The organism is Caloramator mitchellensis, assembly GCF_001440545.1.
GTDB classification, from domain to species: domain Bacteria; phylum Bacillota; class Clostridia; order Clostridiales; family Caloramatoraceae; genus Caloramator; species Caloramator mitchellensis.
On record NZ_LKHP01000004.1, the window covers coordinates 70,172 to 127,842 of the forward strand.

Consider the following 57,671-nt stretch of genomic DNA (forward strand, 5'->3'; position numbering starts at 1 on the left):
GAGTTTCTTATTTGTTCAAATGCTCTACCAGCTGCAAACATAGCAAATGTGCTTGCAAAAGGTATTTTACCACATGTAGCAAGACCGGCTGCAGTTCCCATAAGGTCAGCCTCTGCTATACCTATATTAAAAAACCTTTCAGGATAAACCTTTGCAAAGTCTGCAGTCTTTGTCGATTTTGAAAGGTCTGCATCCAACACAACAACATTGATATTTTCTTTTCCAAGCTCAACTAGTGCCTTGCCGTATGCTTCTCTTGTAGCTAAATTAGCCATTAATTTCACCCCCAATTTCAGCAATTGCCTTGTCGCATTGTTCTTTATTAGGAGCTGTTCCATGCCAGCCTACTTGATTTTCCATAAATGAAACGCCTTTACCTTTTACAGTGTTTGCTATTATTATAGTTGGTTTACCCTTAGTTGCTTTTGCTTCGTCGATAGCTTTAAATATTTCTTCAAAGCTGTGTCCATTTATTACTATTACATGCCATCCAAATGCCCTGAATTTTTCATCAACTGGTTCTACATTCATAACTTCAGTTACTCGTCCATCTATTTGTAATCCATTGTGGTCAAGGAATGCAGTGACATTATCTAATTTGTAATGTGCTGCTGTCATTGCAGCTTCCCAAACCTGGCCTTCTTCAAGTTCTCCATCACCTAAAAGTGCAAAAACCCTATAATCTTTATTGTCAAGCTTAGATGCTAACGCCATTCCATTTGCAACTGAAAGTCCTTGTCCTAATGAACCTGTAGACATGTCAACTCCTGGAGTATCATTCATATTCGGATGACCTTGAAGGATTGAATTTATTTTTCTTAAAGTCATCAAGTGTGACTTTTCGAAAAATCCTTTTTCTGCAAGAGTTGCGTATAAAACTGGAGCTGCATGACCTTTACATAATACAAATCTGTCTCTGTCTTCCCATCTTGGATTCTTAGGGTCAACCTTCATCTCGCTGAAATATAGTGCAGTTAATATTTCAACTGCGGATAATGAACCACCTGGATGCCCAGAAGCAGATTCAGTCAACATGTTAATAATGTCTTTTCTTATTGTAGTGGCAATACTCTTCAATTCTTGGAAATCTCTCATAACCTTACCTCCTTTTTACATAGTGCCAGGCACTTAAGTTTAAGTTACTTAAGTGCCTGGCACACCTTAATTATATTTCAATAAGTCCAAGGCTTATTTTTAACGCATAATCAACTTGTTTCATAAGTTCATCGTTGATGTGCCCTAGTTTGTCCCTTAATCTTCTTTTGTCTATTGTTCGTATTTGTTCCAGCAATATAACAGAATCTTTATTAAGTCCGTACTCCTCCGAGCTTATCTCTATATGAGTTGGAAGTTTTGCTTTGTTTATTTGAGAGGTTATTGCTGCGACAATTACGGTAGGGCTGTATTTATTACCAACATCGTTTTGTATAACAATAACAGGTCTAACCCCGCCTTGCTCTGAGCCGACAACAGGACTCAAATCAGCATAGAATATATCTCCTCTTTTCACCACTTGAGCCATTTGAATTATCACTCTCCGCCAAACTTGCTTCATATTCGGCAAATTCAGAACACTCCAAAGCAATTCCATATTCAGCAAGCTCTATATTTAAATTTCCCATTTCTTTATATCCATTTTTCATATATTCAATCATATCTATTTTCTTTCGCTCCTTTATAAATGAAATCACAGCTTCTCTAATAAGTTGACTTCTATTTTTAAAAGTCTTAATATCAACAAACTCGTCAAGTTCATCCAACAAATTTTCAGGGAGGCTAACAAGGATTTTTTTATTATTCGCCATTAGTGATACCTCCAATACAATTAACCTATGTAATCTTCTAAAATACTCAATTAATTATAACATTACTTCAATTTTGCCACAAGTAGCAATATATTCTCTTTTACATTGTTTCCAATTCAAATAAAAAATATGTCAAACGTAATTCTTAATTTTGACTATATTGCCATTCTCAAAATAAACCCTTGGAACTCTTTTTGAAACCATGCATAAAATTTCATAATTGATAGTTCCTAAATATTCTGCAAATACATCTGCATCATTTTTTATATTTTCTGTATTTCCCATTACAATTACTTCATCGCCAACCTTTATATCTTGGCAATCTGTTACATCAATCATACACTGGTCCATGCAAATTCTTCCGACGACCGGAACCAGTTTGTCATTCACAATAACATTTATTTTATTAAACAATAGCCTTGTGAATCCGTCAGCATATCCTAAAGGAAGTGTTGCAATTTTACTTTTTCTTGCCGTATAAAACTTTCTTCCGTAGCTTATTGGCGTCCCTGCATCGACCTCCTTCAAATGAACAATATTCGCCTTTAAAGTCATTACAGGTTTTAAATCAACTTTATCAATATTTACTTCCTTTGAAGGATAATAGCCATAGAGCATAATTCCAGGCCTTACAGCGTCAAAATATGAATCTTCAATATCAATTATAGCTGCACTATTAGCCATATGTTTTATATCGAAAGTCACACCTTTGGTTTTTAGTTCATCAAGAAACTGATTGAACTTATTTAACTGTTCAAACGAAAATTTTTTATCACTTTCATCTGCAGAGGAAAAATGCGAAAATATTCCTTCCAGCTTTATGTTTCTTAATTTTGAAATATTAATTATATCTTGTATTGAACTCTCACATGGCAAAAAACCTACCCTTCCCATACCAGTATCAACCTTGATGTGAATTTTTACTTCTTTGTTCAGCTTTACAGCTTCATCCGATAAAGCTTTAGCGCTTTCATAACTGAAAACTGCTTGAGTTATGTCATTTTCAACTATTTGTTTTGCAAATGTTGAAGGAGTATAACCCATTACTAAAATAGGTTCATTAAAACCGTATTTTCTCAACTCTAATGCCTCGGTAATTACGGCTACTGCAAAATAATCTACTCCTTCTTCTCTTAAAACTCTTGCCAATTCTGCTGCCCCATGACCATAACCATCTGCCTTGATAACCCCAAAAATATTTCTTCCCTTAACTAATCTTTTAACTTCCCTTACGTTGTGTCTGAAATTATCCAGATTAATTTCTGCATAGTAAGGTCTTATTTCTTTGAACATAGTTCTCCCCCCTGATTTTTGCTTTTGTATATTTTTCTCATTGTGAGAATTTAAATCCCCTTGAATAGCTTGTCATCAATTGCCTTGTTATATTTAAATTCTGTAAAATTAATATTTACGCGTAAATTTTCTTTATCATCATATAAAACTAAAATTTTTGGGAGCAACGTTTCCTTGTCAACATATATTTCTGCATATTTTCTATATGGTGAGGATTCTTCCAAATTCACCTTTATAGAAATATATTCCTTTTCATCTATTTTCTTATATGAATATTTAGCATCTTGGGTTAAGAAAATTCTTTTATCAATTATTCCCATAAAAATAAAGGCATCATCATCCTTAACCTTTTCTATCGAATATTTTTGATTTATTATTGGGTGAAATATATAATATTTATTCCCATCAAAAATTAATATTTTACCCTTTAAAAAAGAGGGTGAGATTGTCTCTATTCTAATCAGGTTGGGTTCCATAAAAAATTGCTGTGTTTTGTAGTGCGAAACTCCTTTATTCCCATAAATATCTACTTCAACTAAGGCTTCATAACTTTTTAACTTCTCAAGCTTTGCCTTGGCATTATCATATTCAGTTTTTTTTGAACATCCTAAAATCAAAACAAGCAATAGAACAATTAAAAGTCTATACTTCAACTCAATCACCCTCAAATAAATATAATCACTAAATATTTATTCGAGTGGTGAAATATATATTACTAGTTCAAAATTTTAAAAATTTTCCCACATTTTCGATTATATCAGTTGCTGTTAGCCCGTATCCATATTGCTTATATGCCTCATCTCCTGCTTTGCCATGCAGAAAACTTCCTAGAATACCAGACTCAAGTAGTCCATAACCTTGACCTAACAATGAAGTTATCATCCCCGTTAATACATCGCCAGAACCTGCTGTAGCCATGCCTGGATTACCTGAAGTATTAATATACGTCTCTTCACCATTAGAAACTACTGTGCTTGAACCTTTTAAAAGAACAACACATCCATATTTGTTAGCGAAATCTTTGGCTACCTCAACTCTATTGCTGTTAATATAATCAACAGTTAAACCTGTAAGTCTTGACATCTCACCTGGATGTGGTGTAATAATTACTTTGCTATTAGCTTCGTTCAATAAACTTATATCCTCACAAATATTGTTTAGTCCATCGGCATCTAGAACAACATATCCTTTAAACTTATATAAAATATATTTAATCATTTCCAACAAGCTATGACCCTTTCCCATCCCTATGCCTATTGAAATAACGTCTGCTTTGTTAATAATATCATTTAACATATCAACTCCAATTTCTAAAAAGCCATTTTTTTCTTCACAAGGAATATTTATTATCTCTGGTATTTGTGTTGCAACTCTATCAATAATACTTTCAGGGTAAACTCCACAAACAAGACCTGAACCAGTTTTAATTGCTGCCTTTAATGCCAATATAACAGCTCCAGACATATTATAACTTCCACCAATTATATATACCTTTCCAAAATCGCCTTTATTTGTATCAAAGTTCCTTCTTTTATATATACTTAATGGGAACTTATCGTCGCAGGAAAAAGTTTTAATGTTTTGTTCGTCCATACATTTCTTAGGAATTGAAATCTTTTTTACTATAACAGCGCCACTAGCTTCTCTACCCTCGCCCAATAAATGCCCATATTTCTTGCACTCAAATGTTATTGTAATATCTGCATAAACGCATTTCCCTATGGATTTTCCATTGTCACTGTTTATTCCTGAAGGTATATCAATTGACAAGATGAATCTTCCTTGATTTATCACATCAATTATCCTTTTACTTTCTTCACTTATTTCTCCTCTTAATCCTGTTCCGAACAACGCATCTACAACTAAGTCATAATTTATCATATTGTTTTGCAAATATTCTATATCTTTTATAATGCTAAAATCCATTGTTTTTAAAATTTCATAATTGACCTTTGCATCTCCTTTAAGCTTTTTTTCATCAAAACAAAAAAACACGTCAACATCATAAGAGTGCGTTTTTAAAAGCCTTGCAACTGCAAATCCATCTCCCCCATTATTTCCTGGACCGCACACTATAGCTACTTTTCTAGGATTAAGTTTTGCAATCTCCTCAAACACTGAATGAGCTGCATTTTCCATTAGCACTATTCCAGGTATTCTGTATATTTCTATTGCTCTTAAATCTATCTGCTTCATTTCACTAGAATTTACAACAAGCATAATCATCCCTCCGCAACTGCCATCGCAATAGCGTAGTCTTTTGAATGAGAAATTGAAATGTGAATAGTTTTTATCCCCTTTTGATTTGCTATTTGAAGTGCTGCATTATGTAGTCTAACATTTGGAACAGAATTAATTTTAAGTATTTCAATATCTTTCCACGAAAAGCCGCTTATGCCAGTTCCCAATGCTTTAGAAATTGCTTCCTTGGCACAAAAATATCCAGCATAACTTTCAACATTTTTATTTTTCAAATAACTCAATTCGTTATCTGTAAATATTTTTTCCTTAAACCGCTCGCTTCTTTCTATAGCAATTTTAATTCGATCTATTTCAATAATATCAGTTCCTATTCCAATAATCATAATATCGTCCCCTTATTTAATTATATCTGAATTTGACTCAAAAAGCAAAAATATGGAGAAAAATCTCCATATTAAGCAATAGCAAATTCTTTAAATTTTTGTTTTAAAAGTTTATCAAAATCATCAACCCATTCATCTGCATAGCTTCCAAGTATATCTACAGCATGATAAGGTGAAACACTTTTATTTGCAATATAATCCAACAGGTCAACAACTTTTTCTTTATTGTTAGATAAACATTCTATGTATTCCTCATAAATGTCAACAAGTTTATCATCTTCTACTTTCTGAGACAATATTTTAATACCGTAAACTTTAACATTTACAAAAAAATCATTATAGTCGATTATCTTATCGCCTTCAGTTAAAAAGTATCTGTATAGAATTCTGTGGCAAGAATCTCCTTCAACCCAACATTGACGAATTTCATATTCATTATTCATACTCCCCACCCCGCAACAAATATTGATATGTTTACATTTTATCAGACGGGGTGTCAAAAAAATGTTGATTTATAGCATATTATTTTCTAAATATTTAGCTACTAATCGACATAATATAATTATATGATTCTATTTTTTATTTTAAATAGCTATTTTTGTTATCGATAGTTGTCAATTTATTTAGTCATGTGTCGCAAATTTATCTTATATTCAAATAAACTTCAAGATGACTTCTCATACCTTCTGAAAGCTCTCTATTAATTGTATTTATAAATATTTTGTTACCTTCCACTTGGAACTGAAAATCCTTATATCCTTCTTTAGTTAAATAAGCTGTTATATCTTCAGGTTTTTCATTTTGCGTAATCAAAACCTTTTCTCCTATAAATTCCCCATCAACATAAACCTCGTAGTTATCATGCTCTATTTTAGTATTAGAAAGCCCAATATCCCTAAATGGAAAAACTAACGGCTGAAATACATTGTTGTTAGTCATTCCTAATTTTGCATCCTTATCATTACTCTTACCCATACAAATACCCCCAGCTTCTTTTTATTTATTTTTCCCCCTTTAATTATTTATATTCATCCTTTCTCCTCTTACAAAACCTATTAAAACTATGTTTAATGTTTTTGCAATGTCAATTGCAATGTTTACGTATATATTAAGGGTTTTCCGACAACCACAGTATCTTCAAATTCGTTGAATTATCATTTAATAAACTTTTTTATTTTATAATTTTTTATTATCTCTATAATACTCAACCCTTCTAAATCTTTTAAATAATACTTCTAAATCTTTTTGATAATTCAAATTAAAAAACATATCTAAATCTGCTGAAAATTTTTTTGCTTCCTTCTCTTCTATAGCATAATAATTTGATTCTTTAATTACATCAAATAATTTGTAGTTTTCTCTTTCTATGTTTTTTTTAAAAATTTCAATCATATCTTTAGAATAAAAGGCAAATAAAGGCTCTATCCATTCACCTTTTTTAGTTATTAAACAATCACATTTTTTATTAATCAATATATTCTTCATATAATTAATATAATCGATATTAACAAATGGCATGTCACAAGCAGTTACAAACACATATTTTGAAGTTGACTTTAGTAATGCTGTATATATTGCTCCTGCAGGTCCACATCCTAAATACACATCCACAAAAATTTTTTCATAATCAAATCTTTTTAAATCATTAACTATATATATTACATCCGCAAATTCTTTTAACAATTCATCTTTAATCAAATCTATAATAAACTTTCCATCTATAATCAATCTGCTTTTATCATATCTCATCCTACTGCTCTTCCCCCCGCAAAGAATAGCAGCAGAGTTGAAAAGTTCCATAAAAAAATTCTCCTTTCAAAATAGGGATGTAGTAAATCTACATCCCTATAATTTCATGCTGACATTGATATCTTTTCTTTTTTGTATTGTGGAACTTTATATAGATAATAATATGCCAATCCTACAAATATTCCACCACCAATAATGTTTCCTAATGTAACAGGAATTAAATTTGAAATTATATGCGTAGCATTTATTTTATCCAACTTGTCTGCAGTAATATTTAGAGCTTCCGCATATGCTGGATTTAGTTTTGCTAAAATTCCTGCTGAGAAATAATACATATTCGCTACGCTGTGTTCGTAACCACTAATAACAAATGCCATTATAGGAAACCAAATTGCAAATATTTTTGATACTATATCCTTTGCAGCGTATGATGCCCAAACAGCAAGGCAAACAAGCACGTTACATAATATTCCACTAATCAAGGCCTTATAAAACGGCAGGCCCGCCTTATAAGCAGCAACTTTTAGTGCATATCCTCCTATTTTACCACCATTAGCATCAAATGTGCCGCTTGCAAATGCAAAATAAGCAACTAAAAATGCACCTATCATGTTCGTAAAATAAACTATACCCCAGTTCCTAAGAACCTGTGATAATGAAATCTTACCATCTTTGTTAGCAACGAGTAGTAGTGTGTTCCCTGTGAATAATTCTCCACCGCATATTATGACCATCATAAGTCCTACAGGGAAAACCGCCCCTGCAATAAATTTAGATAAACCATAGTTTTCAACACTATGTGAAGCTATAGCTGCAGCAACAGCCCCAACTGCAATATATGCACCAGCCAATATACCACCAATTACTGTTTGTATAGTTTCAGACTTTGCCTTTTTTATACCTATATTTATAGCGTCATCAACCATTTCTGGTGGCGTTATCATTCTTCTTTCCATATTTAATCCCCTTTCCTTTAATATATAGTGATTTTTGATAAATGCAGTACCTCCACAGTTATACTAACGTTATTTTTACTGCACACACCCTTAATTCTGGTTCCTTTCTTACCTCATTAACTGCTGTATTGGTAAGTATATTTGCACTTCCTTCAGCATAATGGAATGGCATAAAAAAACACCTTCATCTACTATATCGGTTACTCGAGCCTTGACTTTAATTTCTCCTCTTCTTGATTCTACCTTAACCATAGCCAAATCTTCAATACCAAATTTTTTAGCATCTAAAGTATTTATTTCCACATAGCTCTCTCCAGCAATTTTCATCAAGCCTTCATTTTTTCCCATCATAGTCGTTGTAGTCGTTTAGTATCTTGCCTTGTACTACATGCATTAAACAAGGCAAATCTTACTATACTTACAGTTTTCACTACACTTACCTTTTTGAAAGACTTCAAATTTCGAACTATTATCTATAAATTCAAATGTTTTAATTAATTCATCAGTAATCTTTTTTCTTTCATCGTTTGTTATTTTTATATCAATATACTCACCTATATCCAATAAATATAAATACATTCCTAATATTTCTATATCCTTATATATGTTATTAAAAATTTTATTGAAGCCAAACTCATAAGCTGCAAATTGCGGTTTATAATACTCAATAACTCTTTTTTTATCTTCTTCATTATTAATTTTATTTGTTTTATAATCAATTATTATAGCTTTATACTTATCCCCTACCTCCAGTATATCCACTCTATCCATTATTCCAAATAGAGACATGGTGCTGTTTGAAAGTGGCACTCTAAACTGTAATTCTGTTTCACTTTTTATTCTTTGACCTTGTATATTCTTATAAAGTTTATTTTCTATGATATAAAAATTATCTATATATCTTTTAATTTCAAAATCATAATCGTCTAGATTAATATCCCTATTTCTTACTATATTCTCAAGTATGCTATGAACAATATTCCCCCTTAAAGAAGCTTTGAGTTGTTTGGTCTTTATTCTTTCATCTTCTTCGTATTCAGTTTCATCGATTAAATAATCTTCATCTAATTTAGCAATATATTTAAAATAATACTTCCTTGGACATTCCATAAAACTCAGGTATCTTGAAACACTTGCTATAAACTTTGATTTGTAATCAAAGCTGTGGTCTATCCTAGTTTTAATTTCATTTAAATCTACATCTTCTAGGCTTTCAGTCTCACCTGCAATTTTCATTTTTAAATAGTTATCAAAGTCTAAAGTTTTATTTGATAATTCCTCTAAATTGTTTTTCATCAAAGAAGTTATTAAGCTTTCCTTTTTATCTTCGGAAGCTTTATAACCAGAAAAGCAAAGATATCTAATAGCACGAGTTGCTGCAACATAAAGAAGTCTTATTGCCTCTTCCTTTTCTTCTTCATATTTTTTATTTACGAGATAGTCAAAAAGACTAGTCGCAAGTCCATCAATTTTATGTTCAACAACTATTCCATACTTTTGTATATTCCCATTAGCATCTATAATACCTGTGGCATCGAAGATAATCCTTCTTTTGTTTTTCTTAAAAAGCTCCTTTTCAAGTGCTGGAACAAATACTACTTCAAATTCTAGTCCCTTTGATGCATGGACAGTCATTATTTTTACAGCATTGCTCTCCTCGGTATCTAAAAATGCCTCTCCCTCTTTTTTAGACACACTATTTAAATTTTCAATATAGTCAAGAAACTCTACAGGAGTAAATAACCCCTTTCTATCGAATTCTTTTGCTATTTCTAATAATTTTTCTATATTTCTGTATTTTTGAACTCCATTTTCGAATCCAAGCAATACCTCTTTAATGTTTAATTCTTCAATTAATATTTTCAAAAAACTATATGTGCTATAAAAATTAGCTGTATTTTTAAGAGATTCAACCTTCAAAATTGTGTTCTTTACTATCCCTTTTTCATCCGATAATATTTGAATAGCTTCTTTAAGCTTTAATCCTGATTTTATTCTCTTAAAAATATCTACTATATCATCATCTGAGACTCCGACAAATGGACTTCTTAGAATGCCTAATAGTGCAACTTCATCATTTTTTCTGTATATATATTTTAAAAAGTTAATTAAATCTATTACCTCCTGCTTTTCAAAGTAGCCAATTCCACCTAATATAGTATAGGGTATGTTACTTCTTTTCAGCTCTTCTTCATATTCTTTTAAATTGTTTCTATCCCTAAGAAGTATAGCAATATCCCTGTATTGGAACCCCTTTGAAATTAGATATGAAATTCTCTCTGCAATATATGCTGCTTCTTCGTGTATTTTAATTTCTAATTTTTCCTCTATCTTGTTTATAAAAATTCCTAATTCCTCTAAGCTAACTCTTCCTCCCTTTAACTTGTTTTTAATGTTTTTAATAGAATCATCTTGACTTTTTGATTTTTCCTTTATGTTGTCAATAAATTTATATTCAAATCGTGATAGCCCCTCTATTTTTCCTGATGTCTTTAATTCATCATAGTCAGGAATCATATTTTTAAACATCTGGTTGATTATCTCAACAAGGCTGTCATGGCTTCTGTAATTAACTGATAGAGTATGTTTTTTGCCTTTTTTTTCTATTAATTTTGTCGTTTCACTGAATACTTTATAATTAGTTCCTCTAAATGCGTAAATCGACTGTTTTATGTCTCCAACTATAAATAATTTACCATCATCTATGCTCTTATCTTCGTTTTCAACAAGATTAAGAAGTATTTTTAATTGAACATCGTTTGTGTCCTGAAATTCGTCTATCATAAAATATTTAAATCTTTGTTTAATGTTTTTCCTAACATCATCAAAATTTTCAAGCAGCTTTATCATATAAATTTCTAAATCATTAAAGTCTACTAGGTTTTCATTCTTTTTAAATTCAGAATATTTTTTATCAATAAGTTGTATCATTTTTAATATAAGTAATTGAATATTTTCATATTTTTCAATAATCTTTTCATCAATACTCTCATTATAATAACGTTTTAAACTTCCATAAGTATATGCTTCTACCTTTTCAATATCTTCTGCCTTTTCTCTTATCCTTTTGTATAATTCCTTTAAATCTGAATGTAAATCTTTTTTTATTACGTAATCAATTCCAAAAGTATCAAATAGTATTTCAAATGTTGTTTCATTATTGCTATCAGATAAAAATTCTTCAACAACCTCATCAGCAAATCGTGTTAATAATGTTTCTGCATCTACTTCTTCGATAATCTGATACATTGGTTCTAATCCCAGTTTGTAATAATATTCTCTTATAATGCTATCGCAAAAACTATGAAATGTTGATATATTAGAAAGATTTATGTCTTCCTTAATTCTTCTTAATTTGGTCCTGTCAATGTATTTATCTTCTATATTTAAAAAATGGTTTACAAGTTCTAAAACTCTACTTTTCATCTCAAGTGCAGCTTTTTTTGTAAATGTAATAGCAACAATGTCATCAACCTGGCAGTCGGTTTCAAGAAGTAATCTTAAGTATCTTCTTGTCAAAACCCTCGTTTTCCCCGAGCCTGCTCCAGCATGCAGTGCAATATTTTGGTTTATATCCAGAGCTGTAGCTTGTTCATCATTTACATCATATAAGGATTTTATTCTTTCGATATCCATAAATTCACCTTCTTACTAATCCTCTTTTTATCATAACGGCAAACACTTAAAAAGGGGCAAAAATAACTAGAAAAGGGTTTTAATGCAGGGCATTCAAATGGGAAAATAAATTCTCCCCTTTTTATTTGTTCTATTTTTTCTGCTATAAAGTTTAATCTTACATGTTCAATAGCAGTATCTAAATTAACTTCACTTAATGTGTCTGTATTCTTAGCAAAGCCCAGTGTTTCTCTTTTTTCTTCTATAATAATTCCGCTGAATTTAGGCCTTAAAAATTCTTTTTTCTTATCTTTTTTTGTATTTTCTTTCTCTATTTCCTTTAAAGTATCTTTAATTGAATAATATAATAGAGCCATGCATTTTGGTTCAAATCCATTCTTTTTAAGTTTTTCTATGGCAGCATAATAATATAAAGGGATTTGAATATCATCACCCTTTAAAATTCCTGAAAGGTTTTTGCTGCCTACTCCTCCCCTTTTATAATCATAAACAACAAAATACCCCGTAGGATTTCCATCAATAACCTCTAAGTCTATTCTATCTATTTTCCCTTTAATCCTAACTCCATCTATTAAATCATTTATTTCAAAAGGGGTTTCCAAATAATATGGTTTAAGATTACAGCTTTTTGAATACATAACATCGTTTTTAATGAACTCCTTCATATCCGTTAAAATTTCATTTATTCTTCTTCTGTTTAACATATCAGAATCAAAAATACCCTTTTTATCAACAACTTTTTTTACACAATCTTCCACCCAGGCTTCGTCATACTCTATTTCATTATTTAAAAAATAGTTATAGTATTCTTTTAATATTTCGTGATATATATTACCAATACTAACATTAGATAGTTCATCATCCTCTTCATCAAAATCAATTTCAAGTGCATTTTCAACATAAAATTTGAAAAGGCAGCTATTAAAATTATTAATTTTAGAAGCACTAAATGCATAATCTTTTCTAAACTTTTCTGCTTTTTCTTTTCCTATAAGTCCATCAAAATTTGTAAAATCCTCACTATTTCTTAAGTATTCAACATTCCTTCCTATATCATATAGCTTCAGAAAAATATTAAATTTTTCATTAAATTCATCTTTGTCTAATTCCATATATTCTGTTAAAGCATATTTTTTTGCAAATTCTTTAGAAGTAAAAATGTCCTTCATCTGCAATTCAAATCTATTTCTCATGCACCTTAGAGGAATTTTCTTGAATTCTTCCTCTAAATTCAAAGTATAAATTACCTCATCTAAAAATTGTGATTTAATAATATAAGAACCGTCCTCTTCTGATGTTCTATAACTCAAATATAGACCCTTTCTAGCGGCTGCAAAGGATAGTACAAATCTAATTTTTTCCTTGATCAGTTCAACAAAGCTGTTTCCTATGTTAATTCCATTTTTGTATAATATTTCTCTCTCCCTGGCAGTATAAATTCCGCCTATTTTAGGCACTTTGGGGAATACATCTTCATTCAATCCTAAAATAAAGACATAATCATAGGATGTACCCCTTAAAATATCTGGTGATAATATCTTTACACCATATGTTTTCTTATTCTTCAATGTAACTGTTCTTTGGAAAAGGTTATCCTTTAAAACATCAATCAATTCTTCAACCTGTAATTCTCTTTTTAAGAACTTATAAACATTCTCTAAATCTTTTAACATTTCATAGAATGCAAATAGAGCCTTAAAATCTCTTATCATTATTTCTGAAGAAATTATACCTTCCTTATAAAGATTTATTATTTTATCTTTTATTTTAAAATCATCAATAATATCCTCTATTTCCTTTTTATATTCAGAAAAATTTGCTGTAGATTTTATTTTTGATAGTTTATTTTTTATTTCTTCAATATTTCTTTCTATTTGAGAATGGAATAAATATGGGCTTGATAAAACATATTCTTCTCTTTTTATGTCATGAGAATTTAGCCTTAAACTCAAAATGCTGAAAATTGATTTTATCAATGGGATATTGGATAGCCTTTCATAATCGCCTAAAATAACGGGTAAGTCAAATTCATTAAAAACATCTAAAATATAATCCTCATATTCTTCTAAATTACTAACTACTATTGCTATTTTGTCTAAATCTATCTTCTCGTTTAAAGATATCCTCTTAATATTTTTAGCTGCTTGTCTAACTTCATCCTCTATGCAGGGTGCATTGAATATATTTATTCCATTAACTTTGCTATTCAGTCTATCAAAAGAAAAAAGTTGCTGAGCAAGCCTTTTAAATTGGGTATCTTCAAAATAGTCAACATCAACTATTTTAAATTCAAGTTCTGATTCCAGTTTTAATATTTCATCTTTAATAAAATCATTAATTATTTTTGTCCTTAATGGAACATGAAGTAAAAATTCTATAAAAGGATTAGACTCTTTTATAGCCCTTAATAGTGCCTTTTCGTTTTCAAATATATCAACATAACCGTCTAAAACGAATAATTCTACATCCCTGAAATAGTCGCTCCTGCCCGTATTAGTTTCAGCAACTTTTATCAAGTCCTCCATATCAAGTATATCTAGTTCTTTAAGCTGCTCCTGGTATTTACTGTAAATTCTATAAACATCCTCTGTTTTGGCTTTTATATCATCATCATTTAAATTATTAATTTTATTCCTGAATTCATCAGGGCTAAGATTTTCTTTTTTTATTCTTCTAATAGTATTTAATATGCTAGTTATGAAGCCCTTTTTCAGACCCACTTTTTCGAAATATTTAATTTGCTTATTCTTTATTAATTCGCTTATTATATTTTCAAAGATTATCTCAGATGCATCGACTGAAATTAATTCTTTGTTCTCAACAAATGGTTCAGCAATGCCTCTTGCAAGATCGTCAAATGTAATTACTTCTATATATATAAGTCCGCCTAATTTTTCAATTATTTTTTCCCTTACAAAATTAATTAGTTCTCTTGATGGTGCAACATATATAACTCTTTTTCCCCTCTTAATAACTTCAATACATTTTTCAAACATAAAACCACCCTCCAATCTTTATTTTAATACAACTGGAAGGTGGTTTCAAAAATTATTTCTTACTTAATGCTATCTATTACAATTTGTCTAAATTTATCAGCATCATTAGTTATCTTATCATTATTATTTTGCAAAATATCAATGTAATCCTTTATTATTTCGGTTACGCCACTAACCTTATATGACTTTATAACTTGTATATATGTGTTTTTAACATCCTTCAGTATCAAACCATCTTCATTGAATATAGGAGTATTGTCTACTCCATACAATATAAACCCTAAATATTTTTTATATAATTGCTTTATTTCATTGATTTTAGCTGAATTAGGGTAATTTTTGATAAATCTTTCTTGGTTTATTGCTCTTTCGATTACTTCGTTCCATCCAATTATCAGTGCTGCATCTTTAGCTGGGACTTTAGTGGATTCAAGTGACATTATGTTTATATATTCCTTTATATCATCAGTCACATAAGAACTATATTTTTTATATGACTCATAATCAATTATTGGGAAAAAATAGCCTTCTGCTGTTTCAATCCTATATCCCTCAGTTGTCGTCTCTAATATTAGTTTTTTTAATTCCTCATCTTGTAAATCTTTAATATTATTAATGTCGAAGCCCGAACCATAAAGTTTAATAAATCTTTCTTGAAAATCTTTAGAATAAAATTTTTCTTCTAATAATGCCAATTTCTTTTCTTGTTCTTTTTCTAGCATGTTAATCATTTTAGATGCATTTTCCCTTGACACAAGAGATATATTACTATTGATAAAATCAATAACTTTATCCATTTTATTTCCATTTTGAATAATTTTATCTAGTTGTTCCATAATTTCTGTTTCTTGTTTAATTTCTTCTTTATCACTTACACCATTAGCGCATCCTACTTGTAATACTATAAAAAAAATCAACATTAAATTAATAATTCTTTTTTTATTTATCATTTTTATATCCCCATCCCTATAATTTAAAATAGCATCTTTCTTTAATTTATTTAATTATTGCATATTCACCTAAAACAACATCATCAATTAGCCAGCAATTATTTATTTTTTTGACCTTTAGAGTTATTGCCCTTTTTGCTGCTATTTCGCCAGTTTCTTTTTCTACACTTGTAATTTCAATAATTTCCCCATTTACTTCATACGTGCATTCATCTATTTTATTAATGCTTCTTATTTCAATCCTGTCAGGCCAGGGGCTTGAGGTTAATCTTCCTGGAGCATTTAAAGGATCATTAATCCATTTTTCTATAAGTGCTTCAGTGACGTAATTTCCGTAATTTTCCTTCATGCTCTTTATTAGTATATCCTTAGGGGCAAGAAGGGGAACATATTGCAGTTTTTTACCAAAGCTTTCAACTAAATCCTTAATAATTTTATTTTGTGACTGTTCATTTTTATTTATTTCTACTTTATATTTATCTATTCTATTACTCTTAGCCACATATATTCCATTTAATGAAACATATAAGCCAACAATTATTAACAAACTAATTATAAAAGTTAATATTTTTTTCACTATAACACCTCCATTAATTTATTCTAATGATTAGACGATATATTATTTACTTTTGTTGCTGATTCAATAAATTTTTTATATGTCATCTCTATTAGTTTTATCCTTGAAATCAAAATATATTCTTTGTGTAATTTTTATCCTTGACCTAAAATTTCTTTTAATTTACAATAAAATTGTTAATATTTGTAAAGTGAGGGGATAAACATGAGATGGTCACTTGATAGCCTTTACACGTCATTTGACAGCCATGAGTTTAAAAGGGATAATGATATGGTAGTTTCAATGATTTCAGATTTAAAAAGTTGGACAAAAGAGAATCTTGCTACACTAGAAAATGCTAGAGAAAAAATTGAATACTTTATAAAATTCCAAAATACACTAGGAGATATGGTTTATAAGATAATGGCTTATTCTGAACTTTCCCTTAGTGTAAATGCAAAGGATGAAAAAGCTCTTCAGGCTGTTGAGAAAATCGAAAATGTAGTAACAGAAATGACTGAACCAGAAGTAATATTTAAAAAATGGCTTACTAATATACAAAATATAGATGAAGTAATTAATTCATCTGAATATCTTAAGGAACATGAATTTCATATTAGAGAATCACTTCAACAGGCTAAACATATGCTATCGGATGAACAGGAAGTGATTATTTCCAAAATGAAGAATACCGGCTCAAATGCATGGTCAAAACTACAGGAGTTTTTAACATCTACACATCTTGTAGATATCAGCTTAAATGGTGAAGATAAAAAATTACCTTTACCAGTTGTAAGAAATATGGCCTTTAATGAAGATTCGTATATCAGAAAAACTGCATATTTCGCTGAATTAAAATCCTATAGAAAAATAGAAAATTCATCTGCAGCCGCCCTTAATGGAATTAAAGGTGAAGTTATCACCCTTGCAAAACTAAGAGGATTTTCATCTCCACTTGAAATGACTTTAGAACATAGCAGAATGGATAAAGAAACACTTGATGCTATGCTGGATGCCATAAAAGACAGCTTACCTGAATTCAGAAGATATCTTAAGAAAAAAGCTGAAGTTTTAGGCCATAAAAATGGTCTTCCATTCTACGATTTATTTGCTCCCATAGCAAAGGTTGAAATGAAATATTCATATGATGAGGCAAGAAAATTTATAGTTAAAAACTTTAAATCATTTAGTAATAAACTTTCAGACTTTGTAGACAATGCTTCCGAAAATAAATGGATTGATGCTGAACCAAGGGAAGGGAAAAGAGGTGGAGCCTTCTGCTATAATCTTCATCCAATAAAGGAGAGCAGGATTCTTGCTAATTTCGATGGAAGTTTCTCCAACGTTACAACACTTGCCCACGAACTTGGTCATGCTTATCACGGCAATTGCCTAATGAACGAAACGCTTGCTAATTCGCATTATCCAATGCCGATAGCAGAAACTGCATCTATTTTTAGTGAAAATTTAATTATAGAAGCAGCATTAAATATAGCAACCAAAGAAGAAAAAATAGCTATACTTGAAAATTCTCTGCAGAGCTCAACACAAACGATTGTTGATATTTATTCAAGATTCTTATTTGAAGATGAAGTGTTTAAAAGAAGAGCAGAACATTCTTTATCAGTTGATGAACTAAAAGAAATAATGTTAAATGCTCAAAAAGCTGCATATGGTGATGCACTTGATTCAAATTATATGCATCCATATATGTGGATTAATAAACCTCACTATTATTATGCAGATTCAAATTATTACAATTTCCCATATGCCTTTGGAGAATTATTTGTCAGGGGCTTACTATCAGAATACAGAAAACGTGGTGAAAGTTTTGTAGAAGATTATAATAAGCTGTTATCATTGACAGGTAAGAACAATCTTTATGAGTTAGGAAAGATAATGGGATTTGATTTGCATTCAGTTGATTTCTGGAAAACATCACTTAATATGATTAAAGAAGAAATTGATGAGTTAATCTCACTTCTGTAATCGCATTCAAAGGGGCTGATTTAAAGCAGCCCCTTTAAATTTATATAGGCTTAATAAACATTTGTGTCCAATAGCATCTACCAGCTTTGTCTTTTGCTAGTCCAACACCTATTTGAGTATAAGTTGGATTTAGAATATTGCTTCTATGGCCTGGTGAGTTCATCCATGCGTTCATTACCTCTTGGGGTGTTCTTTGTCCCATTGCAATATTCTCACCAGCAGCTGAAAACTTAATTCCAAAGGATTCAATCATCTGGAAAGGCGAACCATAGGTTGGTGAAATATGAGAAAAATAATTTTTATTTATCATATCTTGGGATTTATACCTCGCTATTCTTGAAAGCTGCCAGTTTTCTTTTAATGCCGGAAGTCCAACCTTAGCTCTTTCAATATTAACTAACCTAACAACTTCGCTTTCTATTGCCTTTGTTTCAATTACCGGTATTTTGATCTTTTGCCCCGGATAAATAAGGGCTGGATTTTTAATTTCTGGATTAGCAGAAATTATTTCCGAAATACCTACTTGGTATTTTTGAGCAATCTTCCACATGCTGTCTCCTGGTTGAACAGTATAATAGGTTTCCTGAGCAAAAACTGTAGAAGTAATTAGTAATAAACAAAAGATTATTAGTTTTATTTTTCTAGACATAAAAATCACCTCTACCATTTATTTTTAGTAGAGGCTTTATTTTTATTCCTAATATTTTTTACATTATTCAAATACCTTAACCAATTTATTAAATATATTTTCATTTTCCCTTATTTTATTTTCATTTCCAAGAACACAAATATATTCTTGTTTTAGCATTTCTGAGAGCATTTCCTTTGCTTCCTTAATTGTGTCTAGAGTCGAATCTAAAACTTCTTCTCTCTCCCTTTGAATATCATCATATGTTATGCCTCTCATATATTGCTCATCTGAAACTCTGCCCTTCATAAAAGGATTTAATGGATAATCATATTTGCTCATCGTTCCAATTATATATTTTGTCATTTCCCTTTCGTCTACTTCTATAGTTTCAATATATTTAGGAACATCATCATATGCTCTTAAAGTTTCTTTAATATTTGGGTCTCTGTAGGATGCAAAATTTATAGTTCCATTTCTCTCTATATTCATAAAACATCCATAAGCACCGCCCTGAACTCTAACTTTATTCCATAGATAATCAAGGCTTATTATAGTTCTTAAAACCTGCATTGCACCATTATAGTTATATCCTAATTTCCTATAGTTATACCCTTTCGCAACATATTGAACGTTTGCTTGAGTTAAAAGTCCTTCATTGTCTTTTGATACTGTCAAATCATAGTTTGCTTTGACCAAATTATCCTTTTTCAGGTCACTTAGGACAAAGTGAATATTTTCAGTATATAAATTCTCATCCTTTTCTTCACATGTTAAACTTAACAATAAGTTGTTTATATTAAATATAGCATCCTTTACCTTGTTTAAATTATGAATCAATTCATCCTGCATATTTTCATAATTTTTCTCAATATTTGCGATAACTTTATAGAATTCAATTCCTGTCATAATCTCATTTATTTTCCCTGCTTTTGATATATAAGATGATAATCTCTTTAATGCAACTGTATGTCCCTTCTCAATTATTGCCATTTCAAGTCTTGACTTCGTCTGCTGAATTATCTCCCTTATCTTTTTACTGTTGTCAAACTTTGATTTATTAATAATCTCTCCAACAAGTTCAAGCATCTTAGGCAACTTATCCATCAGTGACTTTGATTCTACAACAAGGATAGGCTTGAATTCATCAATATTATCTATCCTTTCAACCATTTGTGGATATATTTTTATGCCACCTATATTTATATCTATCTCTTTTGCTAGTTCTTCATAGGTATAGTTTTCGGTATCTACCTTTCCAAGTAAATTAGCAAGCAGTGAGACATATGGCAGCAGATTAACATCTATTTTATCAAGGTCGAAATAAAAATTAGTATAAGCAATCTTATTAGTAAATACAGGGTGATACAAATATTTAACTCCATCAACGTTCTTTTCAGACATAGGCAATTTTTCAGCTTTTCTATCAATATCCTTTATTGACAGTAGCGGAATAGTTTCAAGGGCTTCCTTTGAATCAGGAGTCTCTTGCCTTTTTAATAAGTTTTTAGTATTGTCAATTATTTTTTGTATTTCTTCATCAGTCATTGATTTTTTTATCTCTTGCAATTTTTCCTTTAATGTTCTTTCCTTTTCGTCTAACAATCCCTTTTTGGGCTTTAAAATAAGGACAGACGCATGTTTATTGTTTAGTAAATACTTTTCTATTAAATCTTCAAAATATCTTTCTGTAAGTGCTTTTTTAATGTTTTGCAACGGCACATCATATTCAAGGTAAGCAGTTGGATGCCCATCATATAGCCAGCTATTCATAAGTTTAATTCCGAATAAAAGTCCCTTTGGAGCAGAATCATGCTCCGCCTCCCTCATTTCAAATTCCTTTTTATTAATAGAAGCCTCAATTAGTTTCTTGTCTATTCCATCCCTAACAAGATTTTTTAATGTACTAAATACAACTTCTTTAAACTTTTCCTTTTTATCTATTTCTGAGCCCTTTACAATTATGCTAAACATTGGCTGTAGTATGCTTCCTTCATAACTTCCAAATACATCTTTCCCAAGTCCTGCATCAATAAGAGCTTTTTTCAGAGGTGAAGCAAATGTTCCAAGAAGAATGTGTTCTAAAATTTCAAGAGCTGTTGACTCCTCTACGTTACGTGCATCACCCATAGCAAAGTTTAAACTTAAAAAGGTCTTTTCCCTTTCATCATCATCCTTTGCAATAGGATACTCCATCTCAATTTCTTTTATTTCTTCAAAAGGTGGTTGAACTTCAATTTCTGAATATACTTCAGTCCTTTCAAATTCCTTTAAATAGTTATCGATAAATTCCAATTCCTTTTCAACGTCTCCATTGCCATATAAATATATATAACTATTTGATGGATGATAGAATTTTTTGTGAAAGTCTATAAATTCTTCATATGTAAGCTCAGGTATATGGTCTGGGTCTCCTCCCGACTCTACTCCGTAAGTTGTATCTGGATAGAGTGTTTCGCTTATTCTCCTAAAAAGTATCGCCTCTGGAGATGAAAAGGCACCCTTCATTTCGTTATAAACAACTCCCCTATATACCAATTCATCCTCTTTATTTAATAGCTCATAGTGCCATCCTTCCTGCATCAATATTTCAGGAGATTGATAAATATTAGGATAAAAAACAGCATCAAGGTAAACATCCATCAGATTAAAAAAGTCCTTTTCATTTTTGCTTGCCACCGGATACATTGTTTTGTCAGGATAAGTCATTGCATTTAAAAATGTCTGAAGGGAGCCCTTTATTAATTCTACGAAAGGTTCCTTTACAGGGAACTTTCTTGAACCACAAAGAACCGAGTGTTCAATTATGTGTGGAACACCTGTGCTGTCGCTTGGAGGAGTCCTGAAGGAAATGGAAAAAACCTTATTGTCGTCTTCATTTTGAATTTTCAAAAGCCTTGCACCGGTTTTTTCATGCTCAAATATGTATGCCTTTGAATTTATTTCTTTAATATCCCTTATTTCATAAAGCCTAAAGCCCTTATAAATATTATTTACTTCCATACTATCCCTCCTGCTTATTTTTTAATATTATATGTATATCGTAATTTATTTATAAAGTTTTATTTAATGTATCCTTATGCCAGTTTTTGACTTTTTCTTTCAAATATTATATCACCAAATAATTCCACATATCAATGCGTTATTTCTCTATTCAACATCATTTAATAATTCATATTTTTATGTCAATTTTCTCTTTAATGCTTATTTCTTCTAAGCTAATATTACACCCATAAGCTAAGATTTCTACGCCTTTTTTATTTGCAGCACTCAATACTTTTGCAAATTCTTCATCAATTTCCCAATAAGGCTCAAATCTAATTGCATAATCCATAAATGCTATAAAAATTATCTTAGCTTTATATCCCATTTCAGCAGCCTTTATAAGTTCATAAATATGCTTCCTCCCCCTTTCCGTAGGCGCATCTGGAAATTTCGCAATTCCATCTTCTTCGAACGTAGCACATTTAACTTCTATAAATGCCTTTTCATTTCCGTCTATATATAAATCAAATTTACTATTATAGAAGATAACTTCTCTTTTTAAAATTCCTTCACCTAAATACAATGCACCTTCTTTAATAGCCTCCTCCACTACTCTATTTGCTAATGCTGAATTTATGCAAATCAATTTGTTATTTTTTTCAACAAACATTAATGTGTATTGATGTTTTCTTTTATAACTATTACTTTTTAGTAAATAAACTACTACATTAGTCACTAAAAGTTCCCTAAGTCTCCCTGTATTAGGGACATGAACAATTATTTCCTCATTATTCAATAAAACTTTTGCCTCAAACCTGTTAATTCTTTCGATAAAAATTGCTTTAACCTTCTCTCCAATTATTTTATATCCCAAAATCATTACCTCCCAAAAAGTATTAATAACTTCTATGATAATACAACAACTCAAGAAGTCAAGAAATCAAGTGAATGTCACCAAACAGCTTGCAATTTTACAATAAAAGGTATATAATATAATTGACCAGATGGTCAAAATAAAAAGGGGTGATAGGATGTTTATACAGTTAAAAAATGTTAACAAGAAATATACAAACGGTAAAAATGTAATTTTTTCTTTAAACAATTTGAATCTTGAGGTTAAAAAGGGGGAAATAGTAACAGTTCTTGGACCCTCTGGTTCAGGAAAATCTACTCTTCTTAATTTAATTGGCGGAATTGACAGGGCTGATAATGGCGATATTGTAATTGAAAATACCAATTTAACAAAAATAAGCGATAAAGAGCTTACAAAATACAGAAGGGACAAAATAGGTTTCATTTTTCAATTTTATAATTTGATTCCTAATCTAAATGTTTATGAAAATGTTGAAGTCTCTACTAACATAAGCAAAAATGCAATAAGCATTGAAAAGGTTTTAAAAGATGTCGATATGTTTGATAAAAAGGAAAAATTCCCTCAGGAATTAAGCGGTGGAGAGCAACAGAGAGTTTCAATCGCAAGAGCACTTGCTAAAAATCCTGAGATACTGCTTTGCGATGAACCTACTGGAGCACTTGATTATAAAAATGCCAAGGAAATATTAAATTTGCTTGAAAAGATTAATAAGGAATATAATACGACAATTTTTATTGTAACTCATAATAATGCTATAAGCTCTATGGCAGATAGAATTGTAAGGTTAAGAAGCGGCGAAATTGTTGAGGATAAAATAAATACAGCCAAAATTCCTGCTGAAGGAGTTGAATGGTAATGATTTTAAATAAAAGAGTGTTTAGAGTTTTAATAAGCCAAAAGGCTGTTTATCTGGGTTCTACAATACTTGTAATGTTAAGTTCGATGCTTTTTGCGAATTTAAAAATTGCAATGGGAAATGTAGAAAGAAACTTAAATCTTTTCCTTGAAAAAAGCAAAGTTGAGAGTGTTAAAACAATTGTTCAAAAACCGATAACTAATTTTTCTGAACTCGAACAGAAATATAATGTCATAATAGAATCAAGAAAGCAATTTGACTATAATCTTGATGAAAACACCACAATAAGAGTATTCGAGAAGACTACAAAAGTTGACATTCCTCATATTGTTGAAGGCAGAGATATTAATAATAAATATGAAATTCTATTAGAACCAAATTTTGCAAAAACAAACAACTTTAAGATAGGTGACACAATTAAAATATTGAATAGAAACTTTACAATTGCAGGTTATTTTGCAATGCCTGATTACATTTATCCTCTTAAATCCGAAAGTGATTTAATGGTTAATTACAATATTTTTGGAACAGCAGTTATTTCAAAACAAGCCATTGAAGAAATGGGAGTTAAAGGCCTTAGCTATTATTTAATTAGATATAACGATGAAAATTCAAGTAAAATTAAAGAATACCTTGGCAAGAATAACTTCGTTGTATTTTGGCAGGAAATAAAAGATAACCCAAGGTTTAATTTTGTTGAAGCAAAATTAATGGGTTCAGCAAAAATGTCTTCTGCTCTACCTTCAATGATATTGCTCTTAACTTCCCTTTTAGTATCTGTTGTGATGTGGAGAATGATAAAGACTGAATTTAGTTTGATTGGAACATTATACGCCCTTGGATATACAAAAAAGGAAATACTCCTTCATTATTTATCATTTGCAAATATCATTGCACTTGTTGGGGGTATTTTAGGAACGATTTTAGGATTATTCCTTGTAAAACCTTTAACAGAATTTTTTACATTCTATTTCAACATTCCAATAATTGAAAATAGATTTGATTACAAGTATATTGCTGGTAGTTTGTTTATACCTTATTTGTTTATTATTCCAGCAATGTTATTTGTTATATTTAAAGCTCTAAGGTATTCTCCTGTTAAATTGATGAGGGGCAATACTGAGAAAATAAAAATAGGATTGTTTGAGAAAAAATTAAAGCTTAATAAAATAAAATTCCCATTTAAATTCAAAATAAGGGAGATGGCAAGAAGCATACCTAGACTACTTGTCCTAGTTTTTGGTATTACAATAGCTTCAATGTTCCTGCTACTTGGTTTCCTATACAAAAATTCATTTGACTATTTACTTAATCAGAGTATGGCTGAGGTATTTAAATTCAACTATAATTATGTTTTAAGAACAAATGAAACAGCAAACTTATATGGCGGTGAAGAATATAATTTCTCAGTTTTTAAAGTTGAAGGAAAAGTTGAAAATTTTGTTGCTTTTGGATTAAGAACTGATTCAAGGCTAATAAATCTAGTTGACAAAAATGGAGAAAGTATCTCGAAAAATTATACAATAATTACAAGACCGCTCGCAAATACTCTTAAGATATCTGAAGGTGATACAATAACTATTACAAATAAATTCAGCAATGAAAAGTTTGATGTAAAAATTGATAAAATTGCAGAGGTTTATACCGGTAATAATATTTACATGCCTATTGCAAAACTAAACAAATTAATGAATTATAAAGAAAATTCATTTAGCGGAATTTTTTCAGAGAACAAATTAAATATTCCTGAAGAAAAAATATTCAAATTAGAAACTAAGGATGAACTAAATGAAGCATTTAAAGCTATTTTAAATCCTCTTAAAGCTATGCTGGGCATAGTGGCATTTGTTGCCTTCTTCATCGCTTTAATCGTTATTTATGTAATCACTGGTCTATCTATTGAAGAGAACAAGACAAATATCTCGATGTTTAAAATTTTTGGATATACAAACAAAGAAATAAATGATTTAATTTTGAATACCGCTACAATTCCAGTTGCAATAGGATTTATAATTGCAATACCGGTTCTATTGAGAACAATGGACGCTCTTTTAAATGGTTTTGCCCAAAACATTGATTTTGCATTTCCTTTAAAACTTAATTTAGTATCTATTATTTTAGGATTTGTTATATTGTTTTTAACCTATGAGATATCGAAGTTCTTCTCAAAGAAAAATATATATAAAATACCAATGTCTGAGGCTCTGAAAATGCAAAGGGAGTAGATTAGCTTGAAAAAATTCGAAAAACTTTCAGAAGAAAAAAAGCAAAAAATATTACAGTCAGCTTTGATCGAGTTTTCAACTTATGGATATGAAAATGCTTCAACAAATAGGATTGTCGAAAGGGCAGAAATATCAAAGGGTGCTCTATTTCACTATTTTAAAAGCAAAAAAGGATTATATCTATATTTGATAGACTATGTTATTCCACTTCTTTATGATGAGTTTTATAGACAAGCAAACATGACTATTACCAATTTCTTCGAAAGAATAAAAAACTGGCAAGCTGCAAAGTTAAACATTATGGATAAAATGTCCCTTGAAACAAAATTCCTAATTAAAGCGTTTACAAACATTCCAAAGGAAGTTAAAGATGATGTGTTAACAAGGTATGCTAAATATACCCAGGATGGTTTCAAGATGCTTTTTGAAAATATAGATTTTTCTATGTTTAAGGAAGATATAGATAAAAACAAGGCGATTGAAACAATTGTTTGGACATTAGAGAGCTATGGAAACAAATATATGAAGGAAAATGTTGATTCGCAAGGTAATATAGTAATAAATAAAGAAAAGATATTATCCGAAATCGAAGCTTACCTTAATATATTAAAATTTGGAATAGCTAAGCCCCATGAATAATTTCATGGGGCTTAATTTATAAATATAAAATTTTTCACTGTGTCCAAAATGTTGGGAAATTTCATTCCCAATTACAGCAACTGCTATTTTCATAAAATCACCTCTTTTAAATCATTTTGGGTATATGCCCATTATTATTATATATCTATTTTTTATATTTTGCAATAGTATTAATAATATGTAATGATTATTGACATATGCCCATTATTTTCGTATAATTTAAGTTGTTTGTTGAAAACTAGTAATTAGGGGAGGTTTGTCAATGAAGGATTCGCGAATTAAGAATTTTCCAATCTCATTTTTCTCAGTCATTATGGGTTTAGCTGGATATACTATCGCTACACAAAAAACGGAATCACTTTTTAATTTATTTAAACTAAGCAATTATATTGCTTATACTAATTTAACTCTTTTTATTATAATATCTGCTCTATATATTATAAAAACAGCAGTTTTCTCTAATGAAGTGAAATATGATTTAAATCATCCGGTAAAAATGGCATTTGTTCCAACCATCTCAATAGCAATGCTATTATTGAGCATTAGTTTTTTAGAGATAAGTTCAAATATATCACGAGTATTATTTTTTATTGGAGCACCATTACATTTAATATTATCATTAATAACCATCACAAAGTGGATTCAACATCCAAAATTTCAAATTCAGCATTTTAATCCAGCATGGTTTGTTCCAATACTCGGAAATTTATTAGTTCCTATTGCAGGTGTTAAATTTATAAATAAAGAAATATTATGGTTTTTCTTTAGTATAGGCATTGTTTTTTGGGTGCCATTCCTCTCTATCCTTCTGTATAGAGTAATTTTTCACAATAATTTATCCGAAAAATTAATGCCAACATTGTTCATTTTGTTAGCCCCTCCATCTGTTGCTTTTGTTTCTTATATGAAGCTTGTTGAGAACATCGATAATTTTGCTAAGGTATTATATTCATTTGCTTTGTTTACTTTATTACTGATTGTATTCCAATACAACTTATTCACTAAAATCAAGTTTTATTTATCGTGGTGGGCTTATATTTTCCCTCTATCGTCATTTTCAATAGCATCCTACTTAGTCTTTAGTAAAACTAAATTTGTTTTCTATAAATACACTTTCATCATTATTTTTATAGTAGTTTCTGTTCTTACTATAATTATTGCGATTAAGACTTTAAGGGCAATTTTCAATAAAGAAATATGCATTGAAGAGGAATAAGTTGCTTAACGGCAACTTATTTTTTTATGGACTTATTAATCAAAAAGTGTCATAATAAAATTAAGAAGATGTAAAAGCAAAGATGTAAACTCTACAAAGAAAGGGTGATTTGTTTGAAAAAATTATTTATAGTGATTATGGTCTTTCTATTGCTTATATCATGTGTAAAAAATATACCTACACCTAATCAAAATAACACCCCAAATACTACACAAAAAAAATATACATTAAAAGATTATTACCCTTTCATATCTGATAGAAGGATGAAGTATCAAGGTATAGGAAATGAATATGCCGAGAAGGATGTTTATGTGGATTTTATAAATGACAATAGAATCCAACTTAGAGTTTTAAATCCAGGCACTATATTAGCACAAGTTTTGGAGATAAAAGATGGTGAACTTAGACTTATTAAGTCCCAAGAAGAATTTTATTACAGAGACTATTTAATTGATTCACAAAACTCTAGCCCAGAAATATTATTAAAGGAACCCTTAGAGAAGGGGACAGCTTGGAATACGCCTGAAGGCAAAAGATATATTTCAGAAGTTAACAAGAAAATTTCTACTCCCTCAGGAGAATACGAAGCATTAGAAGTTACTACAGAAGGTAAGGATTATAAAACTTACGACTACTATGTTTTAAATATTGGTCTTGTAAAAACTGTTTTTGAATCTGGTGAAAACAAAATAGAAACAAATCTTGAAAAGATTGAAACTGGCGTTCCAGTAATACATTCTTTAAGGGTTTATTATCCAGACTTCTTAAACGAGAGAATTATCTTTAAAGAGGAAAAAATATCGTATAAAACAAATGAAACTTTTAAAGATAAGTTAGAAACTTTATTAAAGAATACTCCTGATGATAAGTTGAGCAAAATATTAGGTTCAAACTCAAAAATAAACAACGTTTATCTAAATGTCGAGGAAAACAAGGTTTATATCGACCTATCTAAAGAATTTATAAGTGATATGAATGCTGGTTCTTCCTTAGAATCAATGATACTTCAAAGCCTGGTTAACACCCTTGGAAGCTACTATAGTGTTGAAAAAGTTTTTATTTCACTTGATGGTAAACCATATGAATCAGGTCATATCGCGATTAAAGAAGGAGAATTCTTTAAAGTAGACTATAAAAACACAGTTGAAATAAAGTAAATTAAAATAGCCAATGAAAATTCATTGGCTATTTTTTGTTCATATTTTTATAAGCTCATATTCCAAACTTCCAAGTCCAATTTCTTCTCCGTGTCTTAGAGCAGCTCTCCAATCTGTTTTATGATAAATACTTGTAAATTTATCATCATGTCCATCTACATGAACATGTTCAACTTCATCAAGAACGCAACCATGAAGTGCTGGAGCGTTATTTACCATATCAGCACATGCCTTATCCAGCGCAACAGGGTCAAAGGATGCTGCAATTCCAAGATTAGGAATCAATGGCATGTCGTTGTTTGACCAGCAGTCGCAATTTGGAGATACATCCATTATAAAGTTTATATGGAAATGTGGTTTGTCTTTTAATACTGCGTATGTATATTCTGCAATCTTTTCACTCGCAATAACTGCTGCCTCATCCCATTTAACCTGTGCCGCATCATATTGACATACTGCAACACATTGTCCGCATCCAACACATTTTTCATAATCTATAGTAGCTTTTCTATTATCATTTAAAGTAATGGCAAAATGTGCACAGCTTCGAACGCATAATCCACACCCAACGCAATTTTTAATTTTTATAATAGGCTTTGAAGAAGAGTGCATAAACAGTTTTCCGCCTCTTGAGCCTGAACCCATTCCAATGTTTTTTAAAGCACCGCCAAATCCAGTCATTTCGTGCCCCTTGAAGTGATTCATCGAAATAATAATATCTGCATCAGCAATTGCAGAACCTATTTTGGCTGATTTAGTATGCTTCAAATCTACTTCAATTTCTCTATATTCTGTTCCCTTTAAACCATCTGCAATAATTATTTGGCATCCTACTGTTAGTGGATTGTATCCATTTTCATATGCTGCATCAAGATGGTCAACAGCATTATGCCTTCTTCCAGTATAAAGAGTATTTGCATCGGTTAAGAATGGTTTACCACCAAGCTGTTTAATAAGTCTGACTATTCTTGCTGCATAGTTTGGTCTTATATACGCAAGATTTCCAGGTTCACCAAAATGAATCTTTATAGCTACGTATTGATTTTTAAAATCGATTTTTTCAATTCCAGCAGTTTTAACTAGTTTTTCAAGCTTATCAAGCATATTGTTGCCTGGTTTGGTTCTTAAGTCTGTAAAGTATACTTTTGATTTTGCCATTTCTACCCCTCCATTTATTTATGATGACACTCATTTTTATTATACCAAATTTTATCTAAAAATACCTGATTTACTTAATTATTTATAAATAAATAACCTATTATTTTATAATTATTCATTATTTTCTGTATATTTAAACTACTTAACTTAATTTTAACATAATAAAAATGTATAATTATGAATTTTTGTATTGACATTCTCTGAAATTGTTGTATATTTATTAATATACATTTTTGAAGCAAATGCCCGGGCAAACAATTATAGCATACGAGGTGAATTAAATGGAGAACAACAACACTAATTTAAAAAGAGAACTCGGACTTGCTGCTGCTACCGCAATAGTTGTTGGTAATATGATAGGTTCCGGAATCTTCATGGCACCACAGGGACTTGCAGCTGCATCAAATCCTAAAGCAACAGTAATTGCATGGTTAATAACAGCAATTGGCTCAATGTTTTTAGCACTAAGTTTTGCTAAAATGGGCGCAAAGATGCCAAAAACTGGTGGACCAATTGTTTACACAAAGGCTGCATTTGGTCAATTTGCAGCATTCCTAATAGCTTGGACATACTGGGTTGGCTCATGGGTAGGTAATGCCGCGATAATTACAGCCTTCATGAATTATTTATCCTATTTCTTCCCAGTGTTTGGAGAAAACAGAGCTTTAGCATTTGTCACTTCTTCAGCAATTTTGTGGGTATTAACATATATTAATTATAAGGGCGTAAAGGAAGCTGGAATTGTAAGTATAGTTACTACAGTTCTAAAAATAGTTCCATTAATTGTTTTTGCAATAATTGCTTTATTACATTTTAATCCTACTTACTTTACAACAGTATCTTCAAGTGAAGTTGCAGGTATGTCTACTATACCAGCAGCTATAGCAATAACACTATGGTCATTTGTTGGACTTGAATGCGCAACTATTCCAGCAGGAGAAATAAAAGACCCTGAGAGAAATATAAAGCTCAGCACAATTTATGGAACTTTAATCACTGCTGCAATATATATTCTAATAAGCGTTCTTGCAATTGGTGCAATGCCACAGGGTGAGCTTGCAAATTCTAATGCGCCACTTGCTGACATAATTAATTTTGCTACAGGTGGAACCTGGGGAGGAACGTTTATTGCGCTTGGTGCTGTAATATCAACCTTAGGTGCTACTTCAGGCTGGATACTAGTTACTGCAAGAAGTTCATTTGCTGCCGCAGAGGACAAGATGTTCCCAGCGATTTTTGCAAAGGTGCATCCAAAGTATAACACGCCTTCAGCATCGCTTTTAATAAGCGGTATCGCAGCTAATATACTTCTTGTTATGAATTATGTTTCAAGTTTGACGGCTGCTTTTAATTTCATGTTGCTTCTTGCAACTCTTGCATTCTTGCCAGCATATTCTTTTACTGCTGCAGCAGAAATGCTTCTTTTAAGAAATAAATCAGAAAACTTTAACCTCTGGAACTTTATCAAAAGTTCATTTATTGCACTTCTTGCCTTTGCATATTCAATCTATGCAATTTACGGAACTGGTGCAGAAGTTGTAATGTATGGATTCATTCTAATGCTTATAGGAATCCCATTCTATGTATATCAAAGGATTCAAAACAAGTCAAATATGGATATAAGCGATAAAATTTAAAATAAAACTAAGCCCCATGAAGATTTGACAGGCATTTTAACGTCTAATAAAGATTTTTAGAAATGCCATTCTAAATCATTCTTGGGGCCTTTTTATACATTATTCAGTATTTAGTCATGCATTAGTATTAACTGGAGGAGTAAATACTCTTTGTGCAAGTTCTGCATCAAGCATGTATATACCATTAGGGTCATCTTTAATTCTCTCAAGCTTTTTAATTATCTTGTTAAATGTCGCTTCTTCTTCAGTTTGCTCGTCGACAAACCATTTCAAAAAGCTGACTGTTGCATGTTCCTTTTCTTCCATAGCTATGTTCATTAAATTGTATATCCTAGCAGTTACTTTATGCTCATGCTCCAATGCTTTCTTAAATACATCTAAAATTGAATCGTATTCATTTTCTGGAGTAGGAATTCCTTCTACTTTAATTCTTCCATTCTTCTCTGCAATATATGTATAGAATTTTGATGCATGGAATCTTTCTTCTTGCTCTTGAACCTTAAAGAAATTAGCAAATCCCTCTAAATCTTGTTCTTCAAAATATGCAGCCATTGCAATATATATATGTGCTGAATAAAGTTCAAAATTGTATTGGTCGTTTAGTGCATTTATAAGTCTTTCTGATACCATTATATCATCTCCTTTCATTGTCTTTTTATATATTTTATCACTTTTTCCATATAAATCAACTAATAAATATTGAAGCTGCCTTATATTAAGACAGCTTCACTTAAATTTTTTATGCAGTTTCTTCTAACTTAATAGTAGTTGCAAATTTCTTTCCCTGAGTCATAAATATTGCAAATAGAGCTGCTGCAATTACTATACCAGCCATATTTGAAATAGATGATGCAAGCTTAAATCCTTCCTTTGCTTGAAGAATGTAGCTTGAACTTACATACGACATAAATGTTGCTGGAACTGTAGCAACCCAGTGATTTTTACCCTTCTTAACAAGATAAACAGCAGCTGCCCAGAGTGTAACCATTGCAAGAGTTTGGTTTGCCCATGCAAAGTATCTCCAGATTATATCAAAGTTAATAAATGTTAATGCTATACCTACTGCAAATAAAGGAGCAGCAAGCATCAATCTCTTTGATACTTTTTCTTGCTTAAAGTTTATCATATCAGCAATCATAAGTCTTGCACCTCTGAATGCTGTATCTCCTGAAGTTATTGGACATGCGATAACACCAAGCATAGCAAGAACTCCACCTATTGGTCCTAACAATGTCTTTGTTATTTCAAGAACAGCACCGCTTGGACCAACTTTTCCTAATGTTGCTGCAAGCCCTTGAACGTCACCATAGAATGCCATACCTGCTGCAGCCCAAACCATAGCTATTATACCTTCTGCTATCATTGAACCGTAGAATACTTTTCTTCCTTCTTTTTCATTAACCATACATCTTGCCATAAGTGGTGATTGAGTAGCATGGAAACCTGAAATTGCACCACAAGCTATTGTTATAAACATCATTGGGAAAAGAGGTAAGTTTTTAGGATGCATATTAACTAGTTGAATTTCTGGAATATGGTATCCATTTAATACAAGTCCTCCACCCACTCCAATTGCCATTACTACAAGCGCAATACCAAAAATAGGGTATAATCTTCCAATTATTACATCTATTGGCAAGATGGTTGCAAGGAAATAATAAACGAATACTGTAACAACCCAGAAGGTTAATGTCATATAATCAGGAGTTATTGCTGCAAGTAGTTTTGCAGGGCCTGTAACGAATACAACACCTACAAGAACTAAAAGAACGACTGTAAATATTCTCATTACGTTTTGAATTTTCTTTCCAAGATATACACCTTGGATTTCAGATAAGCTTGCACCCTTGTGTCTGATTGAAATCATTCCTGATAAGTAGTCATGGACTGCTCCAGCAAATATGCTTCCTAAAGCAATCCATAAAAATGCTGCAGGTCCAAATAGAGCACCCTGAATGGCACCAAATATTGGTCCCAAACCTGCAATGTTAAGTAGCTGAATTAAGAAAACCTTCCATGTAGGCATTGGAACATAGTCAACACCGTCCTGCATTGTAAAAGCTGGTGTTTTTCTGTTTTCATCAATACCAAAAAGTTTTTCAATGTAATTTCCATAGATAAAATAACCTAAAATAAGAACAGCGATTCCGCCTAAAAATGATAACATAGAACCCCTCCTATTTTTTAATCATAAATTAATGATAGCACTCATAAAATATTCTGACTATTTTCGAGGGGTAATATGTCAAAAAATGAACTTAACATGCTAAATTTTGTGCCTAAAAAGCATTAAATGTTTAGTGCCTCTTTTAATTCTTTTACCCTTGATCTGCTTACCTGAAGCTCTGATTTTTGAATATCATCCATTGTGATTTTATATGTTCCATTAAACCATGGATAGATCTCCTTTATTTTATTCAAATTGACGATGAAACTTCTGTGTATTCTAAAAAATCCCGTCTTTTCTTCCAATTCATTCAGATTATAATTAGTCAAATAGCTAATGTCTTTAGTTTTAACGTAGGTCTCCTCATCTTCTATAAAGCAATAATATATATCTTCTAAATCTACTAACAAAGTTTTCCCTTTATACTCACATGCGATTTTCTTTACTTTAGCAGGCATATTAATCTTACTAATGATTTTTTCAATTTTTCTAGCTACATCTGATTCGCTCTTTTTTCTATCAAAAACATGCTCTTTTATGCGTAATATAGTCTTTTCTATTCTCTTTTCATTATAGGGCTTTAATATATAATCGATAGCTCCTAGTTCAAATGCATTTAAAGCAAAATCCTCATGAGCTGTAATAAAAACAAGATGAATATCTTTTTCAAGTTTTAATATCTCCTTAGCTAAATCTAACCCACCCATGTTAGGCATGTTGATATCTAAGAAAATGACATCGATATCATTCTTAATCATCCAATCAAGTGCAGATTTTCCATCATAAAATTCTTTTATTATATCCATGCATTCATATTCTTGCAGTATATACTTCAATTCCAAAATTGCTGGAATCTCATCTTCAACTATTATGCATCGTATATTGCTCATGCTGAACCTCCTTAGGTATAGTAAAGCTTACTATGGTTCCTTTTCCATATTCTGAGATTATTTCAAATTTTGATGAATTTCCATAGATTAATTTAATTCTTTCTCTGACGTTAGATAAACCTATCCCCTTATTTTCCTTCATTAATCTTTTTAACTTTATCTCATCTATACCAACGCCTGAGTCTGAAACTTCAAAATTTAACCTATCTCCAATTTCACAAACCTTAATAATTATTTCTCCACCATCCGATTTAGTTGTTAATCCATGTTTAATAGCATTTTCAACTATAGGTTGTAGAATAAAATGTGGGATATAATAATCAAGTATGCTATCGTCTATTCTATATTCAATATTAATTCTATCACCGAATCTTGCTTTCTCTATGTTTAGGTATGCTTCGATGAGTTCTATTTCTTTAGAGAGAGGCACGAATTCTTCAGTTTTTAATGTTCCTCTAAAATAATTTGACAAATCTAATATTAAGTCCTTTGCCTTCATAGGATTAATTCTACAGAATGAAGCAATTGTATTTAAAGCATTGAATAAGAAATGAGGGTGAATCTGCGCCCTTAGAGCTTTAAGCTCTGATACAACTGCCATCTCCGCTTTTTTATTTAATTTGTGAATCTCAAGTTGAACAGATAATAGTTCAGCAAGCTCCCTAATAAAATCCATAAAATGTCTATCAATTTCATCTAGTGTATCAACTTCTATTCCTAAAAATCCTTCTAATTCACTGTTTGTGTAAAGCGGTATAGTGTAAAAATATTGTTCCTTTTTTGTTTTCTTTGCTGAAATTATTTTCTCTGCTGGATTTTGCAAGTATTCAATAAAATCTTCATAAAGAATTTGTTCGTCAATTTTTTCTCCTAAATATTTAAGAACCTTTTTTCTATTTCCAATAATTACTCCCTTGAATTCTCCTGTTTTTTGAATTATCTCAGCCACATTTTGTGCTGTGTTTTCATCTAGCCCTTTTCTCAAATAAACCGATGTTTGTTTTGCTATATTTAATGATTTTAGAGCATAGGACGCTCCAATTTCGTTATACTGTTTTATTACATTTTTTATAATATCGATAAAAATTGCAACACCAAATGAGTTGATTATTATCATTGGAAATGCTATTTCCCTTTCAAGTTCTAATGCCTGACTATACGGCTTTGATACAAGCAGAATAATTCCCATTTGAATAAATTCGGCAATTACCCCTGATATAAATCCAACAAAGGGAGACAAATCACCTTTTTTACTTCTAAAAAATGCTCCAGTCAAGCCTTCCATAATTGTCGATATCCCACATGCTAACGCAGTATATCCGCCTAACAAATATCTATGTCCACCAGCTATTAAACCTACTGCACTTCCAACTAAAGGACCTCCAATATAACCTGCAACGATTGCACCTATTGGTCTTATATTAGCTATTGCTCCACCCTCCATCCTTATTCCAAGATAAGTTCCTAATATAGAAAAGGCACTAAAAAATATTATAAGTATTAACTTATCGCTAACATCAAACCGCCTTTTATATATCTTTTTAAATAATGGCGTATGGGTGAACATATATGCAACTAAAGCAACTATAGACATTCTTTCAAACAGCGTTAAGAATAGCACAGCTATACCTCCAAACTTAAAAATCTAAGTTTATTATAACATACATAATAAAATAAAAAAGGGCTAGCAATTAATGCTAGCTCCAATTTACTTAAGCCTTTATATCTTTAGATGACTTCTTAGTTTTCAGGACATTGTATGTTTCAAAAATCAATACTACTGCTAAAATGAATAGAATTGCTGCTACAACTACAAGCACAAAATTCTTTGCTATAAAATAGTTCTTCATTAATACAACCAATGCAGTTAGTGTGACTGCAAACATAAATATCATTGGAAGCAGTGTTACTAAAATATTCTTACCAAGTCTTAATAACCATGCTGTTAGTGCAAGCAATGCCAAAGCCGCAAGCATTTGATTAGCTGAACCAAATATTGGCCATATCTTTTGATAACCATAGAGAAGCAATAGCCCCGAAGCTACAATTGTCGCGATTGTTGCAGTATACATATTCGTCCAGACTGAACCCTTTCCAGCTACTGATTCAAATAATTCCTGGAATATATACCTTCCAAGTCTTGTAGCTGTGTCAAGACTTGTTAGTGCAAAAGCTGTAAACGCCAAAATTATGAATACCTTTCCAAATTCAAGTGGGATACCAAAACTACTCATAAAAGTTGCTACACCGCTAGCAAATATAACTGCAGGCGTCCCTTCTGCCTTAGATACATAAGCTATTGATATTAGAGCCACTATTGCTACCATACTTTCAATTAGCATAGCACCATATCCTACTAACTTTGCATCTTCTTCTTTATCTATTTGTTTAGCTGAAGTTCCTGAACTCACAAGTGAATGGAAACCTGAAATAGCACCACATGCTACTGTTACAAATAAAATTGGGAACAAATATTGAGCCCCAGCCTTTGTCGTGACTGTAAATCCCTTAAACGCCGAAAGTTGTAATGTTGGATGCATTACAAATATACCTAATAGACCTCCAAGAAGCATTGCATATAACATGAATGAATTTAAATAATCTCTCGGTTGAAGTAGTAGCCAAACTGGTAGTGTTGATGCAAGGAAGATGTAGATTAATAAGATTGCATACCACGCATTTTTAGAAAGTGCAACAAATGGGAATTTATATCCTATCCATACTGCAAGGAATAGTAAAGTTACTCCTACAACTGTTGACACAGCCAAGCCATAATTCTTTCTATAAACCATAAATCCAAATGTAACAGCAAGTATCATAAATAACATTGATGAAGTTGCTGCAGCAGGTCCAGATTGATACCCTTGAACCTGAGGGTTATATGCGAATGCAGAAGCAACAATATCTGTAAATGCAGCAACTATAAGCACAAGAGTCAACCATGCAAAAATGTTGAAGAGCAGTTTTCCTTTGCGTCCTACGTTAGCTTCAATTATTTCTCCAATTGATTTACCTTCGTGTCGAATCGATGCCAAAAGTGAACCAAAGTCATGGACACCCCCTACAAAAATTCCACCTATAATAATCCAAAGATAAACTGGTAGCCAACCAAATATAGCAGCTTGAATAGGTCCTGCTATAGGTCCTGCCCCTGCAATTGATGCAAAATGGTGCCCTAATAAAACCTTTGAGTTGGCTGGAACATAGTCAATTCCGTCGTATTTTGTGTGGGATGGAGTTTGTCTTTTAGGGTCAATACCCCACTGCTTTGCCAGGTATCCTCCGTATAGAGTATAAGCGGCAAAAAATAGGATTGCGCCAATAATAACAAGCCAGAGTGAATTCATAAAAAATCCCCCTTTTATTTATTTGGTGTTTCAAACACCTTTTTAACCCCTTTACCCGCTTTGTTTGTGTAAACTCTCATATTAACTAGGTCAACGAGCAATAATCTAATTTCACTCCAACCATGTAAATAAAACATATAGCTCTTATTATACTTAAATTTTTCAACAAATTGCTGGATTGCTTGATTAGATTTTTCGGTCAATATTACTCCTGTAATCGCAGTAGACATATGATAACGATTCGGCTTTATCAGAAGATTGGAAATTCGTATCAGTTCTTTTGTAAAATGCTCAACTTCAACTAAATCCCAATTATTTGCTTGTTTTATAAATATAAATTCATTATTCTCATATCTATCGATAACATCTTTTTTAGTTAAAAAGGTTCTTTGATTTATTACTCTATATTTTGCAAACAAATCACAATTAAACCCTGATAGTTCCACATTTTTTTCTATATCAAAATGCTTTTCAAGAATTTTTTCAATGTTAGAAAGATAATTTTGTATCTCCATAACAATGACCTCTCATTAGTATTAATATTAATAATAATTTCTATATATTCTATTTATTTCCTTCTGCAAAAAAATTAAATTTTTATTAAGTTTACTTAAAACCATTGTTTAATAATTAACTCTTTTTAAATTTATTGAAGTTAATTGGCATGTCATTATCAGTTGTTTAAACAAAAAAACCAGGAGAAAATTATGGCTATCAAATTTTCTCCTGGTTTTTTATTTATTAATTTATTATTTTTTCATTCATGCTGCCTGTTCTGTATCCATGCACATCCAAAGTTACATAGGTAAATCCAATTTCTTTAAATTTGTCTCCAACAAAATCTAAAATCTCAACATTAAAGAATCTTTCCCTTTCCTGTGCTGCTACTTCTATCCTTGCAATTTCACCATGATGTCTGACCCTTACCTGTTTAAAGCCTAAATCCAAAAGTATTTGCTCCGCCTTTTCAACCATTTTAAGTTTTTCTTCTGTAATTTCATGCCCATAAGGAAATCTTGAAGATAAGCATGCAAAGGATGGCTTATTCCATGTCGGCAAATTCATTCTTCTGGATAATTCCCTAATATCTTCTTTAGTTAGTTGTGCCTCTTTAATTGGACTTACTACATTTAATTCTTTTGCAGCCTTCATACCTGGTCTATAATCATTTAAATCATCAAAGTTTGACCCATCGGCAACATATTTAATGCCATACTCTTTAGCAACATCATATATCTTTGAGAATAGTTCCCTTTTGCAATAATAACATCTATCAATAGGGTTCTTTGAAAATCCTTCAATTTCTAACTCCTCAGATACAATAACTATATGTTTAACACCAAATTGCTCTGCATACTTTTTTGCCTCATTGAATTCCCTTTCAGGATATGTCGATGAAGTTGCTGTTACTGCAATTACATTTTCTCCAAGAACATCATGTGCAACCTTCAGCAAAAATGTGCTGTCAACCCCTCCGGAATAGGCAACTGCAACGCTGCCTAATTCACTTAATATGTTTTTTAATTTCTCAAACTTTTGTTCTAAAGTCATTTTTTATCCTCCTGTCTAAAATAAATACTCATTCATGCTTTATATATTGTTAAAATAAATTCTTCCCCATACTCTTCGAGTAGCGGTTCTTTTGCTCCTGCCTCCTTCATTTTCTTAAGTATCATTGGTATTCCTCTCCCTAATTGGTCTATATATCTCATGTTTTCCATATACTTAACAAGGAAAGGATTTCGTGAATAGGAAACTCCAATTTTCATCTTATCTATTGTTACAGTATTTGGAAGTCTTCCAGGACTTCTAAACTCAATACGGTCGTCAAACATAAATACCCTTATTTTTGAACCGCTGATACTGTAATTTCTGTGCACAAGAGAGTTTACAATGGCTTCCCTCATAACAATCATAGGGTATTCTTCTTTATCCTCTCTTTTCAAGCCATTTATTACAGATGGAACAAGCATATTGTTTTTTATAACAATCATCAATTGTTCAGCAATATCTTGAATTCTTCCAGTTATTATCTTTTTATCAATTAGTTCATCAGTAATTTCATTGCCTTTAAAATGAGCAAAACTTACTCCATTCTGCGGAAGATGTTTTTCAGGATTTTTTCCAAATATAAGTAGTCCACCAACAGTGCAAAGTTTTCTCCCATCAACATCCTTAAGTATGTCAGCATTAATAAGTATTCTCTCCACAGATTCTGAAGGCTCATCAAACAAATCAAATGTATTATACTTCATAAAATAATCCCTAATAATATCAATGTTTAAATCTTTTATGGAAGTTCCTTCAACAGGAGAAATATCAAAATGAAAACTTCCGCTTGCTTCAAATAACCTCAACAATTCCTCTTTTGTTGCAATCCTCTTTGTGCTTCCTACCCGAATGTAATATTTATGATCAGAAGTATAGTATGGCTTATTAAGTCCTTTTGCTTTTATTTCTTCTTCTTTGAATTCAATATATGAATTCTCTCCATTTTGTATTATCTCCTTTATTTCGTCTGTTGTCATATCAACCCTCCCATTAACAATATTGCATTAAGATGCTTTTCACAATTAATTTTTCATATGATCAGTAAAATTTCTTCAACAATAGTATTATAATTTCCTTTTCTTTATTTTGCTAATAATTAGCCCTGAATTCAAAAATATCTGTCATTCTAGTCCAGTTTTTATATTAATATTATAGCATAATAAAACTTCTGTATATATGTCTAATTCCAGATATATCATTCTTTTTAATGTTTTTGAAATCAAATAAAAAAAAATCCCGCAGCAAATATAGATTTCTCTTTCATTTGCTACGGGATTTTGGTTCAAAGTTTGTCTTATAAAGTGAAGTTTATTATCATGGATTAGACTTAATTCAATTATATTCTACAACAAAATTACTAATAAATTACTCAACTGTTACTGACTTTGCAAGGTTTCTTGGCTTATCTACATCGCAGCCTCTCTCAACTGCTGTATAGTATGCAAGAAGTTGAAGTGGAATTACGCTTAACACTGGTGCTAAAATTGGCAGTGTTTTTGGAAGATATACAGCAACATCTGAAACCTTTGCAATATCGTCGTTTCCTTCAAATGCAAATGCGATAACATGTGCACCTCTTGAAACAACTTCCTTAATATTGCTTATTGTCTTTTCAAACAGTTCATCCTGAGTTGCAAGTGCTATAACTGGAATTCCCTTTTCAATTAAAGCTATTGTTCCGTGTTTTAATTCTCCTGCTGCATATGCTTCAGCATGAACATAAGAAATTTCCTTTATCTTTAGCGCTCCTTCAAGAGCAACAGCAAAGTCAAGACCTCTTCCAAGATAGAACATATCTTTGTTTGTATGGTGTGCATAGGCAAACTTTTGGATTGTTTCCTTTTGTTCAAGAATTGCCTGTGCCTTTTCTGGAAGCTTAAGCATTTCATCTCTAATTTCTCTGTATTGTTCTAATGTTACATTTCCATTCAATCTACCAAAATGAAGTGCTATCATATACATTGCAACTAATTGAGTTGTATATGCTTTTGTTGAAGCAACTGCAATTTCTGGGCCAGCCCATGTGTATAATACATCAGATGCTTCTCTTGCAACTGAGCTTCCAACAACATTTGTTATAGCAATAACTCTTGCTCCATTTTCTTTTCCAAGTCTTAGAGCAGCAAGAGTGTCTGCAGTTTCACCTGATTGGCTTAAAACAATCATCAATGTGTTGCTATCTATAATTGGATTTCTGTATCTGAACTCTGATGCAAAATCAACTTCAACTGGGATTCTTGCTAACTTCTCAATTACATACTTTCCAACAACTCCAGCATGGTAAGCTGTTCCGCATGCTATAACGTAAATTCTATTTATTTTTTCTAAATCTTCCTTAGTTATCTTGATTTTATCAAGAATTATATCATCGTTGTCAGCCATAATTCTTGAAGTCATTGTATCCTTGAGAGCCTTTGGCTGTTCATAAATCTCTTTTATCATGAAGTGTTCATATCCACCCTTTTCAGCAGATTGAGCATCCCAAGTTACGTGGAAAACTTCTTTGTTTACCTTCATACCTTCAGTAGTATATATTTCAACATTGTCCTTTGTTAAAACAGCTATTTCCTTGTTATCAAGCAGATAAACATCCCTTGTATATGGCAATACTGCAGGAATATCTGATGCTATGAAGTTTTCTCCATTACCCTTACCAACTATAAGTGGGCTGTCCTTTCTAACAGCAATTATCTTGCCAGGTTCATTGCTGCAAACTATACCAAGGGCATATGAACCATCAAGCTTTGACACAGCCTGCATAACTGCCTTTAAAAGGTCTCCATCATAGTAGTAGTCCAAAAGATGAGGTAAAACTTCTGTATCAGTTTCAGTCTTAAATTCATATCCTATCGATGTCAACCATTCTTTCAACTTAATGTAGTTTTCAATTATACCGTTATGAACAACGCTTATTGTAAAGTCTTTGTTTGAATGGGGATGTGAGTTGACATCCGATGGCTCTCCGTGGGTTGCCCATCTTGTATGGCCAATTCCAATTGAACCTTCTAATGGATTGCTCTTTAATCTTTCTTCAAGGAAGGCAAGTCTTCCTTTGCACTTTTCTACGCTTATTTTTCCTTCGTTAAGTATAGCAACACCGGCTGAATCGTATCCTCTATATTCAAGCTTTGATAAACCTTCTATAAGAATTGGAACCGCTTTTTTTGGTCCTATATATCCAACTATTCCGCACATAATAGGTCTCCTTTCGAAATTACAAATTAATAAAATTCTACTGAACTCGATTTAAAATTTTCACAAGTTATCATCTGATTTTTAAAGCAACTATTCATAAATAAACTTTTCAACCTGCTTCCCTTTTGTCCCAAGGATTGCTCCATGGTTTTGTGGGTTAGCTAACGGTGGTCAGCCGCAGGGCATCCGCCGAAAATTCGATCAACCCTGTCCTCGTCAGCTTATAATTGACAAACAACTCAAGAAGTCAAGAAATCAAGTGAATGTCACCTATAAGCCCCGGCGCTTTTACTAGTAGCAGTAAACTGTTATCGCCTCCTCCCATATAAGATAATATAAGAACTTGCTCCTATTTTGGGGTGTTTTATGAAAATTTGCCAGAAGAAAAGGAGCAAGTTACTAACTTTAATGCCATTATGAGTTAATTATATAATAATTATATGCAGTATAAAATATACCTGTTAAAAAATTAATAAAATATTAAAATTATCTGCTTCTTTCTTCTATTAGTGTTGCCAAATCTTTGGCCATTTTTTCAATAATATTTATATTTTCTCCCTCAATCATGACTCTTACTAGTGGCTCTGTTCCTGATGGTCTTATCAGCACCCTACCTCTGCCTGAAAGCTTTTCTTCCGCTTTATTTATTTCAGAAATTATTACTTCATCCTTTAAATATGCATCCTTCTTATCATTAGAAACTTTTGCATTAATTAGAACTTGTGGTAGTTCCTTCATGATTGATGCTAACTCCGACATCTTCTTTTTACTCTTTTTGAGTATTGCAGTAAGCTGTAGTGCAGTAAGTATTCCATCTCCAGTAGTATTGTAATCAAGAAAAATAATATGACCAGATTGTTCTCCGCCTATTTTATAGCCGTTTTTAATCATCTCCTCGAGAACATATCTGTCGCCAACTTTTGTTTTAACTGTATTTATTTCTTCCTTTTGGCATGCAATATCGAGTCCTAAATTGCTCATTACTGTTACTACAAGGGTATTAAAATCAAGTTTCCCTCTTTCCTTCATATCCTTAGCACAAATAGTCATTATAAAATCGCCATTGACTATATTTCCCTTTTCATCTACAGCAAGACACCTGTCAGCATCCCCATCAAATGCTAATCCTAAATCGCATTTGTTTTTAACTGTAAACTCCCTAAGCTCTTCCATATGTGTGGAACCGCATTTTTTGTTTATATTTTTCCCGTTAGGGTTGTTATGAATTACATACACCTCTGCCCCAAGTTCTTCAAATATTTTAGGTGCAGCAAAGTATGATGCTCCTTCAGCACAGTCAAGTGCGACCTTTAATCCTTTAAAATCAACATCAATAGTTGTTTTTAAGAACTTTATATAATCTTCAATAGCTTCATTTTTAAATTCTCTAATACCCAAATCTTCCCCTATAGGTGCTGGGATACCTTCAAGATTATTATTTATATACTCTTCTATCTTATCTTCAATTTCATCTGGCAATTTATATCCGTCCTTATTGAAGAATTTAATTCCATTATATTCAACAGGATTATGAGATGCTGATATTACAACTCCGGCATCCGCATTATATAATCTTGTAAGATACGCAACTGCAGGGGTTGGCACTACTCCAACGCAAATTGCATGTGCACCGACAGACATTATTCCAGCTACAAGAGCTGATTCAAGCATATCACCTGATATTCTTGTATCTCTTCCTACTACTATAGTTGGTTTATGTGCGCCTTCAGTTAATACAAATGCACCTGCTCGTCCAAGTTTATAAGCAAGTTCTGCAGTAAGTTCAGTATTAGCAATTCCTCTTACTCCATCAGTTCCAAACATTCTCCCCATATTTTAGCTCTCCTTCTAAACATTTCGAATTCAAAAGTTTTTCACTGTAATATTAACACATTAGATAATCTAACTCAAGTAGTTAATATTGGCATATTTTAACATCTTCCTCTTCCACAACCTTTACAAATCCCATTCTCACTTTTGTGAATACACGAAAACTCATGCGAACCGCATTTTGGGCATTTTTCATTAGAAACTAAATTTCCAGTAGCAGCCTCCCAAACTTCTCCACACTTTAAGCATTTAGCTGTGCATTTATTTATTATAAAATTACCACCTTCAATTTTCAAAACTTTTGCATTAACGATGCTATCAGCTATTTTTCTTTTTGCTTCTGTATAAATTCTTTGAAAAGTTGAGCGGGCTACCAACATTTTATCTGCACATTCATTTTGGTCTAAGCCTTCTAGGTCCATAAGTCTTAAGCTTTCTAATTCTTCATAGGTCATTACTATAACTTCTTCACACCCTGAACCATCTAATGGTCCGTATATTTTTATATTTGGAACATAATATATTTTTCTATGTTTCTTAGGTCTTGCCATAATTCTTCCTCCAGTTTTCAATATTTAATATTATTTTAAGAGCCTTTACTATTTATTTTATCATAAAATTAAAGATGTGAAACAACCTATTGTTTTGCAAGTCCATAGAATCTGAAGTGTTAAGCTTTAGTTTATTAAAAAGAATTCTGAAAGAATTTGTAACCTTTTGTCGTTTTTATGCATAAATAATTATTAGAGATAAAAAGGTGGTGAAAGTTATGTCCCCAGATAAAAGAGACCTCCAGAATGATTTTGAAAAAAGTATGATTTATTCTAATCAAACATCTCCTTTAAATTTTTATTTCTATGATATTAATGGAAACTGCAATAACATTGATATTGAAAATTGTAAATTTGATGTTGAAATGAAGGAAATTTCTCAAGAAAACATTCCTGATGAGAAAATTGCAAAGATAGTTCAATTAATCACAGATTTCTCTAACGAAAGACTTGGATATGGTGAAAAATTAATTATACCAATCTATATCGTTAATATCTATAACATCCTAACTAACGGAAATTACAATAAAACAGAAGTTTAGAATCTTTACATAGGAGAAAAGGAGGTGAGTATATGGGATTCCCAGATATAAGAACTGAAGATATCGTTGCTTATCTTGCTAAATGGTTAAAAATACAAGAGGAAGCTAAAAAGAATGTTTGGATTAACGGATGTAACAACTGCGTAAAAATGGCTAGTGAACAAGGCCCAGGAGACCAGGAGATAGGAAATATCGAAGGAAACGGAAGACCACTATAATAACTTAAAAGGGAGAGGTATTCCCTCTCCTTCTATTTTGCAAATTCTGCTCCTCTTTCAAGAGCCTTTTTATTTAATTCATAGAATTGTTCCTTACCATGTTCCTTAAGAGCTTTTAAAAGTGCTTCCATAGGAACTATTTTTGTCTTTTCAACCAATGCACCAAGTAAAACCATGTTAGCTATCTTTTTTGATCCAACTTCCTCCGCAACCTTTTGAGCAGGAATTTTAATAACTTCTATATCATCTCTTTCTGGTTCTCTGTTAACAAGGTCGCTGTCAATTATCAATAATCCACCCTTTACTATATGACTTTCAAATTTATCTAGGGAAGGTCTGTTCATGACTACAACTGTAGTTGCATCTGTAACAATCGGAGCTCCAATAGGACTATCACTCACAATTACTGAACAATTTGCAGTTCCTCCACGCATTTCTGGTCCGTAACTTGGTAACCATGAAACATTTAGATTTTCCTCTAGCCCAGCATAAGCAAGGAACTTACCCATTGAAAGAATACCCTGACCACCAAAACCTGCAAAAATTATTTCTTGATGCGCCATTATTTCACCTCCCCAGCTGTTATATCCTTCTTAACTCCAAGTGGATAGAAAGGCATCATGTTGTCTCTTAGCCACTTTATCGATTCATTTGGTGATAATCCCCAATTAGTTGGACAAATTGAAAGAACTTCTACCATTGTAAATCCTTTACCTTGCATTTGAAGTTCAAAAGCCTTCTTTATAGCTTTCTTTGCCTTTATAATATTTGGAACGCTGTCAACAGATACTCTCTCTACATATACAGCTCCGTCTAATGTAGAAATCATTTCAGAAACCCTTATTGGATGACCTTGTGTATTTATATCCCTTCCATATGGTGAAGTTTCTGTTACTTGTCCTGGTAAAGTAGTAGGTGCCATCTGTCCACCGGTCATACCATAAATTGCGTTATTAACGAAAATTGTAGTTATCTTTTCTCCTCTTGCAGCAGCATGAACTATTTCCGCTGTTCCAATTGCTGCAAGGTCACCGTCTCCTTGGTAAGTAAATACTATGCTGTCTGGAACTGCTCTTTTAATACCTGTTGCTACTGCTGGCGCTCTTCCATGCGCAGCTTCATACATATCACATGCAAAATAATCATAAGCAAGAACCGAACATCCAACTGGTGCAACACCTGCTGTTCTATCTATTATTCCTAGTTCATCTATAACTTCAGCAACAAGCCTATGGATTACGCCGTGTGTACAACCAGGGCAGTAATGGGTTGGAACATCTAACAATGCCTTTGGTCTTTCAAATACGATAGCCATTACTTTGCACCTCCTACTATTTCTCTAATCTTATTAGCAACTTCAGCTGGAGTTGGAACCATTCCACCACTTCTTCCATAGAAGTAAACTGGTTTCTTTCCATTTACAGCAAGTTTAACGTCTTCTACCATCTGGCCTTCGCTCATTTCAACTGAAATAAAGCCATATTTTGATTTTTCTGCAGCATCCTCAATAGCTTTGCTTGGGAATGGCCATAAAGTTATAGGTCTTATTAAACCAATATTGATGCCTTCTTTTTCAAGCATTTTAATTGCATTTTTTACAATTCTAGAAGTTGTCCCATAAGCGACTACTGTTAAATCAACTTCTTTGTCAAGGTTATATTCCTCATATTTTACTTCATTCTTTTCGATTTCAGCATATTTTGCTTGTAATCTTCTATTATGTTGTTCTAATTCCTCTGGCTTTAAGAAGAGTGAATTTATTACGTTATGTTTTTGTCTTCCCCTTAATCCATTTGCAGCCCAAGTCTTTTCTGGAAGATTTCTTGTTGTATTTCTATCTTTAAATTCAACAGGTTCCATCATCTGTCCAAGCATTCCATCTCCCATAACCATTACAGGAACTCTATACTGGTCTGCTACATCAAATGCTTCTTGAACCGTGTCTACCAATTCTTGGATTGAGGCAGGGGCATAAACAACTAATCTGTAGTCTCCATGTCCGCCACCTTTTGTCGCTTGGAAATAATCCGATTGTGCTGGTTGAATTCCACCAAGTCCAGGGCCTCCTCTAACAATGTTTATAATAACACATGGAAGTTCAGCACCAGCAATATATGATATACCCTCAGCCTTTAAGCTTATTCCAGGGCTTGATGAGGATGTCATTACTCTAACACCTGCACCTGCTGCACCATAAACCATATTTATTGCTGCAACTTCGCTTTCAGCTTGAAGGAATACTCTTCCTATTTTAGGCATTCTTCTTGCCATGTAAGCCGCAACTTCAGTCTGTGGAGTTATTGGGTATCCGAAGAAACATTGACATCCTGCATGAATAGCAGCTTCGCCTATGGCTTCGTTACCTTTCATTAATACCTTATTAGCCATTTGGTTTACCTCCCTTAAGTTATTTTTCAACTTTAATTACTACATCAGGGCATATTCTTGCACATGAAGCACAAGCAATACATTTAACCATCTTTTCTTCTGTTACTGTAGCTGGATGATATCCCTTAGTATTTAATTTTTCAGCAAATGAAATAATTTTTACCGGGCAAACTTCAATGCAAAGTCCACATCCTTTGCACCTATCTTCCCTGAATGTAACTTTACCCATATATAGGCCTCCTTTAAATAATTTATTTATGAAAATTATTCTAAGTCTCTTCTCCATGGTGGCAGCATGAAAATTTTAAGCGGAAAGACTTCAGCATCTATATCGTTAGGAAGTTTTGAAATTAAATCCTCCCTAACAGATACGAATGCTATCGGAATCCCTGTCTTTTCTGACACCTCTTTTGTTGTTTTATATCCTTCGGCAATCATATCCACATCAGTTTCATAGGATAAATTGGTATTGCTGATTAAATATTTTACCTTTAACCTTGAAGCTCTTTGTATCTCATCAATGTATTGAATTATGCTGTCTACATCGCTTGTCAAAGGTCTTGTAGTATTAATAACAAAATACATATCATAATCTTCTTCTCTAAAATATCTGTTATATTGCCCTAAGGCAACAGCTCCCTGGTCATCTCCACCGACATCTAAAACAACTTCATAACTCTTATCATTAAATACTGCTAATGTATTTAGTGGAACTGTTCCTAATTCAGCATTCGAAAATTCCTTGGGTGTTGCAATTAGTTTAATGCCCTTTTCTTCCAGAAATTTCTCCTGGTCCCTTGAGCAGAAATATGGATTAACTATATCCAAATCAGCAATTGCTACCTTTTTCCCTTCTTCATTAAGCTTTAGTGCATAATTTAAAGCTATTTCTGTTTTACCGCTTCCAAAATGTCCGGTAAAAACCCTAATTCTAGACATAAAATCACCTACTTATATTCTTTTGCAGCTTCTTCCCCATTTAAAACCCTTAGTGCACCTTCTGCAAGAGCAAGCATTTCATCTTCTCCAGGATAAACAACAACCTCTGAAATAAAACTTACTCTTTCCTTTATCCACTCCACAAAGTCCTTACCATAAGCAAGGCCTCCAGTTAATATAATGGCATCCACCTCACCTTTAAGAACAGTTGCACACATACCTATTTCCTTCGCAACCTGATAAGCCATAGCTTTATATACAAGCTCGGCCTCCTTGTTGCCTTCCTTCATCATTCTGTCCAAATCCCTTGCGTCATTAGTTCCAAAGTAAGCCATCACTCCACCTTTGCCGGTAATCTTTTTCTTGATTTCTTCTAGAGTATACTTGCCTGAATAGCACATTTTTACTAAATCTCCAACTGGCAGGCTGCCTGTTCTTTCAGGTGAGAATGGACCTTCTCCATCAAGCGCATTATTAACGTCAACAACTCTGCCCTTTCTATGCGCACCAACTGATATTCCACCGCCTAAATGAGCAACAACTAAGTTTATATCTTCGTATTTGACTCCCTTTTCTTTTGCAAATCTTTTTGCAACAGCCTTTTGGTTGAGTGCATGGAAGATACTTTTTCTTGTTATTTCAGGCATTCCCGAAAATCTTGCTATTTCGTCCATTTCATCTACAACCACAGGGTCTACAATAAATGATGGTGCATTTATCGATTTTGCAATTTCATATGCGATTACTCCACCTAAATTAGAAGCATGCTGTCCTTGAACTCCTACCTTCAAGTCTTCAAGCATCGTTTCATTTACTGCATATGTTCCACCTTCAATGGATTTCAATAACCCTCCGCGTCCAACTACTGCGTTAAGAGATTCAACAGGAACATCCTTTTCCTTAAGTGCATTTAATATAACACTCTTTCTGAATTCATATTGTTCAAATATAGTTTTATAAGGTGCTAATTCCTCGGATGAATGTCTTAATGTATCAACAAAAACTGGATTTAAATCATCAAAAACAGCTATCTTTGTTGAAGTTGAACCAGGGTTTATAACCAGCATTCTAAACATAATTTTGCCTCCTTATTTTGTTTGTTCAGCAACTAAACTTGCAAGTGCAATGGAATATAATTTGCTTTCATTGCTATCAGCTCTTGAAGTTAGAATTACTGGAGCTGCAGCACCTGATAGAATACCCCCGTTTTTAGCGTTTGAAGTATATGTTAGTGTCTTATACATAACATTTCCTGTTTCTATATTTGGAACTAAAATTATATCTGCATGACCAGCAACTGGACTCTTTATTCCCTTATGCTTTGCAGCCTCTTCTGATAGGGCATTATCAATAGCGAGCGGGCCATCAACAATACAACCCTTTATTTGCCCTCTATCATTCATTTTTGAAAGAACTGCCGCATCAATAGTAGGCTGCATATCCGGATTAACCACTTCAACAGCTGCAACCACTGCAACCTTTGGCATTTCAAATCCTATAGCCTTTGCAACGCTAACTGCATTTTCAAGTATTTGTTTTTTTGTCATCAAATCCGGAGCTATATTCATAGCTGCATCAGTAACTAAAAGCATTTTATTTAATGCAGGGATTTCAAAGACAGCAACATGAGATAATACTTTGCCAGTTCTTAATCCCTTCTCCTTATCAAGAACTGCTCTTAGGAATGTTGCAGTATCTACAAGCCCCTTCATGAGCATATGAGCTTTTTTACTTGAAACGAGTTCAACAGCTTTTATGGAAGCTTTTGTATTATCCTTTTCATCTATTATTTCAAACATATCCTCAGGAATATCTAGTATTTTTTCACATTCCAATATCTTTTCTCTATCACCTATTAAAACTGCGTCAGCAATTCCCATCTTCTTAGCCTCGAAAACAGCCTCCAACACTGGTTCATCCTGAGCAACAGCGACTGCAATTTTTTTGGTTGAAAAACTTCTTACCCTTTCTAAAACTTCGTCAAAATTCTTGATCATATTCTCACCTCATCCTCATAAATCTTTGCCTTTTCTTCTCCGTTTACAACCCTTAAGGCCCCTTCAGCAAGGGCAAGCATTTCATCTTCCCCAGCAACTATTTCAACTTCAGATATAAATTTAACCCTATCAATTATCATTTCATTTAGCATATTTGAATATGCCAATCCACCGGTAAGTATAATTCTATCCACATTGCCACAAAGAACTGCAGCACATGCTCCTATTTCCTTTGCAATTTGGTATGCCATAGCTTCAAATATCAATTTAGCATATTCATCGCCCTGTTCTATTCTCTTAACTACTTCTCTTGCATCATTTGTTCCAAGATATCCAACTATGCCTCCTTGTCCAACCATCTTCTTTTTCAATTCTTTGTATGTATATTTCCCTGAAAAAGCTATTTTTACAAGGTCACCTACAGGAAGTCCTCCACAACGTTCAGGTGAAAATGGTCCGCCTTCATTTGCATTATTTACATCGATAATCTTTCCATTTTTAAGTGGAGCTACAGAAATTCCACCACCTAAATGTGCTACGATAAAATTCACTTCGTTTAAATTTTTATTTATTTTTTTGGCAATTCTTCTGGAAACTGCTTTAATATTCAATGCATGGACAAGAGACCTTCTTGGAATCTCTGGAAGACCTGAAATTCTTGCAATATCTTCAAATTCGTCGACTGCTACAGGGTCAACTATGAATGCACTTATACCCTGTGAATCAGCAATAGATTTGGCAATAATACCCCCAAGATTTGATGCGTGTTCACCCTGATAACCAATTTTTAAATCATCAATCATTTTATCTGTTACAAGATATGTTCCACTTGGCATAGGTCTTAAAAGACCGCCACGTCCCACGATTGCAATGAATTGTGATAATTCAAAGCCTTCTTCTTTAATCCAATTTAAAATTGTTTCTTTTCTGAATTCATATTGGTCAGCAATCTTTTCAAATTTTGATAACTCTTCTGTCGAATGCGATAAGTTTTTTTGTCTAATATTATCGCTTCCCCTAAAAATTGCAACCTTTGTGGATGTTGAACCTGGATTGATGGCTAAAATTAATTCTCTCATAAATATCCCCACCTCTTTTTAAATACATCCAATTATATTTTAATTTATAATGCACCATCTTTGCAACAAAAATTTAATCAATTATGCAAAATAATAAAATTTATCTTTCATAGGGCTTGTATTTTTGCATTATTTTTTCCGCAACTTTAATTCCATCAACAGCGGCTGAAATAATTCCACCAGCATACCCTGCACCTTCTCCAGCAGGATAAAGTCCAGTAACATTAGAACTTTCAAGGTCTTCATTTCTTTCAATTCTTATCGGAGATGAAGTTCTTGTTTCAACTCCAGTTAAAATTGCATCAAATCTTGCAAAGTTAGTTATCTTTTTATCAAAGTCATATAATGCTTCCTTGATTGAATCTACAACAAATGAAGGAAGACATTCCCTTAAATTTACAAACTCATATCCAATTGGATAACTTGGATTTACCTCGCCTAATTTTGTTGTCCTTTTATCCTTAAACAAATCCCCAACAAGCTGGATTGGAGCATTATAATTACCACCAGCAACTTTAAATGCAAGTTGTTCATATTTTCTTTGAAACTCTACTCCAGCAAGAGGATGTTCAGAACCAAAATCTGAAGTGTTTATTCCAACAACTATCGCACTGTTAGCATTTTCTTTATCCCTTGCAAACTCGCTCATGCCATTTGTTACAACCGAATTTTCTTCAGATGCAGCTGCTACAACCACTCCACCCGGGCACATGCAGAAGGAATAAACAGGTCTTCCCATTTTTGTTGTATATGTGAGCCTATAATCTGCAGCCTTGAGCCTTGGATGCCCCGCAAACTTTCCATATTGATTTACATCTATCATCCATTGTGGGTGCTCAATTCTAACTCCTATTGCAAATGGTTTTTGGGAAATTAAAATCCCCTTGTTAAACATCATCTCATATGTATCCCTTGCGCTATGTCCAATTGCTAAAACCACAGTCTCTACTGGTATTTCAGTAGAATCATTTATGACAATTGACTTTATTTTTCCATCCTTTATATTTATATCAGTAAGTTTAGAATTGAAATGAACTTCTCCTCCAAGTTCAATAATCTTGTTTCTTATATTTTTTACTACAATCTTCAAAATATCTGTCCCTATATGAGGTTTAGAAACAAATTTTATTTCCTCCGGTGCACCACAGTTTACAAACTCATCTAACACAAAGTCGCATCTTTTGTCTTTTATTCTTGTCGTAAGCTTTCCATCAGAATATGTCCCTGCTCCACCTTCTCCGAACTGTATATTAGACTCTGTGTTAAGATTTCTTTCTTCCCAGAACTTTTTTACATGTAAATCCCTATCCTCAACCTTTGCTCCTCTTTCAAATATTATTGGTTTATAACCATTCTTAGCAAGAACAAGCCCAGCAAATAATCCTGCTGGACCAGTTCCAATAATAACAGGTCTATAGTTTAGTTTTTCTTTACCATACTCTATTGTTAAACTTTCCTGTATATCTTCCAATACAACATCTTTGTTTTTTGCCTTTATTACTACTTGCAAGTCGTTATCGGTCTCAAACTCCACCTGATAGACAAAGTCAATTTTGCCTTTTCTTCTTGCGTCTACTGATTCCTTAATAATCTTGAAATTTTTTATTTCACCTGTTTTAATTTTAGCTATATTTGCTGCTTTGTTTTTTAATATGTCTATATTTTCGTCAATAGAAAGTCGTATATTGTTAACTTTAACTGGCATATTTATCCTCCATCATTTTTTTGTTATCTTTACTAATACTGTTTCTTGGGAAATTTTCTTCAATTTAATATCTCTTGGCAAATTTATTTTTATAGGCAGTGTAATTTCTCCCTCTTCCTTTTCTGCTACATCTATAATAGCTGAAATGTCATTTGAATTAATAGAATTTACTACGCTTTCAGCTCCATAAATTGTTAAAATTACACTGTTTTTGCTTAATGAATAATTAAATTCGTCCTTTCCATTTTCTAATATTAAATCAACTGTCAAGTTCTTTTCTATCTTATTTTCTACAGATATATCAACAGTTATGCTTTTTTTGTTTTCTTTTGTATATATTCCTTCTGGAATTATTAATGGAACTTCTTTAAAAATCGAAGTGTAAATCTTACTCAAATCAATTGGTTCTGTTTCTATAGAATTAATTCTGTCTATTAAACTTTCATCACCAAGAATTGTAATTTTAGGAGTTTTAGAACTAATATAGTTTAATATTTTACTATCAGGTAATTCACCCTTTGTCCTTATAATAACATCAACATCTTTGGATTTTTTTATAGGTAGACTAACATCTACATACTTTGGCTCATAATTTATATATTGAACATTATCCCCATAGCTATCCACAATTTTAATTGGCAAAGAAGCTGACAAATCATTATCCCTGTTAGTAACATCTATATTAACAAGAGCATTTGAAGCTTTAAAAACATATGTTTCAGGACCTCTTATTAAAATTTCATTTGGCTTTAATACAGGCATTGAATATGCATATCCTTCCTTTAGATTGCCCGCAATTATCGAATTTACTGGAACAGTTTTTTCTATCAATCCATCAACTTTAACTCTAATGTAAGGATTACCCTTATCGTAAACCACTTTTACCCCCTTTGGAACCGTCTTTACTTCAACAGGAATATTATTGTAGCCCTTTTTAAGGAATCCGCTCATATCTGCTTCAACTCTAAAATCTTCCGCTTTAACTTTATATACATCCATTGCTCTTCCTGAAATTTGAAGATTAACCGTAAACTTCTGATTTGGTAATATTGTAAGATTGTTTTGTTCTAATGCATCCAAATTTATAAAATATACAGGTATTCCTTCAATAAGTCTTGCTTGAGTTGGATTTTGCTCGCCCATAACATATACCCATAATATAAGTGCGATAAATACGCTTAAAATCATATAAATTATTTCTTGTTTGTTTTTCCTAACCATGTTTTCACCTTCTTAATCATCGTTGAATCAGAAAACATATTGTGAACCAATATCTTTGTTAACACGTTTTTAAGTCTTTCAACTGTGTAACCCCTTGTCAACCTTCCATTTACTGATATCGATATAGTTCCTGTTTCTTCAGATACAACAATTGCAATAGCATCAGAAGATTCAGTAACTCCAATAGCTGCTCTGTGCCTCGTTCCTAATTCTTTATTAATCTCCTGTTCCGTTAGAGGCAATACACAACCTGCAGCAAGTATTCTATCCTTTCTAATAATAACTGCTCCATCATGCCAAGGGGAGTTTTCGAAAAATATATTTTCAAGCAATTCTGATGAAACAATACCATCAATTTTTACTCCGTTTGAAACAAAATCATTTAGTCCTGTCTCCTGCTCTATAATTATTAACGACCCAGTCTTTGAATGGGACATATTGCTTACTGCAATTGTTATTTCATCTACTACCCTTTTAATTTCCTCATCTGTTTCAAAAAATCTTTTAGTTAAGAATCTGCTTCTTCCAAGATGTTCAAGCGCCTTTCTTAACTCTGGCTGGAATATAATTATAAGCGCTATAACTCCTACTGTTAGTGTGTTTTTGATTATCCAGTATAAAGTAACAAGCCCCAGCCAATCGCTAAGTTTCATAACTGCAATAATAAATATGAGTCCCTTTAATAATTGTTCTGCACGAGTTTCCTTTATCAAAATATAAAACTCATATAAAATATAGGCGACAATTATAATGTCAATAACATTTCTTAATGTAATATTTTTAATAAGATCAATAAGTCCGTAAAAGCCATTCATAAATTCCACTCCCACATGTAATCTCAACTATAATTATATATCAAAAAAATAATCATTAGTATATTATAAATGAATTAAAAATAAAAAATATGGAAAAATTATTTAAATAAAAGATTTACAAAGGGGTTGATTCTATGCTGGAGAATGAAAAAATTGAAAATGAGATAAGAGACCTTTTAGAGAAAGAGTTAAAGGAAGTTGCACTCGATGTAAATGTAAAATGCGTTAACGGTCATGTTACACTATATGGCATTGTTGATACACTTTCAGAAAAATTAGCAATTGAAGAGTTGGCTTTAAGAGTAGATGGAGTAGATTCTCTTGAAAATTCTATCACAATCTCTACCGATGGAACTATTGAAGATAAAGATACCGAAGAAAATATTATAACAAAGCTAAAGGGTCATCCAGAACTTTCTTCAGTAGGTGCAAACGTTCAAAGAGGAACGGCTATTCTTGAAGGAAGAGTCAAGACATTAAGAGATAAAAAACAAGCAATGAAACTTGCATCAGAAGCTTTAGGGGTTAAGGAAGTTGTTTCTCATATAGAAATTGATTCAGCTTACAAAATCGATGATACTTCAATAAATAACAGGATTCAGACCGAACTTGTAAATAACAAATTAGAACGAAATGATATAAGGGTATTTGTTGATAATGGCAGCGTTAGATTAACTGGATATGTTAATAGTTTAATGGATATGGAATTAGCTGAGGAAATTGCTGAAGGAATTGAAGGAGTAAGAAATGTAAAAAACTTTTTAAAAATAAGAAGGAATCAATAATAATATATAGAATAATATATTATTAAGGCCCGAATGTTTAAGCATACATATTCGGGTCTTTATCTTGATTTGAACCTTAGGGGGAATTAAAATGAGTGAAATTTCAAAAGCACCTAAAAAAGCTTTAACTAAATTTATTATTTCATTTTTTACTGTAATAATCGTAATTATAGTTTCGTTTTTGTCATATTACTATTTCACCAACAGAATTAATTTTACATACCTTAGCAATATTAAAAAAATTTACTCACAAATAAATGATGAAAACAAAAATGTATCGTCTTCACTGAATAAAGTTTCTTTCATATCAATTAAAGAACAAGAAAATATAACTAACATTATTAATGATATCAAAAAAAGCGAACAATCATTTAATGAAATAATAAACAATGTTGAGCAAATCTCACCACCAGAAAAATACATAAGTGAGCACAAAACTGTTCTAGAGGCCATTCGTAACAATAAAAAAATAGTAACTCAAGCAAGACTAATTTTGAGCAACTTGAAGTCAAAAAATATTCCTAATGCAATATCTGATTTCAATAAATATATAAATGATAC

Annotated in this window: 54 protein-coding genes (2 of these 54 running past the window's edge); 11 read left to right on the top strand and 43 right to left on the bottom strand. The window is 31.9% G+C overall.

Annotation, left to right across the window (positions count from 1 at the left end):
* The 17 genes from ABG79_RS04555 to ABG79_RS04635 all read right to left on the bottom strand — a co-directional run.
* Window positions 1-275, bottom strand: partial view of a transketolase family protein gene (locus tag ABG79_RS04555; protein WP_057977605.1) — the 5' portion only. 664 nt of this gene lie to the left of the window's left edge; 275 of the gene's 939 nt are visible here — the first part of the coding sequence; its start codon is at window positions 273-275; its stop codon lies beyond the left edge, outside the window.
* Window positions 268-1,095 (bottom strand): transketolase, encoded by an 828-nt coding sequence (locus ABG79_RS04560; RefSeq protein ID WP_057977607.1) that lies wholly within the window; start codon window positions 1,093-1,095, stop codon window positions 268-270. Before ABG79_RS04560 ends, ABG79_RS04555 begins: the two co-directional genes overlap by 8 nt.
* Window positions 1,096-1,165: 70 nt before the next feature.
* The gene (locus ABG79_RS04565; RefSeq protein ID WP_057977609.1) at window positions 1,166-1,522 is read right to left on the bottom strand and encodes a type II toxin-antitoxin system PemK/MazF family toxin; all 357 of its coding nucleotides are present in this window, start codon (window positions 1,520-1,522) and stop codon (window positions 1,166-1,168) included.
* Window positions 1,482-1,805 carry a CopG family ribbon-helix-helix protein gene (locus ABG79_RS04570; RefSeq protein ID WP_057977612.1) on the bottom strand — a complete coding sequence of 108 codons (324 nt, stop codon included), beginning with the start codon at window positions 1,803-1,805 and terminating at the stop codon, window positions 1,482-1,484. The genes ABG79_RS04565 and ABG79_RS04570 overlap by 41 nt, the downstream gene beginning before the upstream one ends.
* 132 nt (window positions 1,806-1,937) lie before the next feature.
* Window positions 1,938-3,098 (bottom strand): alanine racemase, encoded by a 1,161-nt coding sequence (alr, locus tag ABG79_RS04575; RefSeq protein WP_057977613.1) that lies wholly within the window; start codon window positions 3,096-3,098, stop codon window positions 1,938-1,940.
* A gap of 50 nt (window positions 3,099-3,148) precedes the next feature.
* Window positions 3,149-3,751, bottom strand: a complete 603-nt coding sequence (locus tag ABG79_RS04580) for an outer-membrane lipoprotein carrier protein LolA (RefSeq protein ID WP_057977615.1) — start codon at window positions 3,749-3,751, stop codon at window positions 3,149-3,151.
* A gap of 67 nt (window positions 3,752-3,818) precedes the next feature.
* Window positions 3,819-5,318, bottom strand: coding sequence for a bifunctional ADP-dependent NAD(P)H-hydrate dehydratase/NAD(P)H-hydrate epimerase (locus ABG79_RS04585; RefSeq protein ID WP_057977617.1), 1,500 nt, complete (start codon window positions 5,316-5,318; stop codon window positions 3,819-3,821).
* Between the two features lie 2 nt (window positions 5,319-5,320).
* Window positions 5,321-5,683 (bottom strand): holo-ACP synthase, encoded by a 363-nt coding sequence (gene acpS / locus ABG79_RS04590; protein WP_057977618.1) that lies wholly within the window; start codon window positions 5,681-5,683, stop codon window positions 5,321-5,323.
* A gap of 71 nt (window positions 5,684-5,754) precedes the next feature.
* Window positions 5,755-6,126 carry a DUF6514 family protein gene (locus tag ABG79_RS04595; RefSeq protein ID WP_057977620.1) on the bottom strand — a complete coding sequence of 124 codons (372 nt, stop codon included), beginning with the start codon at window positions 6,124-6,126 and terminating at the stop codon, window positions 5,755-5,757.
* A 199-nt stretch (window positions 6,127-6,325) separates the two neighbouring features.
* A complete protein-coding gene (locus tag ABG79_RS04600) occupies window positions 6,326-6,658 on the bottom strand; it encodes a hypothetical protein (protein WP_057977622.1) in 333 nt (110 codons plus the stop codon).
* Between the two features lie 201 nt (window positions 6,659-6,859).
* A complete protein-coding gene (locus ABG79_RS04605; protein WP_083490336.1) occupies window positions 6,860-7,483 on the bottom strand; it encodes a molybdenum cofactor guanylyltransferase in 624 nt (207 codons plus the stop codon).
* A gap of 53 nt (window positions 7,484-7,536) precedes the next feature.
* Window positions 7,537-8,388, bottom strand: a complete 852-nt coding sequence (locus ABG79_RS04610; RefSeq protein ID WP_057977626.1) for a formate/nitrite transporter family protein — start codon at window positions 8,386-8,388, stop codon at window positions 7,537-7,539.
* A 108-nt stretch (window positions 8,389-8,496) separates the two neighbouring features.
* Complete coding sequence (locus ABG79_RS04615) at window positions 8,497-8,739, bottom strand: molybdopterin dinucleotide binding domain-containing protein (protein WP_083490337.1); 243 nt, start codon at window positions 8,737-8,739, stop codon at window positions 8,497-8,499.
* A gap of 42 nt (window positions 8,740-8,781) precedes the next feature.
* On the bottom strand, window positions 8,782-12,024 hold the full coding sequence (locus ABG79_RS04620; RefSeq protein WP_057977630.1) for a UvrD-helicase domain-containing protein: 3,243 nt from the start codon (window positions 12,022-12,024) through the stop codon (window positions 8,782-8,784).
* Window positions 12,006-15,020: a PD-(D/E)XK nuclease family protein gene (locus tag ABG79_RS04625; RefSeq protein WP_057977632.1), complete on the bottom strand. Its 3,015-nt coding sequence runs from the start codon at window positions 15,018-15,020 to the stop codon at window positions 12,006-12,008. Before ABG79_RS04625 ends, ABG79_RS04620 begins: the two co-directional genes overlap by 19 nt.
* A 59-nt stretch (window positions 15,021-15,079) precedes the next feature.
* Complete coding sequence (locus ABG79_RS04630) at window positions 15,080-15,970, bottom strand: hypothetical protein (protein ID WP_057977635.1); 891 nt, start codon at window positions 15,968-15,970, stop codon at window positions 15,080-15,082.
* A gap of 46 nt (window positions 15,971-16,016) precedes the next feature.
* Entirely contained in the window at window positions 16,017-16,547 is a 531-nt protein-coding gene (locus ABG79_RS04635; RefSeq protein ID WP_057977637.1) for a hypothetical protein, read from the bottom strand.
* Window positions 16,548-16,751: 204 nt separating this feature from the next.
* Here ABG79_RS04635 and ABG79_RS04640 point away from each other — a divergent pair, with 204 nt between their 5' ends.
* Window positions 16,752-18,515 (top strand): M3 family oligoendopeptidase, encoded by a 1,764-nt coding sequence (locus ABG79_RS04640; protein ID WP_057977639.1) that lies wholly within the window; start codon window positions 16,752-16,754, stop codon window positions 18,513-18,515.
* Window positions 18,516-18,555: 40 nt separating this feature from the next.
* Here the strand turns inward: ABG79_RS04640 and safA are convergent, their stop codons facing one another.
* The 3 genes from safA to sfsA all read right to left on the bottom strand — a co-directional run bounded on the left by safA (window position 18,556) and on the right by sfsA (window position 23,002).
* Window positions 18,556-19,164: a SafA/ExsA family spore coat assembly protein gene (safA, locus tag ABG79_RS04645; RefSeq protein WP_057977641.1), complete on the bottom strand. Its 609-nt coding sequence runs from the start codon at window positions 19,162-19,164 to the stop codon at window positions 18,556-18,558.
* Between the two features lie 63 nt (window positions 19,165-19,227).
* On the bottom strand, window positions 19,228-22,146 hold the full coding sequence (locus tag ABG79_RS04650; RefSeq protein ID WP_057977643.1) for an insulinase family protein: 2,919 nt from the start codon (window positions 22,144-22,146) through the stop codon (window positions 19,228-19,230).
* A 169-nt stretch (window positions 22,147-22,315) separates the two neighbouring features.
* Window positions 22,316-23,002: a DNA/RNA nuclease SfsA gene (gene sfsA / locus ABG79_RS04655; protein ID WP_057977645.1), complete on the bottom strand. Its 687-nt coding sequence runs from the start codon at window positions 23,000-23,002 to the stop codon at window positions 22,316-22,318.
* Between the two features lie 157 nt (window positions 23,003-23,159).
* Here sfsA and ABG79_RS04660 point away from each other — a divergent pair, with 157 nt between their 5' ends.
* The 5 genes from ABG79_RS04660 to ABG79_RS04680 all read left to right on the top strand — a co-directional run bounded on the left by ABG79_RS04660 (window position 23,160) and on the right by ABG79_RS04680 (window position 29,095).
* Entirely contained in the window at window positions 23,160-23,858 is a 699-nt protein-coding gene (locus ABG79_RS04660) for an ABC transporter ATP-binding protein (RefSeq protein WP_057977647.1), read from the top strand.
* On the top strand, window positions 23,852-26,083 hold the full coding sequence (locus ABG79_RS04665; protein ID WP_057977649.1) for an ABC transporter permease: 2,232 nt from the start codon (window positions 23,852-23,854) through the stop codon (window positions 26,081-26,083). Before ABG79_RS04660 ends, ABG79_RS04665 begins: the two co-directional genes overlap by 7 nt.
* A gap of 6 nt (window positions 26,084-26,089) precedes the next feature.
* Window positions 26,090-26,722, top strand: a complete 633-nt coding sequence (locus ABG79_RS04670; protein WP_057977652.1) for a TetR/AcrR family transcriptional regulator — start codon at window positions 26,090-26,092, stop codon at window positions 26,720-26,722.
* Between the two features lie 262 nt (window positions 26,723-26,984).
* Window positions 26,985-27,938 (top strand): SLAC1 anion channel family protein, encoded by a 954-nt coding sequence (locus ABG79_RS04675; protein WP_057977654.1) that lies wholly within the window; start codon window positions 26,985-26,987, stop codon window positions 27,936-27,938.
* A 104-nt stretch (window positions 27,939-28,042) separates the two neighbouring features.
* On the top strand, window positions 28,043-29,095 hold the full coding sequence (locus ABG79_RS04680) for a GerMN domain-containing protein (RefSeq protein ID WP_242859310.1): 1,053 nt from the start codon (window positions 28,043-28,045) through the stop codon (window positions 29,093-29,095).
* A gap of 39 nt (window positions 29,096-29,134) precedes the next feature.
* On the opposite strand, the gene ABG79_RS04685 is transcribed toward ABG79_RS04680, so the two are convergent.
* Window positions 29,135-30,253, bottom strand: coding sequence for a DUF362 domain-containing protein (locus tag ABG79_RS04685; protein WP_057977658.1), 1,119 nt, complete (start codon window positions 30,251-30,253; stop codon window positions 29,135-29,137).
* A gap of 281 nt (window positions 30,254-30,534) precedes the next feature.
* Between ABG79_RS04685 and ABG79_RS04690 the strand changes: the two genes are divergently transcribed.
* Window positions 30,535-31,890: an amino acid permease gene (locus ABG79_RS04690; RefSeq protein ID WP_057977660.1), complete on the top strand. Its 1,356-nt coding sequence runs from the start codon at window positions 30,535-30,537 to the stop codon at window positions 31,888-31,890.
* Between the two features lie 114 nt (window positions 31,891-32,004).
* On the opposite strand, the gene ABG79_RS04695 is transcribed toward ABG79_RS04690, so the two are convergent.
* The 11 genes from ABG79_RS04695 to ABG79_RS04745 form a co-directional block, all read right to left on the bottom strand.
* Complete coding sequence (locus tag ABG79_RS04695) at window positions 32,005-32,520, bottom strand: ferritin (RefSeq protein ID WP_057977663.1); 516 nt, start codon at window positions 32,518-32,520, stop codon at window positions 32,005-32,007.
* Window positions 32,521-32,629: 109 nt separating this feature from the next.
* On the bottom strand, window positions 32,630-34,057 hold the full coding sequence (locus tag ABG79_RS04700) for a carbon starvation CstA family protein (protein WP_057977665.1): 1,428 nt from the start codon (window positions 34,055-34,057) through the stop codon (window positions 32,630-32,632).
* A gap of 122 nt (window positions 34,058-34,179) precedes the next feature.
* Window positions 34,180-34,947: a LytR/AlgR family response regulator transcription factor gene (locus tag ABG79_RS04705; protein WP_057977667.1), complete on the bottom strand. Its 768-nt coding sequence runs from the start codon at window positions 34,945-34,947 to the stop codon at window positions 34,180-34,182.
* On the bottom strand, window positions 34,919-36,568 hold the full coding sequence (locus ABG79_RS04710) for a LytS/YhcK type 5TM receptor domain-containing protein (RefSeq protein WP_057977669.1): 1,650 nt from the start codon (window positions 36,566-36,568) through the stop codon (window positions 34,919-34,921). The genes ABG79_RS04705 and ABG79_RS04710 overlap by 29 nt, the downstream gene beginning before the upstream one ends.
* Before the next feature lie 91 nt (window positions 36,569-36,659).
* Window positions 36,660-38,294: a carbon starvation CstA family protein gene (locus ABG79_RS04715; RefSeq protein ID WP_057977671.1), complete on the bottom strand. Its 1,635-nt coding sequence runs from the start codon at window positions 38,292-38,294 to the stop codon at window positions 36,660-36,662.
* A gap of 14 nt (window positions 38,295-38,308) precedes the next feature.
* Entirely contained in the window at window positions 38,309-38,809 is a 501-nt protein-coding gene (locus tag ABG79_RS04720) for a DUF8052 family protein (RefSeq protein WP_057977673.1), read from the bottom strand.
* 226 nt (window positions 38,810-39,035) lie between these two features.
* Window positions 39,036-39,845 carry an ATP-dependent sacrificial sulfur transferase LarE gene (larE, locus tag ABG79_RS04725; RefSeq protein ID WP_057977675.1) on the bottom strand — a complete coding sequence of 270 codons (810 nt, stop codon included), beginning with the start codon at window positions 39,843-39,845 and terminating at the stop codon, window positions 39,036-39,038.
* A 32-nt stretch (window positions 39,846-39,877) separates the two neighbouring features.
* Complete coding sequence (locus ABG79_RS04730; RefSeq protein ID WP_057977676.1) at window positions 39,878-40,822, bottom strand: ATP-binding protein; 945 nt, start codon at window positions 40,820-40,822, stop codon at window positions 39,878-39,880.
* A 388-nt stretch (window positions 40,823-41,210) separates the two neighbouring features.
* A complete protein-coding gene (gene glmS, locus ABG79_RS04735; protein ID WP_057977678.1) occupies window positions 41,211-43,040 on the bottom strand; it encodes a glutamine--fructose-6-phosphate transaminase (isomerizing) in 1,830 nt (609 codons plus the stop codon).
* Window positions 43,041-43,526: 486 nt separating this feature from the next.
* Window positions 43,527-44,873, bottom strand: a complete 1,347-nt coding sequence (gene glmM / locus ABG79_RS04740) for a phosphoglucosamine mutase (protein ID WP_057977680.1) — start codon at window positions 44,871-44,873, stop codon at window positions 43,527-43,529.
* Window positions 44,874-44,971: 98 nt separating this feature from the next.
* Entirely contained in the window at window positions 44,972-45,421 is a 450-nt protein-coding gene (locus ABG79_RS04745; protein WP_057977682.1) for a DUF134 domain-containing protein, read from the bottom strand.
* Between the two features lie 218 nt (window positions 45,422-45,639).
* On the opposite strand from ABG79_RS04745, the gene ABG79_RS04750 reads away from it, so the two are divergent.
* Together ABG79_RS04750 and ABG79_RS04755 are read left to right on the top strand one after the other, a co-directional pair.
* Window positions 45,640-45,963 carry a hypothetical protein gene (locus ABG79_RS04750; RefSeq protein WP_057977684.1) on the top strand — a complete coding sequence of 108 codons (324 nt, stop codon included), beginning with the start codon at window positions 45,640-45,642 and terminating at the stop codon, window positions 45,961-45,963.
* 32 nt (window positions 45,964-45,995) lie between these two features.
* Window positions 45,996-46,181 (top strand): hypothetical protein, encoded by a 186-nt coding sequence (locus tag ABG79_RS04755; protein ID WP_057977686.1) that lies wholly within the window; start codon window positions 45,996-45,998, stop codon window positions 46,179-46,181.
* 32 nt (window positions 46,182-46,213) lie between these two features.
* Here ABG79_RS04755 and ABG79_RS04760 read toward each other — a convergent pair whose 3' ends face one another.
* From ABG79_RS04760 to cdaA, 11 genes are all read right to left on the bottom strand, one after another.
* Window positions 46,214-46,744 (bottom strand): 2-oxoacid:acceptor oxidoreductase family protein, encoded by a 531-nt coding sequence (locus ABG79_RS04760; RefSeq protein ID WP_057977688.1) that lies wholly within the window; start codon window positions 46,742-46,744, stop codon window positions 46,214-46,216.
* On the bottom strand, window positions 46,744-47,496 hold the full coding sequence (locus tag ABG79_RS04765; protein WP_057977690.1) for a thiamine pyrophosphate-dependent enzyme: 753 nt from the start codon (window positions 47,494-47,496) through the stop codon (window positions 46,744-46,746). The genes ABG79_RS04760 and ABG79_RS04765 overlap by 1 nt, the downstream gene beginning before the upstream one ends.
* Window positions 47,496-48,569, bottom strand: coding sequence for a 3-methyl-2-oxobutanoate dehydrogenase subunit VorB (locus tag ABG79_RS04770; RefSeq protein ID WP_057977692.1), 1,074 nt, complete (start codon window positions 48,567-48,569; stop codon window positions 47,496-47,498). Before ABG79_RS04770 ends, ABG79_RS04765 begins: the two co-directional genes overlap by 1 nt.
* A gap of 19 nt (window positions 48,570-48,588) precedes the next feature.
* Complete coding sequence (locus tag ABG79_RS04775; protein WP_057977694.1) at window positions 48,589-48,798, bottom strand: 4Fe-4S binding protein; 210 nt, start codon at window positions 48,796-48,798, stop codon at window positions 48,589-48,591.
* Between the two features lie 35 nt (window positions 48,799-48,833).
* The gene (locus tag ABG79_RS04780; RefSeq protein ID WP_057977696.1) at window positions 48,834-49,508 is read right to left on the bottom strand and encodes a nucleotide-binding protein; all 675 of its coding nucleotides are present in this window, start codon (window positions 49,506-49,508) and stop codon (window positions 48,834-48,836) included.
* 8 nt (window positions 49,509-49,516) lie between these two features.
* Window positions 49,517-50,584 carry a butyrate kinase gene (gene buk / locus ABG79_RS04785; RefSeq protein WP_057977698.1) on the bottom strand — a complete coding sequence of 356 codons (1,068 nt, stop codon included), beginning with the start codon at window positions 50,582-50,584 and terminating at the stop codon, window positions 49,517-49,519.
* 12 nt (window positions 50,585-50,596) lie between these two features.
* The gene (ptb, locus tag ABG79_RS04790; protein ID WP_057977700.1) at window positions 50,597-51,505 is read right to left on the bottom strand and encodes a phosphate butyryltransferase; all 909 of its coding nucleotides are present in this window, start codon (window positions 51,503-51,505) and stop codon (window positions 50,597-50,599) included.
* A complete protein-coding gene (gene buk, locus ABG79_RS04795) occupies window positions 51,502-52,584 on the bottom strand; it encodes a butyrate kinase (RefSeq protein ID WP_057977703.1) in 1,083 nt (360 codons plus the stop codon). The genes ptb and buk (ABG79_RS04795) overlap by 4 nt, the downstream gene beginning before the upstream one ends.
* A 100-nt stretch (window positions 52,585-52,684) precedes the next feature.
* Window positions 52,685-54,289, bottom strand: coding sequence for an NAD(P)/FAD-dependent oxidoreductase (locus tag ABG79_RS04800; RefSeq protein WP_057977705.1), 1,605 nt, complete (start codon window positions 54,287-54,289; stop codon window positions 52,685-52,687).
* Between the two features lie 12 nt (window positions 54,290-54,301).
* On the bottom strand, window positions 54,302-55,510 hold the full coding sequence (locus ABG79_RS04805; RefSeq protein WP_057977707.1) for a CdaR family protein: 1,209 nt from the start codon (window positions 55,508-55,510) through the stop codon (window positions 54,302-54,304).
* Window positions 55,483-56,325 carry a diadenylate cyclase CdaA gene (gene cdaA / locus ABG79_RS04810; RefSeq protein ID WP_083490340.1) on the bottom strand — a complete coding sequence of 281 codons (843 nt, stop codon included), beginning with the start codon at window positions 56,323-56,325 and terminating at the stop codon, window positions 55,483-55,485. The genes ABG79_RS04805 and cdaA overlap by 28 nt, the downstream gene beginning before the upstream one ends.
* A 134-nt stretch (window positions 56,326-56,459) precedes the next feature.
* Here cdaA and ABG79_RS04815 point away from each other — a divergent pair, with 134 nt between their 5' ends.
* A complete protein-coding gene (locus ABG79_RS04815; protein WP_057977710.1) occupies window positions 56,460-57,110 on the top strand; it encodes a BON domain-containing protein in 651 nt (216 codons plus the stop codon).
* A gap of 91 nt (window positions 57,111-57,201) precedes the next feature.
* Window positions 57,202-57,671 carry the 5' portion of a hypothetical protein gene (locus ABG79_RS04820; protein ID WP_057977711.1) on the top strand. It continues 574 nt past the right edge of the window, so only the first 470 of its 1,044 coding nucleotides appear in the window; the start codon lies at window positions 57,202-57,204; its stop codon lies off the right edge, out of view.

Coding starts and splice junctions, on each gene's coding strand:
- ABG79_RS04560 (WP_057977607.1), bottom strand. CDS start 1,095: ATGAGAGATTTCCAAGAATTGAAGAGTATTGCCACTACAATAAGAAAA.
- ABG79_RS04565 (WP_057977609.1), bottom strand. CDS start 1,522: ATGGCTCAAGTGGTGAAAAGAGGAGATATATTCTATGCTGATTTGAGT.
- ABG79_RS04570 (WP_057977612.1), bottom strand. CDS start 1,805: ATGGCGAATAATAAAAAAATCCTTGTTAGCCTCCCTGAAAATTTGTTG.
- alr (WP_057977613.1), bottom strand. CDS start 3,098: ATGTTCAAAGAAATAAGACCTTACTATGCAGAAATTAATCTGGATAAT.
- ABG79_RS04585 (WP_057977617.1), bottom strand. CDS start 5,318: ATGCTTGTTGTAAATTCTAGTGAAATGAAGCAGATAGATTTAAGAGCA.
- acpS (WP_057977618.1), bottom strand. CDS start 5,683: ATGATTATTGGAATAGGAACTGATATTATTGAAATAGATCGAATTAAA.
- ABG79_RS04595 (WP_057977620.1), bottom strand. CDS start 6,126: ATGAATAATGAATATGAAATTCGTCAATGTTGGGTTGAAGGAGATTCT.
- ABG79_RS04600 (WP_057977622.1), bottom strand. CDS start 6,658: ATGGGTAAGAGTAATGATAAGGATGCAAAATTAGGAATGACTAACAAC.
- ABG79_RS04605 (WP_083490336.1), bottom strand. CDS start 7,483: ATGGAACTTTTCAACTCTGCTGCTATTCTTTGCGGGGGGAAGAGCAGT.
- ABG79_RS04610 (WP_057977626.1), bottom strand. CDS start 8,388: ATGGAAAGAAGAATGATAACGCCACCAGAAATGGTTGATGACGCTATA.
- ABG79_RS04615 (WP_083490337.1), bottom strand. CDS start 8,739: ATGATGGGAAAAAATGAAGGCTTGATGAAAATTGCTGGAGAGAGCTAT.
- ABG79_RS04620 (WP_057977630.1), bottom strand. CDS start 12,024: ATGGATATCGAAAGAATAAAATCCTTATATGATGTAAATGATGAACAA.
- ABG79_RS04625 (WP_057977632.1), bottom strand. CDS start 15,020: ATGTTTGAAAAATGTATTGAAGTTATTAAGAGGGGAAAAAGAGTTATA.
- ABG79_RS04630 (WP_057977635.1), bottom strand. CDS start 15,970: ATGATAAATAAAAAAAGAATTATTAATTTAATGTTGATTTTTTTTATA.
- ABG79_RS04640 (WP_057977639.1), top strand. CDS start 16,752: ATGAGATGGTCACTTGATAGCCTTTACACGTCATTTGACAGCCATGAG.
- safA (WP_057977641.1), bottom strand. CDS start 19,164: ATGTCTAGAAAAATAAAACTAATAATCTTTTGTTTATTACTAATTACT.
- ABG79_RS04650 (WP_057977643.1), bottom strand. CDS start 22,146: ATGGAAGTAAATAATATTTATAAGGGCTTTAGGCTTTATGAAATAAGG.
- ABG79_RS04660 (WP_057977647.1), top strand. CDS start 23,160: ATGTTTATACAGTTAAAAAATGTTAACAAGAAATATACAAACGGTAAA.
- ABG79_RS04665 (WP_057977649.1), top strand. CDS start 23,852: ATGGTAATGATTTTAAATAAAAGAGTGTTTAGAGTTTTAATAAGCCAA.
- ABG79_RS04675 (WP_057977654.1), top strand. CDS start 26,985: ATGAAGGATTCGCGAATTAAGAATTTTCCAATCTCATTTTTCTCAGTC.
- ABG79_RS04685 (WP_057977658.1), bottom strand. CDS start 30,253: ATGGCAAAATCAAAAGTATACTTTACAGACTTAAGAACCAAACCAGGC.
- ABG79_RS04690 (WP_057977660.1), top strand. CDS start 30,535: ATGGAGAACAACAACACTAATTTAAAAAGAGAACTCGGACTTGCTGCT.
- ABG79_RS04695 (WP_057977663.1), bottom strand. CDS start 32,520: ATGGTATCAGAAAGACTTATAAATGCACTAAACGACCAATACAATTTT.
- ABG79_RS04700 (WP_057977665.1), bottom strand. CDS start 34,057: ATGTTATCATTTTTAGGCGGAATCGCTGTTCTTATTTTAGGTTATTTT.
- ABG79_RS04705 (WP_057977667.1), bottom strand. CDS start 34,947: ATGAGCAATATACGATGCATAATAGTTGAAGATGAGATTCCAGCAATT.
- ABG79_RS04715 (WP_057977671.1), bottom strand. CDS start 38,294: ATGAATTCACTCTGGCTTGTTATTATTGGCGCAATCCTATTTTTTGCC.
- ABG79_RS04720 (WP_057977673.1), bottom strand. CDS start 38,809: ATGGAGATACAAAATTATCTTTCTAACATTGAAAAAATTCTTGAAAAG.
- larE (WP_057977675.1), bottom strand. CDS start 39,845: ATGACTTTAGAACAAAAGTTTGAGAAATTAAAAAACATATTAAGTGAA.
- ABG79_RS04730 (WP_057977676.1), bottom strand. CDS start 40,822: ATGACAACAGACGAAATAAAGGAGATAATACAAAATGGAGAGAATTCA.
- glmS (WP_057977678.1), bottom strand. CDS start 43,040: ATGTGCGGAATAGTTGGATATATAGGACCAAAAAAAGCGGTTCCAATT.
- glmM (WP_057977680.1), bottom strand. CDS start 44,873: ATGGGGAGAATGTTTGGAACTGATGGAGTAAGAGGAATTGCTAATACT.
- ABG79_RS04745 (WP_057977682.1), bottom strand. CDS start 45,421: ATGGCAAGACCTAAGAAACATAGAAAAATATATTATGTTCCAAATATA.
- ABG79_RS04750 (WP_057977684.1), top strand. CDS start 45,640: ATGTCCCCAGATAAAAGAGACCTCCAGAATGATTTTGAAAAAAGTATG.
- ABG79_RS04755 (WP_057977686.1), top strand. CDS start 45,996: ATGGGATTCCCAGATATAAGAACTGAAGATATCGTTGCTTATCTTGCT.
- ABG79_RS04760 (WP_057977688.1), bottom strand. CDS start 46,744: ATGGCGCATCAAGAAATAATTTTTGCAGGTTTTGGTGGTCAGGGTATT.
- ABG79_RS04765 (WP_057977690.1), bottom strand. CDS start 47,496: ATGGCTATCGTATTTGAAAGACCAAAGGCATTGTTAGATGTTCCAACC.
- ABG79_RS04770 (WP_057977692.1), bottom strand. CDS start 48,569: ATGGCTAATAAGGTATTAATGAAAGGTAACGAAGCCATAGGCGAAGCT.
- ABG79_RS04775 (WP_057977694.1), bottom strand. CDS start 48,798: ATGGGTAAAGTTACATTCAGGGAAGATAGGTGCAAAGGATGTGGACTT.
- ABG79_RS04780 (WP_057977696.1), bottom strand. CDS start 49,508: ATGTCTAGAATTAGGGTTTTTACCGGACATTTTGGAAGCGGTAAAACA.
- buk (WP_057977698.1), bottom strand. CDS start 50,584: ATGTTTAGAATGCTGGTTATAAACCCTGGTTCAACTTCAACAAAGATA.
- ptb (WP_057977700.1), bottom strand. CDS start 51,505: ATGATCAAGAATTTTGACGAAGTTTTAGAAAGGGTAAGAAGTTTTTCA.
- buk (WP_057977703.1), bottom strand. CDS start 52,584: ATGAGAGAATTAATTTTAGCCATCAATCCAGGTTCAACATCCACAAAG.
- ABG79_RS04800 (WP_057977705.1), bottom strand. CDS start 54,289: ATGCCAGTTAAAGTTAACAATATACGACTTTCTATTGACGAAAATATA.
- ABG79_RS04805 (WP_057977707.1), bottom strand. CDS start 55,510: ATGGTTAGGAAAAACAAACAAGAAATAATTTATATGATTTTAAGCGTA.
- cdaA (WP_083490340.1), bottom strand. CDS start 56,325: ATGAATGGCTTTTACGGACTTATTGATCTTATTAAAAATATTACATTA.
- ABG79_RS04815 (WP_057977710.1), top strand. CDS start 56,460: ATGCTGGAGAATGAAAAAATTGAAAATGAGATAAGAGACCTTTTAGAG.